The 57,671-nt window shown below is 69.9% G+C and carries 44 protein-coding genes and 5 pseudogenes (2 of these 49 cut by a window edge); 15 read left to right on the top strand and 34 right to left on the bottom strand.

The annotated features are described in order from the left end of the window. The 6 genes from AB0I91_RS23475 to AB0I91_RS23450 all read left to right on the top strand — a co-directional run. Nucleotides 1-935, top strand: the end of a protein-coding gene (locus AB0I91_RS23475) for a hypothetical protein (protein WP_499638782.1). It extends 1,243 nt beyond the left edge of the window; only the last 935 of its 2,178 coding nucleotides appear in the window; its start codon lies beyond the left edge, outside the window; the stop codon is at nt 933-935. A 15-nt stretch (nt 936-950) separates the two neighbouring features. Further along, nucleotides 951-1,703 carry a hypothetical protein gene (locus AB0I91_RS23470; protein WP_499638780.1) on the top strand — a complete coding sequence of 251 codons (753 nt, stop codon included), beginning with the start codon at nt 951-953 and terminating at the stop codon, nt 1,701-1,703. A 232-nt stretch (nt 1,704-1,935) separates the two neighbouring features. Then, nucleotides 1,936-3,459 (top strand): DUF2397 domain-containing protein, encoded by a 1,524-nt coding sequence (locus AB0I91_RS23465; RefSeq protein ID WP_499638778.1) that lies wholly within the window; start codon nt 1,936-1,938, stop codon nt 3,457-3,459. Then, nucleotides 3,456-4,691, top strand: a complete 1,236-nt coding sequence (locus AB0I91_RS23460; protein WP_499638776.1) for a TIGR02678 family protein — start codon at nt 3,456-3,458, stop codon at nt 4,689-4,691. Before AB0I91_RS23465 ends, AB0I91_RS23460 begins: the two co-directional genes overlap by 4 nt. A 24-nt stretch (nt 4,692-4,715) precedes the next feature. After that, nucleotides 4,716-8,903, top strand: coding sequence for a TIGR02680 family protein (locus AB0I91_RS23455; RefSeq protein ID WP_499638774.1), 4,188 nt, complete (start codon nt 4,716-4,718; stop codon nt 8,901-8,903). A 3-nt stretch (nt 8,904-8,906) separates the two neighbouring features. Then, nucleotides 8,907-10,196, top strand: a complete 1,290-nt coding sequence (locus AB0I91_RS23450) for a TIGR02679 family protein (RefSeq protein ID WP_499638772.1) — start codon at nt 8,907-8,909, stop codon at nt 10,194-10,196. Between the two features lie 158 nt (nt 10,197-10,354). Here the strand turns inward: AB0I91_RS23450 and AB0I91_RS23445 are convergent, their stop codons facing one another. The 4 genes and pseudogenes from AB0I91_RS23445 to AB0I91_RS23430 form a co-directional block, all read right to left on the bottom strand. Beyond that, nucleotides 10,355-11,053 (bottom strand): recombinase family protein, encoded by a 699-nt coding sequence (locus AB0I91_RS23445; protein WP_499638770.1) that lies wholly within the window; start codon nt 11,051-11,053, stop codon nt 10,355-10,357. Nucleotides 11,054-11,140: 87 nt separating this feature from the next. Beyond that, the gene (locus AB0I91_RS23440) at nt 11,141-11,782 is read right to left on the bottom strand and encodes a recombinase family protein (protein WP_499638768.1); all 642 of its coding nucleotides are present in this window, start codon (nt 11,780-11,782) and stop codon (nt 11,141-11,143) included. A 970-nt stretch (nt 11,783-12,752) separates the two neighbouring features. Beyond that, nucleotides 12,753-12,970, bottom strand: a pseudogene (locus AB0I91_RS23435) (dihydrofolate reductase family protein); the annotation flags it as partial. A gap of 170 nt (nt 12,971-13,140) precedes the next feature. Continuing rightward, nucleotides 13,141-13,530 carry a ricin-type beta-trefoil lectin domain protein gene (locus AB0I91_RS23430; protein ID WP_499638766.1) on the bottom strand — a complete coding sequence of 130 codons (390 nt, stop codon included), beginning with the start codon at nt 13,528-13,530 and terminating at the stop codon, nt 13,141-13,143. Between the two features lie 578 nt (nt 13,531-14,108). Here AB0I91_RS23430 and AB0I91_RS23425 point away from each other — a divergent pair. The 3 genes and pseudogenes from AB0I91_RS23425 to AB0I91_RS23415 all read left to right on the top strand — a co-directional run. Continuing rightward, nucleotides 14,109-14,732 carry a hypothetical protein gene (locus AB0I91_RS23425; RefSeq protein WP_499638764.1) on the top strand — a complete coding sequence of 208 codons (624 nt, stop codon included), beginning with the start codon at nt 14,109-14,111 and terminating at the stop codon, nt 14,730-14,732. Between the two features lie 627 nt (nt 14,733-15,359). Then, on the top strand, nt 15,360-16,172 hold the full coding sequence (locus AB0I91_RS23420) for a GNAT family N-acetyltransferase (protein WP_499638762.1): 813 nt from the start codon (nt 15,360-15,362) through the stop codon (nt 16,170-16,172). A gap of 716 nt (nt 16,173-16,888) precedes the next feature. Continuing rightward, nucleotides 16,889-17,108: pseudogene (locus AB0I91_RS23415) on the top strand (transposase domain-containing protein); the annotation flags it as partial. A 138-nt stretch (nt 17,109-17,246) separates the two neighbouring features. Here the strand turns inward: AB0I91_RS23415 and AB0I91_RS23410 are convergent. The 8 genes from AB0I91_RS23410 to AB0I91_RS23375 form a co-directional block, all read right to left on the bottom strand. Further along, the gene (locus AB0I91_RS23410; protein ID WP_499638760.1) at nt 17,247-18,380 is read right to left on the bottom strand and encodes a hypothetical protein; all 1,134 of its coding nucleotides are present in this window, start codon (nt 18,378-18,380) and stop codon (nt 17,247-17,249) included. Between the two features lie 56 nt (nt 18,381-18,436). After that, nucleotides 18,437-19,414: a hypothetical protein gene (locus AB0I91_RS23405; RefSeq protein ID WP_499638758.1), complete on the bottom strand. Its 978-nt coding sequence runs from the start codon at nt 19,412-19,414 to the stop codon at nt 18,437-18,439. 77 nt (nt 19,415-19,491) lie between these two features. Next, the gene (locus AB0I91_RS23400; protein WP_499638756.1) at nt 19,492-23,232 is read right to left on the bottom strand and encodes a hypothetical protein; all 3,741 of its coding nucleotides are present in this window, start codon (nt 23,230-23,232) and stop codon (nt 19,492-19,494) included. Between the two features lie 10 nt (nt 23,233-23,242). Then, nucleotides 23,243-25,447, bottom strand: a complete 2,205-nt coding sequence (locus tag AB0I91_RS23395) for a hypothetical protein (RefSeq protein ID WP_499638754.1) — start codon at nt 25,445-25,447, stop codon at nt 23,243-23,245. Beyond that, a complete protein-coding gene (locus tag AB0I91_RS23390) occupies nt 25,444-29,919 on the bottom strand; it encodes a DUF6603 domain-containing protein (protein ID WP_499638752.1) in 4,476 nt (1,491 codons plus the stop codon). Before AB0I91_RS23390 ends, AB0I91_RS23395 begins: the two co-directional genes overlap by 4 nt. Nucleotides 29,920-29,934: 15 nt before the next feature. Then, entirely contained in the window at nt 29,935-31,545 is a 1,611-nt protein-coding gene (locus AB0I91_RS23385) for a hypothetical protein (protein ID WP_499638750.1), read from the bottom strand. A 278-nt stretch (nt 31,546-31,823) separates the two neighbouring features. Continuing rightward, nucleotides 31,824-32,708, bottom strand: a complete 885-nt coding sequence (locus AB0I91_RS23380; protein WP_499638748.1) for an IS3 family transposase — start codon at nt 32,706-32,708, stop codon at nt 31,824-31,826. Further along, the gene (locus AB0I91_RS23375) at nt 32,705-32,995 is read right to left on the bottom strand and encodes a transposase (RefSeq protein WP_499638746.1); all 291 of its coding nucleotides are present in this window, start codon (nt 32,993-32,995) and stop codon (nt 32,705-32,707) included. Before AB0I91_RS23375 ends, AB0I91_RS23380 begins: the two co-directional genes overlap by 4 nt. 164 nt (nt 32,996-33,159) lie before the next feature. Here AB0I91_RS23375 and AB0I91_RS23370 point away from each other — a divergent pair, with 164 nt between their 5' ends. Next, nucleotides 33,160-33,750: a potassium channel family protein gene (locus tag AB0I91_RS23370; RefSeq protein ID WP_499638744.1), complete on the top strand. Its 591-nt coding sequence runs from the start codon at nt 33,160-33,162 to the stop codon at nt 33,748-33,750. Nucleotides 33,751-33,760: 10 nt separating this feature from the next. Here the strand turns inward: AB0I91_RS23370 and AB0I91_RS23365 are convergent, their stop codons facing one another. Both AB0I91_RS23365 and AB0I91_RS23360 read right to left on the bottom strand, forming a co-directional pair. Further along, the gene (locus tag AB0I91_RS23365) at nt 33,761-35,746 is read right to left on the bottom strand and encodes an acyltransferase family protein (RefSeq protein ID WP_499638742.1); all 1,986 of its coding nucleotides are present in this window, start codon (nt 35,744-35,746) and stop codon (nt 33,761-33,763) included. 249 nt (nt 35,747-35,995) lie between these two features. Next, nucleotides 35,996-36,220, bottom strand: coding sequence for a hypothetical protein (locus tag AB0I91_RS23360; protein WP_499638740.1), 225 nt, complete (start codon nt 36,218-36,220; stop codon nt 35,996-35,998). A 254-nt stretch (nt 36,221-36,474) separates the two neighbouring features. On the opposite strand from AB0I91_RS23360, the gene AB0I91_RS23355 reads away from it, so the two are divergent. From AB0I91_RS23355 to AB0I91_RS23340, 4 genes are read left to right on the top strand one after another with little or no spacing between them, the layout of a single operon-like run. Beyond that, nucleotides 36,475-36,765 (top strand): hypothetical protein, encoded by a 291-nt coding sequence (locus AB0I91_RS23355; protein ID WP_499638738.1) that lies wholly within the window; start codon nt 36,475-36,477, stop codon nt 36,763-36,765. Nucleotides 36,766-36,767: 2 nt separating this feature from the next. Then, nucleotides 36,768-37,124: a cation:proton antiporter domain-containing protein gene (locus AB0I91_RS23350; RefSeq protein ID WP_499638736.1), complete on the top strand. Its 357-nt coding sequence runs from the start codon at nt 36,768-36,770 to the stop codon at nt 37,122-37,124. After that, the gene (locus tag AB0I91_RS23345; RefSeq protein WP_499638734.1) at nt 37,124-37,447 is read left to right on the top strand and encodes an aromatic-ring hydroxylase C-terminal domain-containing protein; all 324 of its coding nucleotides are present in this window, start codon (nt 37,124-37,126) and stop codon (nt 37,445-37,447) included. Before AB0I91_RS23350 ends, AB0I91_RS23345 begins: the two co-directional genes overlap by 1 nt. Further along, nucleotides 37,444-38,016, top strand: coding sequence for a TetR family transcriptional regulator (locus AB0I91_RS23340; protein WP_499638732.1), 573 nt, complete (start codon nt 37,444-37,446; stop codon nt 38,014-38,016). Before AB0I91_RS23345 ends, AB0I91_RS23340 begins: the two co-directional genes overlap by 4 nt. Nucleotides 38,017-38,041: 25 nt before the next feature. Here the strand turns inward: AB0I91_RS23340 and AB0I91_RS23335 are convergent, their stop codons facing one another. From AB0I91_RS23335 to AB0I91_RS23295, 9 genes and pseudogenes are all read right to left on the bottom strand, one after another. Then, nucleotides 38,042-38,524, bottom strand: coding sequence for a Rossmann-fold NAD(P)-binding domain-containing protein (locus tag AB0I91_RS23335; protein ID WP_499638806.1), 483 nt, complete (start codon nt 38,522-38,524; stop codon nt 38,042-38,044). 41 nt (nt 38,525-38,565) lie between these two features. Beyond that, nucleotides 38,566-38,946, bottom strand: a pseudogene (locus AB0I91_RS23330) (SDR family NAD(P)-dependent oxidoreductase); the annotation flags it as partial. A gap of 19 nt (nt 38,947-38,965) precedes the next feature. Then, nucleotides 38,966-39,787: a DUF3592 domain-containing protein gene (locus AB0I91_RS23325; RefSeq protein WP_499638730.1), complete on the bottom strand. Its 822-nt coding sequence runs from the start codon at nt 39,785-39,787 to the stop codon at nt 38,966-38,968. Between the two features lie 131 nt (nt 39,788-39,918). Then, a complete protein-coding gene (locus AB0I91_RS23320) occupies nt 39,919-40,932 on the bottom strand; it encodes an SPFH domain-containing protein (RefSeq protein ID WP_499638728.1) in 1,014 nt (337 codons plus the stop codon). Further along, nucleotides 40,932-41,366, bottom strand: coding sequence for an NfeD family protein (locus tag AB0I91_RS23315; protein ID WP_499638726.1), 435 nt, complete (start codon nt 41,364-41,366; stop codon nt 40,932-40,934). Before AB0I91_RS23315 ends, AB0I91_RS23320 begins: the two co-directional genes overlap by 1 nt. Before the next feature lie 145 nt (nt 41,367-41,511). Beyond that, nucleotides 41,512-42,666, bottom strand: a complete 1,155-nt coding sequence (locus AB0I91_RS23310) for a PucR family transcriptional regulator (RefSeq protein ID WP_499638724.1) — start codon at nt 42,664-42,666, stop codon at nt 41,512-41,514. 120 nt (nt 42,667-42,786) lie between these two features. Next, nucleotides 42,787-43,607: pseudogene (locus AB0I91_RS23305) on the bottom strand (class I SAM-dependent methyltransferase). 50 nt (nt 43,608-43,657) lie between these two features. After that, nucleotides 43,658-44,092, bottom strand: coding sequence for a hypothetical protein (locus AB0I91_RS23300; protein WP_499638804.1), 435 nt, complete (start codon nt 44,090-44,092; stop codon nt 43,658-43,660). A gap of 19 nt (nt 44,093-44,111) precedes the next feature. Then, a pseudogene (locus AB0I91_RS23295) lies at nt 44,112-44,297 on the bottom strand (NAD-binding protein); the annotation flags it as partial. Between the two features lie 314 nt (nt 44,298-44,611). On the opposite strand from AB0I91_RS23295, the gene AB0I91_RS23290 reads away from it, so the two are divergent. Then, nucleotides 44,612-46,666, top strand: coding sequence for an acyltransferase family protein (locus AB0I91_RS23290; protein ID WP_499638722.1), 2,055 nt, complete (start codon nt 44,612-44,614; stop codon nt 46,664-46,666). A 961-nt stretch (nt 46,667-47,627) separates the two neighbouring features. On the opposite strand, the gene AB0I91_RS23285 is transcribed toward AB0I91_RS23290, so the two are convergent. The 11 genes from AB0I91_RS23285 to AB0I91_RS23235 form a co-directional block, all read right to left on the bottom strand. Next, nucleotides 47,628-48,653 carry a hypothetical protein gene (locus AB0I91_RS23285; protein ID WP_499638720.1) on the bottom strand — a complete coding sequence of 342 codons (1,026 nt, stop codon included), beginning with the start codon at nt 48,651-48,653 and terminating at the stop codon, nt 47,628-47,630. Nucleotides 48,654-48,789: 136 nt separating this feature from the next. After that, the gene (locus AB0I91_RS23280) at nt 48,790-49,113 is read right to left on the bottom strand and encodes a VOC family protein (RefSeq protein WP_499638718.1); all 324 of its coding nucleotides are present in this window, start codon (nt 49,111-49,113) and stop codon (nt 48,790-48,792) included. Nucleotides 49,114-49,431: 318 nt separating this feature from the next. Then, complete coding sequence (locus AB0I91_RS23275) at nt 49,432-50,577, bottom strand: glycosyltransferase (RefSeq protein ID WP_499608980.1); 1,146 nt, start codon at nt 50,575-50,577, stop codon at nt 49,432-49,434. Nucleotides 50,578-50,619: 42 nt separating this feature from the next. Next, the gene (gene lipP1, locus AB0I91_RS23270) at nt 50,620-51,528 is read right to left on the bottom strand and encodes a LipP1 family hormone-sensitive lipase (RefSeq protein ID WP_499638716.1); all 909 of its coding nucleotides are present in this window, start codon (nt 51,526-51,528) and stop codon (nt 50,620-50,622) included. A gap of 14 nt (nt 51,529-51,542) precedes the next feature. Further along, complete coding sequence (locus AB0I91_RS23265; protein WP_498782328.1) at nt 51,543-52,511, bottom strand: alpha-ketoacid dehydrogenase subunit beta; 969 nt, start codon at nt 52,509-52,511, stop codon at nt 51,543-51,545. Further along, nucleotides 52,511-53,494: a thiamine pyrophosphate-dependent dehydrogenase E1 component subunit alpha gene (locus AB0I91_RS23260; RefSeq protein WP_499608984.1), complete on the bottom strand. Its 984-nt coding sequence runs from the start codon at nt 53,492-53,494 to the stop codon at nt 52,511-52,513. The genes AB0I91_RS23265 and AB0I91_RS23260 overlap by 1 nt, the downstream gene beginning before the upstream one ends. Before the next feature lie 5 nt (nt 53,495-53,499). Continuing rightward, on the bottom strand, nt 53,500-54,399 hold the full coding sequence (locus AB0I91_RS23255) for a phytanoyl-CoA dioxygenase family protein (protein WP_499608986.1): 900 nt from the start codon (nt 54,397-54,399) through the stop codon (nt 53,500-53,502). A 13-nt stretch (nt 54,400-54,412) separates the two neighbouring features. After that, nucleotides 54,413-55,501 carry a 4-hydroxyphenylpyruvate dioxygenase gene (gene hppD / locus AB0I91_RS23250; protein ID WP_498782322.1) on the bottom strand — a complete coding sequence of 363 codons (1,089 nt, stop codon included), beginning with the start codon at nt 55,499-55,501 and terminating at the stop codon, nt 54,413-54,415. Next, on the bottom strand, nt 55,482-55,730 hold the full coding sequence (locus tag AB0I91_RS23245; RefSeq protein ID WP_499638714.1) for a hypothetical protein: 249 nt from the start codon (nt 55,728-55,730) through the stop codon (nt 55,482-55,484). Before AB0I91_RS23245 ends, hppD begins: the two co-directional genes overlap by 20 nt. After that, nucleotides 55,727-57,139 (bottom strand): class I adenylate-forming enzyme family protein, encoded by a 1,413-nt coding sequence (locus tag AB0I91_RS23240; RefSeq protein WP_498782320.1) that lies wholly within the window; start codon nt 57,137-57,139, stop codon nt 55,727-55,729. The genes AB0I91_RS23245 and AB0I91_RS23240 overlap by 4 nt, the downstream gene beginning before the upstream one ends. A 132-nt stretch (nt 57,140-57,271) precedes the next feature. Then, nucleotides 57,272-57,671: the end of an aminotransferase-like domain-containing protein gene (locus AB0I91_RS23235; RefSeq protein ID WP_499638712.1), read on the bottom strand. 932 nt of this gene lie beyond the right edge of the window; the window shows 400 of its 1,332 coding nt (coding positions 933-1,332); the start codon falls outside the window, past its right edge — the gene reads right to left on this strand; the stop codon is at nt 57,272-57,274.

Here is a 57,671-nt window from a genome sequence, read left to right as displayed (position 1 = left end):
GAGCGGAGGTGTTCCGGCACTTTTGGCAAGAACACCGGGGCCTCCAGGACACCCTGCTGAAGTGGATCAGCGCGCTGCCCCGCCGCAACTTCGACCTGACACGCGACGAGTTGGAGCGCTTCGCGGACCGGTGCGCCGAACTCGCCGGTTGCGGCGGTGTCGATGCGGTGCTGAAGCTGGCGGAGAGCTGGGCTAAGGCCACACCTGGCGCGGAGCCCGACGGCGACGAGGTGTCCGATCACTGGAAGGCCCGCTACCGTCGGTCGATCGCCGTACGGCTGCTGACGACCACGGCGATGGACCCGGCGGTGGGCACAAGGGTCCGGCAAAGGCTCCTCGACTGGTCGAAGGCCGCCAAGCCGGACCTGCAGTTGCTGACGGCCCAGGTGTGCGCCAGTATCGGTGAGTCCTTCCCCCGCATCGCGCTCACCAGGCTCAAGTACCTGGCGGATTCGGAGAACCTCCGCGTGTGGGAAGCCACCCGGGAAGCAACGCTGCTGATCGGCGCCAGCCTCGGCACCGCCAGTTTCCTGCGGCATGTCGCGGAGTGGTCCGACCACGCCGGACCGGCCAGACTACGTCTCCTGGTGGAGAGCACCGCCGTTGTGCTGGCGCAGGACGAGGAAGACGGGGACCTCGACGTCCTGGTCGACTTCTGGCGGCAGGCCCTCGATGTGATGCCCGCGGAGAGCTTGTACCCGGCGATTGGGGACTGGTTGCGCACGGCCGCCGAGGCGCCGTTCGAGCAGTGGGGCCGCATGGTGGAACCCCTCGTCCTGGCCACCGACGGTGAACTGAAGTCCATCGGCCGGGTGTACCACGCGGGCTGGAGAGCGTTGCGACACGGACGCGAGACGGGGAACGACGCGTGGGTCTCCATCGCCGACCGGTTGTTCGGTCGGCTGGACGAGATCGACACCCTGGTACCTGAATAAAGGATGCGCGTGGGCATGCGGGATTTGTGGCGGCGTGCGTCGGAGAAAAGAGAAGAGTGGGGACGGGACAAGGGCGACGACATGGTCACGTCGGGCGAGGTGACCATGTCGCTGCCCAGCGCCGACAAGCCTCTGCCCTTCCAGGTCACCCTCGTCGTGGAGGCCAAGTGCCCGGAGGCCCACCCCCCACCCGCGTTGCTGGACATCGCGAACGAGGGTGTCGCCCGCCGTGCGGAGAGGCTGAGCGGTCGGTACGCGTTGACCGCTGCGGACAGGTTGCGGGGCGCGTTGAGCACGGCGCTGAACGGGTGGCATCACGTACCTGGCACCGGCGTGCTCGCCCGTGGCCACTGCACGTCGGTCGACGTCGACGCTGAACTCGTCGCAGCGGTGGCGGCCCGTGAGGAGGCGGACCGACGCTGGTTCGCCGCCTCCTGGCAGGACGAGCGACGAACGCAGCAGGCCGAGCAGATGCGCTCACGGCTTCTCGACCCGCTTCGCGCGACGGCCTGGTGGTTCCTCGATCACCAAGCTGAACCGGAGCGGCTGGAGGATGTGGCGCGCGCTTTCGACAAGGCGCGGGAGGTCCTCGCTCCCAAGGACACTTCCGACTCTCCGGGGCGGCTTGTCGACGACATGCTGGCCGCACATGATCCGGCCGTGCGGACCAGCCTGGCGAGATACCTGGAGCGCTTCTTCGCCGAGTATAGCCGCGAAGACCTCGTAATCAGGCTCAAGCACTGGCAGGAGGACAACGAGGAACTCTGATCGACCGACGCTCGGGCTGCGCGCTGCCTCACCACTCCTCCACGTCACGGGCGCCGCTTTCGGCCCGGTAAGCACATTACCTGCCGAGGACCTTGAGCTCGGAAAGGGCTCACCGCGAAGCCGCTGAAGCGGGATGACAAGTTGGCGTCTCCGGGTGGGCGACCCCGCTGCGGTGTTGTGTTACACGAGCTAGGTGCGAAGCGATGTCCCTTTCGAGGAGGGCACCCACACGATGCGAGTTGACGGTGACGATTCGGGGGAACCCGCAGGTCGGGGGAAGTTGTTCGTCTACCTGACCACGTCTTCGGCGTTTGAGTACCGATCGATCATGGACATCTTCGCCGGGCCCCTGCTCGCCGACCTGTCTGCGGCGGAGGTGGCGCAGCAGCTCGCCGAGCGCGGCGTCGCGCTGTCCGTGGACGAGGTGACCGACCGTTGCGAGAAGCTCGAAGGGTGGGGCAACCTGGTTCGCGGGGTGCGTGACGCCCGCGTACCCACCGTTCGAGACTTCCTCCGGTCGCGCAGCCGTTTTCAGGCATCGAAGCTGGGCGGCAGGGTTCACCGGGACGCCGAGGCGGTACTCGCGGCCGGTGACGGGGCGCAGGAAGTGGCACGCGAACTGCTCGGCGCCACCGTCCTCGTCCTCGACCGCATCATGAAGCGCATCGGCGAGTCGGACCCAGATGCCGAGGCACTGGCCGGCGACGTGACCACTGTCTTCAACAACCAGCGGTTGTTCAACGAGAGCGTTCGCGACTTCTACGCCTACCTGAACGCCGTGCTGTCCCGCTACGACTTGGCTGGGGAGGAGTACCGGCACTTCAAGGAGTTGCTGCTCGACTACGTCGACCTGATCACGGCCGACGTGTCGCGCCACGCCCCGGTGATCGCCGCGCGCTGCGAACGACTTCGTCCCCTGTTCGACCGGGTGGTACAGGTGCTGGACACCCTGCCGATGCTGATCATGCCCGACGGCACCCCGGCCGATCGGCTGCCCGGTCGTCAGCGCGAGGACTGGGAACACCTGCACGCCTGGTACCACGAGACGGACGGGCGTTCGGGGCCGGACGCACTGCGGGCGGCGGCGGACCAGGCGCTGCGCCAGCTTTTGACCAACGCCAGGCGGATGCTCGCCGCGGCGGGCACGGGTGTCAGCAGGCGAGCGGACCTGCTCACGTTGGCGTCCTGGTTCGACAAGGCGGACGACAGCACCGCTCACCGGCTCTACGCGGCGACGTTCGGCTCCTACCCGGCCCGTCACCTGTTCTTCGGCCCCGAGGAGCAGGACGTCCGGGACGGGGTGAACACCTCGTGGTGGGACGCCACCCCCATCGACGTGCCGGTCAGCCTGCGTGATCGCGGAGACCGCGCGGCGCGGGGACGGACCTCCTCGGTGCCCGATCCGGGCTTTGACCAGGAACGGCTGCTGCACGAGGCGGAGGTCGAGGCGAGCGCTCGACGGGTCGCCGCCGACGAGTTGGTGGCGGCCGGCGCGTTGGACGGTGCCCGGGTCAGCCCCGCGGCCAGGGAACTGCTCCTCGCGTTGCTGGGAGCGCTGCTCGCCAAGAACCAGGACCACTCCGACGTCGCCTTCGAGTCCGACACCGATCTCGACCTGGAGGTGGTCGCCGAGGCAGCGCCCGGTGCTCGGACCCTTGTCCACTCCGAGGACGGAGACCTAGTCGTGCACGAATTCCGCTTGGTCGCGCGGAGATACACCACCAACCTCTCTCGCCGAGCCGGGAGAACCGCGTGAGCGCGGGGTCCATCGGTACAGAGGAACACAAAGCGCACGAACGCAGGCTTGCCGCGAGATCGCTGTTGATGCAGCCCGTGCTCACCGCCGCACGCCACCCCGAGCAGCTTGCGCTGGTACGCAAGCACTCGCCGCAGCTCAAGCGCATGTTCACCACGATGCTCGGATACCAACTCGTCGTCGAACCGACCTTCGCGCGCCTGCTCAAGGCACCGCTGAGCGCCGACACCGTTCCCCGGCCCGCGCTCACGCGCAACGACAAGCGGTTCACCGCTCGCACGTACTCCTACCTGGCGCTGGTGTGCGCGAGCCTGCTGGCACCGCAAACCGGCGACCAGGTGCTCATGAGCGCGCTGGTAGAGCAGGCCCGCGCGGACGCAGTGACAGCGGGCATCGCGCTGGCCGACGACCTCGGCGCGTCGCGCGACCTCGTGCGGGCCGTGGACATGCTGGTCGACTGGGGCGTGCTCACGGAGACCGATGGTTCCGTGGCGGGGTGGGAGACGCGACAGGAAGAAGCCCTGCTCGACGTCCACCGCCCCCTGCTTCCCCACCTCCTGTCGAGGGCACTGTCCGGGTTCGACTCGCCGGCAGCCCTGCTCGACGGCGCGCAATCCGACCCACTGGAGCCGGAACAACCGCGCCGCAGCCTCCGGCGCAAGCTGGTGGAAAACCCGCTGGTACGCCGCGAGGACCTCACCGACGCCGAGCGGGACGTGCTGTCCCGCGAGCGGCGAGAGGTGGCCCGAGTGCTCGACGAGTCGTTCGGCCTCGTCCTTGAAGCACGGTCGGAAGGCGTCCTCGCCTACGACCCTGACGAAGCGGTCAGCGACGTCGCCTTCCCAGGTTCGGGGACCGTCGCGCACGCGGCCCTCCTGCTGGTGAATGCCCTCACCGATGAGGCGAGACCGACAGCGGGAGACACCGCCACTTTCGCGAGTCGTACCGTGCCCGGTGTTCGCGTCCCGTGGAGCGCCGTCGAAGCGAACATCGACCTCATCATCGAGCAATACGGCAGCGCCTTCGCGAAAGGCTATGTCGAGAAGCCGTCATCGCTCATGCAGGAAGCGGTGCTGCTACTGGAATCGGTGAGCATCGTGGTCGTCGACGAGGACGGGCTGGTCCTGCACCCCGCCGCCGCTCGATACCGACCGGAGCCTCACCGCGCACCGACGCGCACCCGCGCGATGCGCAGGATCGGCGACCAGCAGACGCCAACCCTGTTCGGCTGAATCACCCGGACACATGGAGATCACGTGACCGAACCGCCCGGCGTGGAGACCTTGACCCCCGCGCAGCCCAAGCACCACCCGCATCGCTGGCGGTTGTCGCGAGCGGGCATCGTCAACGTCTGGCACTACTACGACACGGTCTTCCGGTTCGCCGGGGGACGCATGATCCTTCGCGGGACCAATGGTTCCGGGAAGAGCCGCGCGCTGGAGATGCTGCTGCCCTTCCTGTTGGACGCCGATCGCCGCAAGATGGACGCCACGGGATCGGGCAAGGTCCGACTGGAGGACCTGATGCGCCACGGCGCCCAGGGCCAGACCAACCGTCTCGGGTACCTCTGGCTGGAGTTGAGCCGCGACACCGGCGCGGCGGAGGAGCACCTGACCGTCGGAGCGCTTGTGCGCTTCTCCACCAGCACCAGCGAGGCCAAGGCGTGGTATTTCACCACACCTCTGCGGGTCGGCATCGACCTGCACCTGATGGACGAGCGGCGACAGCCGCTGTCCCGCGACCACCTTGCGCAGATGATCGGCGCCGACCGGATCACCGACAAGCCCGACACCCACCGCGAACGGATCGCGTCCCAGGTCTTCGGCCTAACGGGGACGAGCGGCAAGGAGCGGTACGCGGGCCTCCTCCAGTTGCTGCACACCTTGCGGGCGCCGGACATGGGCAACCGCATCGACGAGGGCAACCTGCCCAGGATCCTGTCGGACGCCCTGCCTCCGCTGTCGGAGGTGACCTTGCGCGAAGCGGGCGAGCGCCTGGACGCCCTGTCGGACTCCAGGGAGGAACAAAGGCGGTTGCTGTCGGCGGTCGAGCAGATCGACGCCTTTCTCGACGTCTACCGGAGGTACACCGCGGGCGCTTTGTTCGTCACGGCGGAGAAGGCGCGCGAGGCTGCGTCCGAGCAGACCCGACTCGCGAGGCAGCACGACGCGGCCGTCCGCGCGCACGCCGGACTCGTCGACAAGCACACAAGCGTGCTCGGTGAACTCGCCGCCGCTGAGGAACGCGAGGAGACGCTGCAATCCGTCATCGAAGGCATCAAGGAACTCCCCGCGTACCGAGCTGGCCTGGACATCCGGAACCTCGGCAGGAGCGTCGAGGCCCTGGCCGGCAGCGCGTCTGCGGCGCTTGGGGTGGCAGGCGGCCGTCGCGAGGACGAAGCGACGGCCGTGCGCTTGGCGGACACAGCGGCTGAAGGCGTTCGCGGTGAGATCCAACGGGCCGATACGGCGTTGTCCCGAGCCCGTGAAGCACTGGTTGAAGCCCGATTGCCGGTCACGGCGTTGCCGGCGGCGGTTGGAGCGTCGGTCGAACCGCTGCCCGGTAGCCGCGAGGCGGTCCGGGTCTCGCTGGACGGCGCGGCGGACGAGGTCGAGCGGCCGTCACCCCAGCAGCTCGTGGTCAGCCCGGAAAAGTTGGACGAGGTTGTGGGGGTGGTTCGCGACACCGGTCAGTCCGCAGAGCGCCGGGCCGGTGAGGCCGCCCGTCGCGAACAGGACGCCGCAGCGTTGGACACCCGTGCCCGAGAGGTCGCGCAAGCGGTGCAGCACGCGGAGGAACTCGACACCCGAGCGAACGAAGACGCCGAACGTGCTCAGGTCGCGGCGGAGGAACGCGACGGGGCCGCGAGGGCGTTGGCCACCGATTGGCGGAAGTGGACCTCCGGCGAGCAGAGCCGGACGCTCCTCGGTGATGTTGCCTGGCGGGACACCGCGGTAGGGCCGCTGCTGGTCGATGCAGACGCGATGGTGGGCGAGTGCACGGATGACGACCTCGCTCCCTTGGACCACGTCGCTGCCGACGCGGCGACGCCCGCGCGTGCTGCCATCGCCGACCGGCTCGCGGAGCTGAGGCAGCAGGAGCGGGAGGACGACAGGGCGGCACGCGATCTGCGGTCCGAGCAGTCGAACCTGCGCGCGCAACGCGATCCGGAGCCACCCATCGCGCCGTGGGTGCGCGGCGCACCTGCCGGAGCAGTGCCCCTGTGGCGGCTGGTCGAGTTCTCCGCCGAGCTGCCCGACCAAAAACGAGCCGGGGTCGAGGCCGCGCTGATGTCAGCCGGAATGCTGTCCGCTGCCGTCGGCGGCGACGGTTCAGTGCGAGCCGAAGACGGCCAGGTCCTGCTGACTACCGAGGCCGAGGTCGCTCGCCGTTCCCTCGCGACCGTGCTCCGGCCCGACCCGGCCGGCTTGCTACCCGAGCAGCTCGTCACCTCGATCCTCTCCAGGGTCGGGTACGGACCCGGGCACCACGTGTGGGTCGACGCGGACGGGAGCTGGGCCGCCGGCCCGCTGCGTGGCAAGCACCGAGTCGACCACCCGCGTTTCATCGGAGCCGCCGCCCGCGCTCGCGCCCGCGCCGAGCAGCTCGAAGCCATCGCCGCCGAACTCGACGAGCTGGGTCGCCGAACGGAGGAACGCGACGAGGAGCGGAAGCGGTTGAGCGCGGTCACCGAGGAATTGAACCGGCACCTGCGCACCGCGCCCCGCACCAGCGACCTGCTCCGGGCACGGAGTGTCGCGCGTTCCGCGGCGGCGGAGGCCGCCAGGTCGCAGGGCGCGGCAGCGGACGCGCACCAGAAAGCCCGTCGTCAGCAGGAGCGGTTGGCGGCTGATCGCCGTGCCCACGAGGAGGGCTGTGCGCGCTTGGGGCTTCCACCCGACCGGGCGCTGCTCGGCGAGGTCAAGGACGGCGCGAACCTGGCGAAGCACCACTGCGCGGTTCTCGCCGATCGGCTCGACTCGGCCCAGCGACGCCGCGGTGAGCACCAAGACGCGGTGAAAGCCGCTAACAAAGCCACGATTCTGCGTCAGGACGCCGAACTGGCCGCGCATGAATCATGGTCCGCGTGGCACGGCGAGTATGAGAAGTTCACCACCCTCCGCGACTCGCTGGGAGCCGAAGCCGACGAGGTGACCGCACGGCTGGAGGCGGCCGAAGCGGAATACCGTGGGTTACGCACGTCGCTCGGCACGCTATCCAACGAGGAACGCCGACTGGACAAGGAAGCTGACAAGGCGAAAGCGTCTGTGACGTCTACGAAAGCCCAAGCCGACGATGCCGTCGTGCAGACCCACGAGGCTATGGCGCGGCTCACGGCGCAGGTGGCGCTCCCCGGCATCGCGGACGCCGCTGCTGGCCCCGCCGCAGCGGATCTGCTCGCGCTGTGCACGCCACCAAGTGCGTCGACAGGTCCGGAGGTGGAGCGGCTCGTCACTGCGGTACAGCAAAGGCTCGACCGCAAGGGGCAGGCGGTCGATGAGAACGGCCTGATGCGTTCGCTGCACAAGGTCGGCGGCAACCTGACCAACACCTTCGACCTCACGCCTACAAGTGAGGAAGGCATGTGGTTGGTCGACCTCACCGACGCGGTGGGCCGGCAGCCCGTGGCCGTCGCCGCAGCGCGGCTGCGCGAGCAGGCCGCCGGTGCGGCGGCGGCGCTGACCGACCGCGAGCACCGCGTGTTCACCGACTTCGTGATCGGTGGTGTGGGGGAGGAGTTGCGGCGCAGGCTGATGCAGGCGGAAGGTCTGGTGCGCGCGATGAACACCAGCCTCACGAACATCAGGACCAGCCACGGGATCGGCGTGCGGCTGCGATGGGAACTGGTCGAGCCCGGGAACAGCCCCATCGGACGCATCCGCGAGCTGGTTGCGGCCAGTGCCGCTGTGCGTCCGGCAGAGCACACGGAGGAACTCATCCGGCTGCTCAAGGACCGTGTCGAGGAGCGGTTCGAGCACGATGCAGACGCGGGGTACGGGGAACATCTGCGTGCCGCACTGGACTACCGGCAATGGCACCGCGTGGAGGTCTCGATCACCGGCCCCGAACCCGGGCAGGTCCGCAAGATCAGCCGACGGGCGAAGCTGTCCCAAGGTGAGACCCGGTTCGTCTCGTACGTCGCGCTCTTCGCCGCTGCGGACGCGTACCTGTCGGGCTTGCCGGATACGGGCAGCGCGCTGCGCCTGATCCTGCTCGACGACGCCTTCGCCAAGGTCGACGACCGGACCATCGCCGAGCTGATGGGTCTTCTCGTGCGCATGGACGTCGACTTCTGCATGACCGGCCACGCGCTGTGGGGAGCCTACCCCCAGGTTCCCAGCGTCGACGTCTACGAAATCCGTCGAGCCGAAGGAACCGCGGCAGCCGCCACCCACGTGCACTGGGACGGCCGCAACCGGCACTACCTGCGCTCGACGGGCTGAGCCGTGGCCGACCACATCCCCGCACCGGCCCGCGACTACCTGGCCGGTCTGCAACCGTTGTGGCACTTGGTGCGCAAACGCTTGGAGGGCAACGGCCTCTCGGCGACCGGAGTCGTCGTCGTGGACTTGGACTACCAAGGGGCCGAAGACCTGTCGGGGCTGCTCGGACGGACGGTGCCGCACGGTCGAACCAGGGTCCGCTTGGCCGAACTGGATGCCGCGCTGAGAGCTTCGGCAATCGCCCACGGCCTGGTCACTGTGGTCGCGGAATTGACCGGCGGTCCCCTCGTGGACCGGAAGGCAGCGAGCAAGGCGCGCGAAGTGACGAAGCTCGACCTGTGGGCGTTCTGGGAGCGTGCCGTCGCCGAATCCGGATTGGACGCCGCGCCGTGGATACCCGTCTGGCGGGACGGGTTGCGTCGCACGGGACTCCTCAGTCGCGCGGGGGACGAAGCGGAAACCGTAATCAGGCAAGCGATGGCGGTGTTGCGGACGTTGACTCCGACCGTGCCGCTGGCGTCCCGCACTCCAGGCGCCGTGGCGGACGCGATTCCCGTCGAATCGGCTTTCGAACTCGCCGAACTGGCCGGTGCCGTGTGCGGGGACGCCCACGCGCTGGATGACGGACAGGTGACTGCCGCCGTGGTCCTCCGCGCGATCGCCGCCGCGACCGGGATGCCCCTCCCCGCGACCGCCGCCGCCCGCCGAGACCTGTGGAGTGCGGTGGGAGTCAGCCCCGACGCGGTGTCGGGCACCTTGTTGACGTGGGCGGTGCGTCCACCAGGCGACGACCCGTGGTCGGTGATGATGCGCGCCCGTGCCGACCTCGGCCTGGTCACCCACGTGACTGCGCAGGAGTGGCGCGCTGGCGCGAACCGCCCTTGGGTCGTCCGCGGGCAGGAGGTGTTCGCCTGCGAGAACCCCCAGGTCCTCCAGGCAGCGGCACGGGCGGGTACGTCCATGCCGTTGTTGTGCACCTCAGGCAACCCCGCCACCGTCGCACTGCACGCGCTGGACCGGCTTATCGCGGATGGTGCCACCGTGAGGTACCACGGTGATTTCGACGTCGCAGGTATCCACATCGCCAAGCGGCTGTTCGACCGGGGCGTGCGGCCCTGGCGCTACGCGGGCGGTGACTACCTCGATGCGGTCGTTTCGGCTCGTCTCCCGCTCATTGGCGCGGTGCCGGACACACCGTGGAGCCCTGGACTGGCCGAGGCGATGCGCGAACACCGGGTCGCGGTGCACGAAGAGCAGGTCCTGGCACTGCTGCTCGACGACTTGAACCCGTGACACTTTGTTCCGCTGAACGAAAGCAAGAGTGGGGAATTCCCCACTCTTGCGAAGGTGCTCCAAACCACTGCTAAGCTGCAGTTATGAGCCACTCCACTTCGAGAGGAGTGGGGAATTTCCCACATCTGCGTGTTCGGGCAAACCTCTCGGACACATTGTTACCACACGGGGTCGTTCTCCGATGCGGAGAACGACGCCGTGTGGCCTTCGCTGTCCCAGGTGAACGCGGTCAGCTGTCCCTTGATCTCGACCTTGTCCGCGTGGCAGACGATCACCGCCTGGTTCGCGTGGATCCGTTCGGCCACCGTGCGCGGGCTCGCGGCGGCGGGCAGGTGCAGGGCGCGGCCGATCCTGGTGATCAGGTGGTCCTCGCGGAGGTAGAGGATCGCCGGCCGGTCGTCGGTTCGCGGTCCGGTGTGGCCGTGGCGGCAGCGGTAGCCGGGACGGCTGTGGATCCAGTGCGATTCCATACGCCGGTCGCAGATCCCGCAGCGCAGCACACCGGCGAACAGGTACTCGCGGACCTCGCCGGCACCGGTGGCACGGCGGATACGCAGCCGCTGCACGGCGACGAAGTCGCGTTCGCTCACCAAGGGGGTGTGGGCGCGCTGACGGGAGACGACCCACCGGTCGGCCGGGTTGCGCTTGACCATACGGCGGCGCCGACGGTCGGCCGGGGTGGTGTGGTCGTGGTCGACACCCTGCCGGTTCCATACCTGCCAGCCGGTGTAGCGCGGGTTCTGGAGGATCACCGTGACCGTCTCGACGGTCCACCGGCGCCGGGTCCGGTGGGTGTTGCGCTCCGCGTCGTGCGCGGCCGGGCATGGCACGCCGCGATCGTTGAGGTCGTGGACCACGGCTGTCGACGCTGCGGCCGGTCAGGCGTTCGGCGAACAGCCACCGCACCACCGGCGCCGTCTCCGGGTCGACCTCCAGTCGATGAGTCATGCGGCCGCGGCGGGCGTCGGCGAGGCGCGGGTGCGCACCGGACTCGACCAGCCGATAACCGTAGGGCGCCCGGCCACCGAGGAACGCCCCTCCAAGGTCTGCACGCGCATGGACGCCATCGCGCGGTGTCGGGCTCGCGCGACCTCGCGTAGCGACTGGGCTCCGAGCATGTCGATCAGCGCCTGGTGCTTGGCGCTGTCCGGCTCCAGCCTGCCACCGGCCTCGGGGAGCCACACCTGCACGCCGTACCGGCGGAACAGGGCCAGCAGCCGCGGCAGCTGGTCACCGGCGAACGCTCGCTCGTACTCCCCCACGATGATCGCGTCGAACCCCCGGTCCGCGTCACGCAGCGCCGCCAGCAGCTGCGCGGCCGCAGGCCGGTCACGCCACGCGCCGCGGCGGGACTGTCCGGCGTCGAAGAAGACCTTCACGATGTGCCCGTGCCCGGCGATCACCTCCCAGGCCACCTCCAGCTGCCACGCCTTCGAGGTCTCCGGGTCCTGGTGCTCGATGGTGGAAGTGCGGCCGTAGAAGGCGAACCGCAGACCGCCCGCGGGCTCGGGACACCGACCACGGTTTCCCTGCGACGCATCCTCCTGTCGCCCCATCCACGCCATCAGGATGTCCCGACCCGTCATCACTCCACTCCATTGCCGGTCCCACCGCATTACAAGACCATGATCATTTCACGGTGGTCCCGGCGAGACGCGCGCAGTGCTTCGCGCAGTGGTGTCCCGTGCGGTGATTCGGCCTGGGTGACGGTGGGTATCAACTTCTGTTGATACTGAAGTTTCCGAGTTTCTCGACATGCCGCGACGTTCAGTCTTTCGAGTGGGGATCCTCGACCCTGCGGTGCACAGGAACAGGCGAGGCCTCGGCAGAGAACGCAGGATGCTACAAGCATGAGCTGCGCGTCGTCGGTGGCCCATGCCGGACAGGGATCCGCTGCGCTCACGATGATGCGAGTGTTCGTGCCTACCGGCGAGTGGTGGCCGTGGTTACAGTCGCGGTCGGCCGCATCGGACAACTGCGGATCCGGTAACGGCGGGGAGGCGTGTTGATGAGCACACCTGGTCGACCGCTTCGTGACCGCTCTCGACGACCCGACGGATCCGCACTGGGGACAGGACGGGCAGAGGTACTCGCGGCTACCTCCACGCCCACGCCAGATCAAGGACACCGCCGGACTGCGGCGACCGCTGCTGCAGCACCCCTGGAAACTGGACGCGGCATCGGCGAACTACCTCGTCACCGCAGGCATCGGATACATGCGCGACTCCATCCCGCCACTGCCCACGACACCCACAGCAGGCGATGGTTGACTCCGAACCGGCGGGTCGCGGCGCCCCGTAGAGCCGCGCCATGCCGCGGGTCTGCCCAGCGCCACCGACGCCGCCCGCCGGAATCCCAGTCCCGGTACGCGCTGACTCGACGAGATACGGCCAGTCACCGGCCTCGAAGTCACCGATGCCGGGCACGGAACATCCTCGCAGTCGCCTCGGACCGCTCATGGGTATCCAAAACACCGACATCGACCGGGACATCGAGCACCGCCGAGGTAAATATGATTCGCAGGCTCCAATCCCGGGCGACGCTGCGCAAGGCGACGTCGTCGGCCCGCAGCATCGCACCTTCGACTCCGGCGACCGCGTCACCGGTGACCAGGCGGGTATTCTAGTCGACCGTGCTGGTCGTCGAGGAAAACACCACCTTCGGCATGTCCCGCCAGTCCGCGCGAACTCGACCTCCGCCGGGGTTGCGTTGGACTGTTGGTCGCCAGTCGGCCACTAGGAACTCATCGTCTCCCGCAGCATTCGCCCGTACAGCGGCGCTGTTCGCCCGCTCCTGCCGACCACGTCAGGCGCGCCGAGCAGAACACCGCCAACGGCTCGCTCATCCGCTGACGGAACGCCGAAGCCGGCCCAAGAGCTGCTTCGCCACCGACTCACCCATCCACACCTGGACCCACTACCCGGCAAGGCCACGTGACAAGCCACTAGTTGGAACGCACCAGGACGGCCTGCGCACTTGCCTGGTGTACCTGGATGATCTGGGCACCGGAGGACAGCGATTTAGGTGCCGCGGCGTTTTTGGTCGCACTATTCAGCAAACGGCCGTCCGACCACGCCCACCACTGGTCTCGAAAATCCGAGTCGCACTGGTAGGCGAATACCTCCCTATTTGGATTGCCCTTGGGGATGGCCAGGCACAGATCATGTCGAGCCGCGTTCTCCAGCATGAAGTAGCCCCCGCTGTTGTCCTCTTCGATCCAGAGTTGACGATTGTTCTTCGAATCCCTCTTTTCCAGAGTCACGTCGCGTCCGGTGCTCGCCAGGGTGAAGGCGTAAGACGTGTCCAGGTATGGACGAATCGAGTAGGTGCTCACTTGGATTGCTTGGGCCGGCGTGGACGCGACAAGCAGGCCAAGTGTGACTAGCGCGGTCGCAGTTGCGCTACGAAGTGACATGACGACATCCTTCCCGCGGCAAACGTAACAGATAGACGCTAAGAGGCCGTTTTACCAAGAGCAAGAGGCGCACTCTTTCGGATGGACGCATCCCACCTTCAGGTAGCAGTCGGAGCCCGACTCTTGTGACGCAGGTGCGCGGAAGCTGCCGATCGGGTGGTTCACCGCAAACCGGGTTTTTACCCGTTCGACGACTCGCCTGTGTCCTCACTAGCCGAAGGACAGGTACCGCGGAGACGGTTCAGGCCAGAAAGTCACGTCACCGCCGTCGAACACCCCGAGGAAGAATGGATTCGAGCTTCCCGTGACCCTCTGCGGCCGGATCAACCGGTTGGTGCCCCGTCGGCGGCGTCAGTGGGTGATTGCGATCCCCCTGGTCGGTGGTGACCGGTCGCACCGGTGGCGATCGGCCGTGCGGTCGTGTTCAGCTGTGGTGGAGCACGCCCGGCGAGCGGCCGAACGTGCGTCGATGTTCCGCTTCGACCAGCAGGGCAGGGATGATCACGCGTCGGCTGACCCATCGGATCGTCGGCTGGACTGTTGCGCTGAACCTCGCGGTGGCCCTGGGCACGTCGGTGTCCGCCTCGGCGACGACCGACACCACCGGTAGCCGGCAGTACGAGCCGGACTACACGTGCGTCGACCTGCACTGGGCGGAGGACAATGTCCTCGAGGCCACCCAATGCGAACCAGAGCACAACGGTCCGATCGTGGACTCGTTCGACGTCGAAGGCCGGATGCTCGGTGCGCCGGTGACTTTCCACTGCGGGTACGGCTTCGGCATCGTGGACACCATCAGGGGATTCGACTGCGAACGTGTCCGGTCCTCCGATCGGACGGCCAACGACCATCGCGGACGAGACGGTCCCGGTCCGCGCCCCGTCAACGTCGGCACGATTCCTGACAAGACCACTGACGACTGTCCCGCGATCCTGGACGGGCTGCGGCGGCCGGAGTCCTCCCGCCATCCTGGCGTCGTTCTGCCGGTTGGCCCCTGCATGGTCGTGCAAGAGCACGGCTTTCAGACATCTTTCGATGGAACGTTCCGGGTACCGACTGCTACCGACTGCCGGCGGTACGGCCGGATGCGGTCACTCATGAGCAGTGGCGGCCCGTCATGAGGTCTCGGGCTCTCAAGGCTGCGGCTGCGGCCATCTCGACCGTCGACAGCGGCGAAGCGCAGTGCGAGTACTACAGACCAGGCCGATGCGTTCACTGGCCCAAGCCCGCCACGGATCGCATGCCCCGACCACCGTGCCGGATGCGGCAGTGATGCGCCACAGACTGCGCTGCCCACTGTCCGCCCCGATGGCCCAGGGTCGCTGAGCCGGTGGAGGTGTGGCCCGACGTGAGGAACGGTGCGCGAGTGCCGTCGGTCGCCGCCGCTCCGCTGGGTGCGCGAGCGGCAACCGCGGACGGGACTGAGGACCGGCCGCTTCTAGCAGAGGGATCCGGCGAGGTCGGGTCGGCCTGGCTCCGGGCTTCACCCACACGTCCCCACGGCACTGCTGTAAAACGGTCTGCCTTCGGGAGAACTCGTCGACACCGACGATCGACGCAGAGCCGACAGTGAGCCCGGTACCGGAGGTGTCACTCACGAACGTTCAGCGGGATGAGAGGACGCTTCGGTGTACGCGCCGCTCTGGCGTAGTACCCAGGGTCACGAGTCGTGAACCGGGAACCGTGGCATCCCCGGCCCGACTCGAACCGTGATCAAACCATGAATGCACGACGGTGAACGGAGGTCAGTGATCGTCAGGCGACGTGACCCGCTGGGGATGGCCGACGCGGCCGTCGGAGCGGGAAAGCCAGCCCTGGGTGCGGCCGAGGCCGCCCCGCAGCACGACTGGGAGCACGACGGGATCCCGGGCCGAACGCTCAAGGTCATGCAGTTCAACATCTGGCTCGGCGGCAGCCAGGTCCCGGGCGGCCGGGCGGGCATCGCCGACACCGTCGCCGCCGTCGAGCCGGACCTGGTCATGCTCAGCGAGTCGAACCGGGAACGGGTGGCCAATCTCCGAGCCGATCTCGCCGAGCGCGGGCTGACCTACTTCGGCATTGAGAACTCGACCGGGACGCTGATGATCGGTCGGGCCGCGGATGTGGCGGCCGCGGCCACCGTTGCGCTGCCCGCGGGCGTCAGGGTGCGCGAAGTGACCGATCGCAAGGACTTCGACCGCGTGCGGCAGTTGGCCGAGGCTGCCCGCGACGTCCCGTGGCACTGGCTGCCCTCGGCCCTGGAGCACTGGGGCGTCGACGAGATCGACCCGTGCACCGTCTTGGTGGCCGAGAGCGCGGACGGCCGAGTGGTCGCCACCGGCTGGGTCCGGTTCCACACCGGTACCGACTTCGCCTCCACCTGGGGAAGCGCAACCCTGCCGTCCTGGCGGGGCCGAGGGCTCCACCGCACGCTGGTGGGACGCCACGCCCGCCTCGCCGTCGACCGCGGCCACCGCTACCTGTACAGCGAGACCCTGCCCACCAGTCGGCCGACCGCAGTCCGACTGGGCTTCACCACCGTGCGCACGTTGACCCCTTACCACTTCACACCTGGCGGTTGAGATCCCTGCTCGTATTGCAGCCAGCGCCAGGCTGAGCGGGTGATCACAGGTTGCAGCCCGTCGGAGGCGCTGGACCCGGCTCGCTCGCTTCTGATCGTGTCATCGCCGACATCAGCCGTATCTCGTCGCCGTTACTTGCAGGCACGCCACGTCCGCTGCGCGATCACGTGGGCAGTCGCTCGCTCCGCCTCAATGGCAACCTGCCGTCGTCGCGGCAACTCGACTCCCGCCGTGTTTCGGGGCGCATCAGCGAGGGCTCGCCGGTCGGTGTCAACCGGAGAGAACGGCCCATCCCTTCGCTTCCAGACGTGCCCGCGCTCCTGGGGTTCCTGCCTCCTCCACAAGCAAGGCCGCCGCGGGCCGGACCGGTGCCAAGATAGGCCGCATGTCAACGCCCACCGTGCTGGTCGGGTCTACCTGGCAAGCGTATACGAGTTGACTCGGGAGGCGATCACCAGCCGCGGTATCGAACGACAGCTCGGCGAGTAAGCGAGCACGGCGGTCTGGCGGCGCCGGCAGCGTCTCCGAACAAGTTCGAGGCCGGGGCGCGCGTTGACGGGTCGCGGCGCACGAAGGTGACAGGCTCGGCCGAGCCCAACCGGGAGCGGCCGGCCTCGCCCCCGGTCCAGCGGCCAGTCTCCGCCGCTCCGCTGCTTGGTGATCTTGTAGGTGCACTTCGTCCCGGACTTTTTCAGCTCGTAGTCCGAGTGGATACCGTGGACTACCCCGACGCCGAGACCGTGGCGCTGGGCATGGACAACCTCACCACCCACGGCATCGCCTCGCTCTACGAGACCTTCACACCCGACGAGGCCTTCGCCCTGGTCCAGCGCCTGGAGATCCACCACACCCCCGAACACGAATCCTGGCTCGACATCGCCGAGATCAAACTGTCCGCACCCTCACGGCAGTGCCTCGACCGCCGCATCAGCGACCTCGGCACCCCTCAACACCGATCTCGCCGCCCGGCAACGCACGACAACACCGAGCAACGCCCAGTCCGCTGGCAGTTCGCCACCGACGACGCACACGTCAAACTCCGCCACTTACACCCCAAGAGTTAGCCGCCACAATTTACTGGGTCGACCAGGCGAGCCCGCCGCTCCCCAGCGGGCTCCACCTCCATAGCACCGTGTTCCAGAAGTTGAGGTCGTTGGACTTGGCCGTCAGCTTCCCGGTGATCGCGAGCCTGCTCCCGACGGGCACGGGGATGGTCAGTCGGCGCAGTTCGACGGTGTAGTCCTGGCGCGGAACCTCGTCCTTGGCCACGGGGATCTCCATTCCGTAGAGCACCTGCCCGGCCTTGCCGATGAGCTCCACAGTGAAGACGGGATAGGCGTCGATTATTTCCCATTCGTCATCGACGTGCGTCCCGACGATCAGCTCCGCGATCCCATCGGTGTGCGCCACGACCTTGACCGGGGTCATCTTGAACCGCCGGTCACCGTCCTGCTTCCATTCGACGGTACCAAATCTGGACGTGTCGAAGCCGGAGATCAGGCTTGCGCCGCGGTCGACCTCGCAGTTCGGCGGGTTCAGGTCGGGGTGGCCGACGAAGACCGCGGTGCTGCGGAGCAGTTCGACTTCCGTGTCTTTCTTGTTCTTCTCGCCGACCCGGGCGATCATTCGGAACGACGTGTCGTGGTACAGCCTGACCTTCATGTGCACTGTGTCGGAGACGTCCCTGGTGGAATTCGGGTCGCCCTCGCGGCCCCATTCGAGGCGGGCCGAGAAGGTGTGTCTGTCGGGCACCTTCCTGGTCCACGTCAGCTCGGCCTCCTGACCGGCCTTGATCCACGGTGTCCTGGCTTGGAAGTCGGTCAACTCGACCCCCGGTCGGACCTTCTCCACCACGAGGTCCTTCAGGGCATCCTTGCCCGAGGTCACCTTGACGACCGCTTTGCCCGGCTTGGCCACCGCGGTGTTGGTCAGTCGCACGGTGAAGTGCTCACCAGGCTTGAAGTCCTCACCCTTGGGGTTCTTCGCCACCGTCACCTTGCCGTTGACGACCGACTTCTTGCGCCAGCCCCCCGACTCGGCGGTGATGTCGACGTGCTGGCCCCGGAGTTCCCGGAACAGAGCGGATTCACCATCACCGCACGGCACCGCGATCGTCACTTCGGCGCAGTTGACGGATTGTCCGGTGTCGTTCCTGACGGTGACACAGAGTTCGACGGAGGAACCTTTGGTAGTTGTGCTCGCCTCCACCCGTGTGGGTTTGAGCGTGCACGTCAGGTCCTTCGGCGCGGACTCCTCGTGGCCGGTCACGACGCCCGCCCCGAGTCACCGGCCACATCGCATTCGGGTGCGTCCACCTCGAACCCCAGCGGGAACCAGAAGGCCTCGTAGGTGCTCTTCCTGTCCGTGGTCGGGATCGTGAAGACGACTTCGGCTTTGCGCTGCACCGGGATGAGCACGTTGTCCACCCGGCCGTTGCCGGGCTTCAGCGAGAACGAGTACCGCTCATCGACGTAAGGAGGGTATACGAAAGTTGTCATCGAGGCCGCGCCGCTGCCGGCCTCCGCTCTCACCGTGGCGAGGATGAACCCGTCGCTCGGCATGGTGCATTTCCATTCCGAGTGGTAGCCGTCGTAAATCTTCGCCGGCTTGCCCAACATGGAGACCGTGCCGCGAACGGTCAGGGTGCCGGCGTGCACGTCACCCCGGTTCACCATGACCAGGGCCACGCCGCTCTCGTCGGCCGCCGTCAACTGGAACACCGTGTTCGCGGTGAGCTTCGGCACCTGGTAGCGGTAGGCGTCGCCATTCTTCGTGATCCACTTCTCGTCCAGCCGGACCGGGTCGCTCGCGTTGATCTTCAGGTGGTACCCCTTGGGGGGGAAGGAACCATCCCCCTCCCACACCAGGTCGACGTCCTTCTCGTAGTCGACGGCGGAGGACGATCCGCGGAAGTTCCTGATGTGCTTGTTGGCCTGGAGCCGGTGCGTCGCCGCGCTGCGAGTGGGGTCGCTGTCGCCGTCGAATGTGCCTTCGACGAGCGTGCCGAGCGAGACCGGAACGGAGCCGAGGCCCTGCAGCGGGCCGAGGACGACGGACACCCGGTCGCCCGGTGGGATGGTCGACGCGTCCGCCCCAGGCAGCGCGACGGTGGCACCCGAGTCCTGGGTGACGGTCCAGCCGTCGGTGTCCCCGTTCGTTCCAGGCGATCCGGTGATCTCGGCGGTCGGACAGGACAGGATGAGCTTCGTGCACGTGAAGGGGCGGTCGCCCTGGTTGGTCACGGTGACCCGCAGGGCGGGGGCGGTCGCCGGGTCGTAGATGGTCTCGGTCAGGGTGAGCAGTCGGGCGGACGGTGGGCTCATCGCTGGTCCTCCTGCGAGGTGATGGTGAGGAATCCGGAGCGGACTTCCGGCCTGCGGTGCGGGAGTCGGGCAGCGGGGTCGGCGGGCTCAATCGGGGTGGTGTGCCAATCCCGGCCGGTCCGCTCCCACCAGGTCCCCTTGTGCTCGCGGGCATCGAATTCGGTCGGCAAGGGCACGACGAGGTTGTCGGTGCTCGTCGTGCCGTGGCGGGTCGGCGCGAGCAGTGCGTCGACGGGCACCGCCGTGTGCAGCCGGGACAGCACAGCGTCGACGGCGCCGGGGGCCAGCCGCAGGCTCGTGGCGGGAACGATGTCCATGGCGGCGGTCACCTCGGACCACGGGTCCATCAGCAAGGTGACGTACCGCGAGGCCGACGGGTCTTCGGTGTGGACGGGACGTGCAGGTAGCGAGAGGACGTGGCCGTCGTCGAAGTGCGTGACGTAAGTATGTCCGGTGCCGTTGGGCTTGTGCACGAGGTGGAACGCGTCGTAAACGGTCTTGACGGGCTGTGCCGCGGCGGCGTGTGCGTAGTAGCCGATGAGCCCGTCCCGCAGGTCCTCGCCCTTGCCCAGCTGCACCGGCCAGCGCATCGTCCACAGTGGATGCCCGGTGTCGGGCGGCGGGCTGTGCAGGTACGTCCAGTTCGCGTCGTCCTGGGGCGCGGCGGGCAGGGGTGCGGTGTCGAGATCCAGGCTGAGGCGGAGCCGGACCAGCGCCAGCGGTCGTCCGACGAGCTGGGTGAGCCGGGCCTTGCGGTCGTCACCGACCGGTGTGATGAACATGAGCCCGGTCTCGACGGCATTGAGCAGTTCGTGCAGGCGTCGGGGTTTGTCCGGGTCGTTCGGGCCCCTGGTGGACGCGCCGCGGGCGATCGCGTCGGCGTTGCGGTCCACCAGTGCCCGTAGGAGGTCGGGCAGGTGCGGAGAGGTGTCGGCGAAGACATCCGCCGGTTCGACGTGCCGTGAACCGTGCAGTGGCCGCCAGCCGACCGCGCGTCGGGACGGGGTCCGCCCGGACGGGCCGATCACCCCGAGTTCGCCCAGGCCGCGGCCCTCCGCGTCGAAGACGACCAGCCTGCGGTGTTCGGAATCCGCGTTGGTCGGGGTTCCTCGCCCGGTCCGGCGCAGCATCAGCCAGCCGCAGACGGCGGTGTCGGTCACCATGTCCGGGTCGGTGTGCGGGTCGAGCGGACGGACTCCGCCGGTCCGGGCGGACAGCAGGTCGAGGCGCAGGCGAGCCGGCTGGTGCAGCCGCGGTGCCAGGTGCACGTAGCGGTAGGTGTTCTGGGGCAGGTGGCACTTGTTGTTCTTCGGGAGCTTCTCGTCGTTCCCGCAGTCGACGCTGTCCGCGCGCCGTGGCGGGAACTTCTCCGGTTCGGTCGTTCGCACCACGGTCACGGTCTGGCCGAAGCGGTCCACCACGACGACACGGGAGAAGGCGAACTGGGCCGTGCGCACGGCGCTCCACCCCTGCGGCGAGTGCGGATCGGGAACGGTCGACGGCGGCGCCGGCATCACGGGCCGACCTGCCGCGCTCTTCGGCGACGGGTCGTCGAACCCGGGGCGTCGACGCGCCGGCCAGGCGTTCACCCCGTCGAGTGGTTGGGAGAGCAGGTCCCACTGCCGGACCTGTTGGGCGAACAGGTGGAAAGCCGCGGACTCCGCGGCGGAGTAGGTGTCCCGGTGCGCGTCGGCTCGGCGGGACAGGGTGAACATGGGCACGGGCGCCAGCCCCGCGCGCCCGGCGGCGCTGCGCGACTCGGCCGCTGTGCCCTTGCCAGCGGTGGTGAAGCGGAACCGGCCGTTGCGGAACGTCCAGTGCTCGCCCTTGGTCCCGTCGGCGGCCATGCCGAACGGCAGAGGGTGAACGCCGACATCCCACATCAGGTAGAGCGGGGACCAGGGCTGCTCCCAGGCCGCCAGGACGGCGGGCAACCGTTTGTTGTCGCCGTCCGGCGTGAGCGCTTCGCGCAGGGGGACCTTCGACCGGCCGTGGACGTGGTGAGCGGCGGCGGCCTCCAACACGGAGAACTCGCCGAGCAGTCCCTTGATCACCAGCCACGGGATCTTCATGGCTTTGAGCTGCTGTTCGAGATCGCCGAAGTGCTTGGGTTGGAGGGGTGTCGACGGCGCCGTGAACGTCTTGCCGCCGATCTTGGCCGAGTCGATGACCTCCTTGGGTGTGCGGCACGGCAGCGTGCGGCCGGCGTCGGGAACGGATGTGGTCGGATCGGCTCCCGCGCCGCACAGCACGGACACCGGGTCCTGCGCCTCGTGGAACGGTCGTTCCGGCACCGCCTTCAAGGTGAACGGGCGACCATCCGAGTCCCGCAGCGGGAACCGCCGGATCAGGTTCCGGCGGACGCGCAGGTGCTCACGGGTGTCCGCTGCGGCCGACGCGGCCCGTGCGGCGAGGCTGTCCGGTTCTTGCGGGTCGAGCTGCTTGTTCGCCTTCTCGGCGAAGCCGTCGGGAGCGTGGACCACATCTCGTGCCCACCACAGGTCGTACAGGCGCCGGCGCAATCCGGCTTCGCGGGAGCGGGCCCGGTCCAACCGGCGCTGGGTGGTGTTGAGCTCACGGAGGGCGCTGAGCTGACGATCGCTGGGGCGCGGTTGTCCGGTGTCGGCGTCGCGCTCCTCCGCGATCAGCCGCCACGCGGTTCCGCCCGGGCTCGGGCGGAACCAGGTGGCGTGCACCGCGTCGTCCAACAGCGTGCTCGCGGCCGCACGGCCGGGCGCGGTGTCGAGCACGTCGAGGAAGCCGGTGTGGAAGGCGTTGAGCAGCGAGGTGAAGTCCCACGACGACTTCGTCCCCTTGACCGCGTCGAGCAGTGGGGTGAGGGCGTCGGCGGAGCTGCTGCCCATGGCGATGTTGACGGTGTTGGTCGGATTACGGGGTTCCCGCGGGGACAGGGGGGCTTGATCGGTCCGCCATTCGAGGGACAGCACGTGGCCGACATAGAGGGAACGCTTGGCGGCGAGAGTGTCCGTCGTCGTCCAGCCGAGCGCGTCCAGCCCCTCGGCGACCAGGTCGCTGGTGCGGGTGGTGGCGGGAGCGGCGTCGGTGAAGAAGGCCACCAGGTCGTTGATCTGCTCGGTGGAGACGGGGTCGTGCTCGGGCTTGGCGTGCCAGCCGATGACGAGGTAGCTCAGCCACCCCTTCGCCACCCCGGTCAGCGGGTCGTGCATGGACAACACGTCCGCGTTGTACGGTTGGTAGCTCGCGAAGGCGGGCAGACCGGGGCCGATCGCGGTCAGCGTGAAACCGGGATCGGTGGTGGCACCTGGCCACGGGGACTTTTGCAGGTCGTGCCGTCTGCCGATGGTGGCGGGTTCGCCCTTGTGCAGGTACGCCGAGGTTCCCGGTTTCGCCCGGGTGCCCAGGTGGTCGCTTTCCACGACCCAGCCCGCGTCGCAGGTGGGGGCTGTGGTGAGTTTGCCGGCGCGGTGGTAACGCACGACCACCCACCGGTTGGGGATCGGGGGGTGCACGAGGAGGTCGGGGTTGGTGGTGAGGTTCGCGCGGCCCCGGGTCAACGCGTCGGGGAGCTGCCAGTGCAGGTAGACGCCTGCTCCGATCTTGTCGGTGGCGACGCAGTCGAATGGATCGGGCTCCGGGTGCGTCCTCGTATCGCCGAAGTGCAACGTCCAGCGGCACAGCGTTTTGGTGTTGCGCGCGTTCGCCACGAAAGCCTCGACGTGGATCGGCGCGATCACCGCGTCGTTCTGATCTTTCATCGCCTGCTCCTCACACCGACTCGACGACGAGCTGTTGTGGGCTGTTGAGCAGCTGCAATCCCAGGATGGCGGGCGTGACCTCGATCCCCAGCTTGCTCTTGAGGCCGGCCACCAGCGTCGACGAGGTGGTGTCACCGTCGATGTCGAACACTTGCCCACGCGCGACGCTGGTGTCGCGCAGGTACTTGCCGAGTGCGGACAGCTTGTCGCCGTTGGACTTGCCGATGTTCGTGCCGGACGTGTGCCGCAGGGTCAGCTCGCCGGGTTTGGGCTGCTTCCCGGAGGTGTCGAGGGAGTCGATGCCGAACCGGAGTGCGTTGGGGGGTTCCCGGATCCACACCACCGTTGGGCGCTCGTACCACAGCACCAGGAGGATGTCCGGTGCCGGCCACCACATCGAACGCGCCACCTGCGAGCCGTCCGCGTGGGCCTCGACGACGAGTTCCGGCCAGTCCACGACCAGCCGTGACCGGATGAGCATGCCGCAGGCCGGGGTGTCCTCGACACCGGTGGACAGCACTTGTCGGATCATCCGCTGGTCGAGCGTCGTCGTGCTGCCGGGGCTGGCCGCGCCGGCCGTCAGCGCGGCCAGCCACGTCCGATCGACGGAGAAGAAGCGGATCGACTCCTCTGGGAGCATCGCCGGGTCCGGCACCAGGTAGTGGAACGGGGCCCGCCGCAGGAGGGCGACGGCGTCCAGGCCCGCTCGACGCAGTCGGGCGGCGTGGGCCGCCGCGACCGCGTCCACCGCACCCAGGCACCGGTCCGATCCCGCTTCGGCGAGCAGGCTGCTCGTCGTTCCCGCCGCGGAGGTCTCATCGGCCGCTTCCGGGTCCTGCCGCGGTGGCGGGGTGTTCCGCAGGTTTTTGAGGTTCTCCGTGACGGATTTGGCGAAGGCCGAGTCCTGGACGAGGGCCTGCACCGAGGCCGCGGCGGACCCGGAGGAGCCCGCCGACGGGTCGACGACGCCCAGCGCGTGGTGCAGGGCGCGTAGCCCGTCCTCGCTGAGCGTGGCCAACTGTGCGCGGAGCCCGGAGTCGCCCAGGGTCAACAACCGCCCCAGGGTGTGGGCGGACGCGTAGCCGAGGTCGAAGACACCCCAGTGCGACAGGTGGACGTGGGAGTCGGCCTCGGACGACACCGTGGCGTCCTCGTGTGGTTCCGGAGGTTTGACCGCGGTGAACGGCCCTCGATACCACGCGATGGTCCTGCTGCCGTCGGGTAGTCGGTGGCTGATCGGCACGTGGCCCCGGCGCAGGCGGTTCGCGGTTTCCTTGCGGGCGGTGGAGTCGCGGCCGTCCTTGGGTGGGTTGGCGGGTAGCCGGAGGGTCAAGTCGTCGCCCGAGTCGGCCAGGAGCTTGCGGATGGCGGTCCCGAAGTCCCCGGCGCCGTGGTCCCCGCAGTGGAAGGTCCAGCTGTGCAGCGCCAGGAAGCGCACCCACTTGGCATCCGGGTGGACGACCGCACCGCCGAGGAACGCGTGCTTGCCGTGCCCGTCCAGCGAGACCAGCACAGCCGTGTAGCGCCGGAGCGTCACCAGGGGGAGCCGGTTGGCCAACAGCACGCTGTAGTGGCCGGGCCGCCACTCGTCGGCGGCCCGGCGGGATCGGCGGACCGCCACGTCGCGGACGTGGGCGAGGTGCTTCAACTCCCGCCGCTTGGGCAGGACGGCCTTGACGGTGTCCATCGGCAGGTCCACCACCCGGCACCGGAGTGCCTTCTCGGCATCGGTCAACCGACCGAGCTCGGGCAGCAACAGCGTCGCACCCGCCTTTTCCGGGTCGACCAGGTCGCCCAGTGCTCCCGTTGTCGTCGTGTCGTCCCCGTGTTGGACGACTTCCGTGTCGGCCAGGACGAGCAGGGTCATCCACGGGGTGCCCTTGTCCGCGTCCTCGTTGCTCAGCGTGCGCTCGAAGGGCAGCGTCGACCCGCTCAACGTCACGTGCGCCAGGGTGGTGCGGTAATTGCCCGTGGTGTTCGCCGGCGGGAACACGGCGAACACCACGTCCGGGCCGAGCGAGAACCGCGGGGTGACCACGGTGACCTTGCGGGTCGTTCCCAGTTCCCGGTCGAGGCCGGCGCGGTTGCCGGTGGCCTCCGCCTTGAGGTGGTGGCTGACCTCGACCGTGTAGTCCCCACCGGGCAGTTCGGGGCGGTGCCGGGAGTGCAGGGTGATGTCCAGCGGTTCGTGGCCGGCGTCCTGTCGAGCGGTCACCGGGTGCCTCCCGTCACGATCAGGGGGTCTTCGGTCAGGTAGGTCCACACGCGGTCGGCGTAGTCGGTCACCGCCGCGGGCGGTGTCGGGCTCGGGGCGACGCCGTAGTCCAGGAGCGCCTGGTGCAGGGCGGCGCGGTCGGTCGCGGTGGAGCCCAGCGTGGCGGCGATGGTGTCCCGGGTGGCGGGAGTGAGCGGGCGTCGGGGCGCCGGGCCGTCCGCGGTCGTGCCGATCGGCAGCTTGCGCGCCGTGGGGACGTTCTTGACCTGAAGGTTCTCCTCGGGGATCCTCGCCAGCGTCTCCTCATGGACGGGCGCCGGAACGGTGACGTGCAACCCCAGCACCTGGTCGACCAGCAGCGGGTCGCTCGTCTTCGGCCGCTCGGTGGGCTTGTCCAGGCTCAGGCCCCACACGCTCGCCGCGACGTTCCCGGTGACCGGCTTGACCTGCCACGTCAGCACCGGACCGGTGGAGCGGGTGTCGGCCCTGCGGATGGTCATGCTGTGGGTCGCGGTGATGGGCGCGCTGCGCATCGGGCGCGCCGCGAACGGGCACCGTCCCGCCGGCAGGTCGACCGAGTCCGGTCGCGACTTCCCCGGGGTGGTGAGCTTCGCTTCGCTGATCGGGGTCGGAGCCTGGGAGACGAGCGCGAAGCCCGAGACGGACACCAGCCAAGGAGCGTCCGCCGGGGTGTCCGGCGCCTGTGGTCGGACGCCGTCGGCGGGCAGGAGTTCCACTCCCGCCTTGTTCAGCACGCGGGCGTGGAACTCGTCCCACTCCAGCCACTTGGGGGCGTCGGGCCTGGGCGCGCCGAACCGGGCGGTGATGGAGCCGCCCACGGGCAGGTGGAAGGTCGCCGTGCCGCCGGTGGGCGGCCCCCACAGCCGGACGTCGACACCGACCTCCACCCTCGGGTGGAACGCGACATTGAGCTTGGCGCCGGCCCGCACCCCCACCAGGACGTCGTAGGAGAAGGGCTCCCACTGGATCAGCGCGTTGAGCTCGGCGTGCAGCCAGGCGTGCGCGGCCTTGGCGTGGAAGTCGACGTCCAGTTTCCCGCCGAGCATGAACGCCGCAGGGGTGAGCGCGGCGTACCACTGGCCGGTGATGGTCAACGAGCCGGAGAGCCGCCAGTCCAGGCCGACCCTCGGGACCGCCGGGAAGTGCCTCGGTGGCCTGTAGTCCGGGTGGTAGCCGCCGACGGTGAGCACGAAGTCTCCGCGCAGCGGTGATGGCGGGACCCAGATGCAGAACGCGAACCCGCCGGTGAGGCGGCAGTCGGGGTGCAGCAGGAACGAATCGCGGGTGATCAGGCCCAGCACGGCGATCTCGCCGGTGGACGCCTGGTAGCTCGCGCGCACCTGCAGGACGACTCGTGCGTAGGGCTTGACGACACCGGCCTTGGGGAACGTGGCAGTGGCCAGCCCCAGCAGGTGCAGCGTGAAGTCCACCCCGACCTGGAGCAGCAGCAGCGCTCGGAGCTCGATGAACTCGAACAGCGACACCTGCACGCCCGCGGCCAGCCAGATCCGACCGGGTGCGGGACTGATGTGCGCGGTGATCGCCTCGATCACCTTGTGCGGCGGTTGCTTGACCGGGAAGCGATCGGGGTCGGTCAGCCCGGCGACGAGCGGGAACTCGGCGATCGACTCGACCGGTGGCACGACGACCGCGCTGTTGTAGCCCACTCCCGCGGTCAGGCCCTCCAGCAGAACCGGCGGTGCACCGACCTTGAGCCCGGACAGCTCACCGAACAGGAAGAACGAGACGGTGCCGTCGCTGCCGACCGCGTACGAGCCGACGACCGCCATCCCGATCTTCGGCGTGGAGAGCGAGAGCAGCCCGACCAGCACCAGGTCGTAGCCGGCGGGGGGCTGCTGCCGGGAGAGGGCGCCGCTGATGCGCAGCGGTCGGTTCGCGTAGTCGACCGCGAGCCCGTCCAAGGCGAACTCGACCTTGCTCGGATCACCCGGTGGGAACCCGATGCCCAGCCCCAGTGCGGAGACCGAGACACCGGCCAGCCGCAGCCCCCCGTCGACCATCAGCCACAACTTGCCGCCATGGATCCGCACGCCGATCCGATGCACCGACAGGGGGCCGACCCGCTTGTCAACGGTGTGCCACGCCGTCGGCGCCTGCGTTCGCACTGTTTCCAGCGACGTGCCACCGGCCGGGAGGACCGCTCGCGCACCCTGGCGCCCGGAGGTGGAGCAGTACCAGCGCGAGTCCTTACCGATCGTGACGCACACGCAGTGGCGAGAGGTGACGTCGTCGGGCACCGTCGGTGGGTGGGTGATCCCCGGCAGCGCCTTCAGCAGTTCGGTCGCCTTGGCCGCGTCCGTCCCGAACCGGGCGCCGGCCTGGACGAACCGGACCGCGCTGATCCGCACGTCCACCTCGGGCGGGATGTACGGGCCGACGACCGGCAGCGCGGACAGCCCGGCCGACAGGGAGGCGTCGACCACCAGGCACCACTTCTTCGTCCCGGGCAGCGCGACACCGAACACCCGGCCCTTGGTCGTGGTCGCGGCCCACGCCACACCCTCCCCCTTCTCGGCCACCAGCGCGGCACCGGTCACGCGCACATCCAGAAGACCGGACAGCCCGGGATCGGCGACACCGAGTGCTTCGACCAAGGCCCGCAGGGTCACGTTCCGGCCCTTCGGCGCGGTCCAGGACAGGCACAGCCTCCTGCCCTGGACGGCACCCTCGAACAGCAGGTCCCCGATGACCACCCGGCCGGCGTACTTGTCCTTGGTGACCTCGACCGCCGCCTGGAGGTGCACGCCGTCGACCTCCACGGAGGTCGAGCACGTGAGGACGTAGGAATCCTTGGTGAAGGACAGGGAGAAGGCGTCGACCGTGATGTCCGGGGCGGTGCCGGGCGGCTCGACGTTGAAGATCGTCTTGAGCTGCTGGACCAGGGTCTTCACCGACAGGGTGACGCCGGTCGACGTGGCGAACTCGAACGCCCACTGCCGGGAGGTGAAGTCGTACAGACCGGTGCCGTGGAGTTCGACCGCGCCGAGCCTCATCGTCGCGCCGATCGAGGCGCCGACCTTGCCCGCGAGTCGGGTCAGGTCCAGGACCAGATCCGTCAACTCGACCTTGACGCCGGTGCCGAACGGCTGCCACGCCGAGCGGAGGGCGGCGCGCAGGCGCAGGTCCTTGCCGATCCCGCCGATCAGCAGTCCGGTCGCGGTGAGGTCCGGCAGCGGGATGCCGTCGGCGAGCTGCTTGACCAGCTCGGTGAGATCCGCCGCGCAGTTCGGCGCCAGTTCGGCGGAGACGGTCCGGGACGGCATCTGCAGCCGCACGGTCAGGGCGCAGTTCTTGACGGCGGCCTTCCCGGTCACCTCCGCGGTGACCCGCTGCCCGGACGGCCGTGCCGGCAGGTAGGTGAAGGAGACCTCGAGGTCCTTCACCGCGAGCAGCCCGTCGAACAGTCGCAGGGCATCCGACGAGGTCCAGCCGACGGTCGCCCCGACGGCGAGGACCTCCCGCTTGCGCGGAGCGAGGGTGATGTCGAGGCGGCGCAATTGCGCGCCGGACAGGGCAGGGAGGCCTTTGACGTGCTCGGCCACCACGGGGTCCAGGAGCGCTCCGATCTCGGCGAGCGTAACAGCGGTCGTCCTTGCCGGGAGGCAGGGCAGGGTGAGCACCGACGGCGTGGAGGTGGTGCACCGGGCGCTGAAGGGCAGGGTCAGCGACCGGTTGTTCCCGACCTTCGCGGTGACCGTGCCGGCCACCTGCATCAGGTTGGTCACCCCGAGCAGGGCGTCGCCGTCGGCGAGCGCTCCGGCGACGAGGCTCAGCGCGCAGGAGACCTCGAACCTGTTCAGGATCGTCACCGGTTCGATGGTCCGCGCCGTCAGCGCGACGCCGAGCTGATCGCACGGCAGCGCGAGCGCGCCGCTCACGGAGTACGACGTTTTCGGAAGCAGCCAGGCGACGACGTCCCCGGTGGTCGTGCCCGGTGAGAGCGTGCCGGTGACACCCAGGCCCAGCACCGTGTTCTTCCTGATCCGGTCCGGGTGGGCCGGGAGGCCGAACCCCTTCGGGAAGTCGTCGGGCAGGCGGGGGTGGTTCGCCGAGTCCAGCGCCAGGGTCGCGGCGGTGAGCGCGTACCGCCGGAACACCCCGTGCTCGAGCTGCCCGAAGCAGTCGGACAACCGCAGTGAGTCGATCTTGTCCAGCTCCACGCGGAGGGTGACCCGCCCACCGTCGACGCGGAAGGTCGCCGTCACCCGCTTGTTCGTCAGCTTGGCGAGGACGGGCAGCGTCCCGGAGAGCACGATCCCGGTCGCGTCGTCGCCGACCTCCCCGGCGCCGGTGAGGGTGAGTTCGTCCTTGCCCCACGCGGCGGTGAACAGCGCGGTGAGATCGGCGGCGGCCAGGGTGGCACCCGATATCGAGAACGGCGTCCGCTTCAAGCCGGCGCGGACCTTCCGCTTGAGTTCGTCGACGTCCATGCGCGATCGGTCCGTTCAGGCCACGTCGAACTGGAGGACGACGGGGAGGTGGTCGCTGAGGAGCCGCGCGCCGATCAGCTTCCCCTTCGGGGGCAGGCTCCGGTACGGGATGTACAGGCCGCGGGCGTCGGTGTGGAGGATGTCCTCGGTTCGTAGCTTGAGCTGGGCCACGGCGGCGGCGGTGAGGTCCAGTTGTTCCGGCGCGTCGCGCCTGGCGGTTCCGGACCGCACCACGTTGTCCGGGACGGGGACGACGCGCCCCGCGTCCCCGTCTGCCGCCAACGCGGCGTTGTGCAGCATCCGGCCGCCGTAGAAGAAGTTGTCGAAGCAGTGGCTCGTCCAGCCCGTGGTGCCGGAAAACTGCTTGGGATAATGGAGGATCGTGCCCTTGGTGGTGATCGCCGCGCGCAGTTGTTGCTTGATCACCCACGCCTTGTCCGGCCGGGTCAGCGGCGGCGTCGGCGGGTAGGGCTTGCTCGGGTACGGCGGACCCGCGGGCGTCCCGGCCGCGGAGGGCGAGCGCGACCCGCCCTTGGCCCTCGTCGGGGTAAGCCAGTGGTACTGGTACTTCCTGCGGGCCTCGTCGCCGGACTCGTCGTTCTTGAGGAAATCGAGGTTGTAGTCGCCGGTGAAGCAGATCTCGTGGACCGGGACCGGTTCCTGATCGGCGCCAGTGGTGATCATGATGTGCCGACTCTCGCCCTGCTGGTTCGGGCCGGGAAGGGGCGGGCTGAACATCTGGGCGATGTGGAGCTGGGTGGACGCCAGCAGTTGGTGGTTGGCGAGCTGGTTGCGGACGGCGTCGCTGCGCACGGCCCCGTAGTGGCAGACGACGAACGGGAAGAGGTGTTTGCGCGTTGCGTCGCCGCCGCGCAGCATGAACATCATCAACGCAGGCAACCGGAAGCCGACGCCGGCGGCGAACTCCCGCCCGGGGAAGACCACGTCGCGCGTCCTGGACCTGGCGAACGTCTCGACCACCGGGAAGGTCGGGGGTGCCGTGGTCGCTCCTGCCGCGGCCCTGGTCCAGTCGAACGAGGGCCACACCTCGAACGTCTGCGCGGTCAGGTCCGCCACCGGGGCGACCTCCGTGCCCACCGTGCCTGAGGAAGACGGGGCTACCGGACGCACGGCGTCGAGGTCGCGGACGAACGCACAGTACCGCTCCGTGCCGGTCGGGTGTGACAGGAACGGGGTGCGCCAGCAACCCTTCAGCGCCAGCTTACCCTTGACCTCGCGGAAGGCTACCTCGGCGTCGTGCAACTCCTGTGCCAGGGTGTTCATGACGTTCACGGCGTCGCGCAGGCGGACCTCCAGCACCAGCAGGATGTCGATGTCCTGCGCCACCACAGTCCGTGCGATGGCACTTGCCAAACCCGGGACCGCGACCTTGTTGACGCTCAACGATTGGATGTTCCAGGTCATGACACGATAAGTGGGCATGATCGCCTTAGCTCCCGACTCCCCTGTTCTGCAGTGTCGCCAAAGCGTCGACCGATTTCCAGGTCGAGACCCGGTTGTCGTTCCGACGGGTGACCTCGAACCATCCGGCCGGGTAGGTCCGCCGCTGAACGTGTGGATCATCTCTTCAATGCCCCTGCGCCCGCCGCGTGCCGCCAAATCCATCGAAAGTGTCCGAACCAGCCTTGGCGAGTGATGATGTCACCGCATGTAACCGCATCGTGAAGCGGAATGACCCGATGCGCACGTCGTGCAACGTCGGCTACCTCCGGGCGAAAGCACCTGTGCCCCTCTTGATCGAAACCGGCATGCGGTCAGGCGAGAACAGTCCTCAACCAGGAATTCCTGCTCGTCGGTTGACTGATCGCTGCGGAGAGGGTGGCGTGGCTCATGGAGCACAACGACGCAGAATGAGGTTGTCCCCGAGGACCGGACACCGGATTTCATGCCACGAGGGCGAGACCTTGACGATAGCCGACACGGGTTTCGTGCGGGGTTCGGTAGTTGAGTGTCGAATGTAGACGGTCGTGGTTGTAGTAGCCGAGGTAGGCGAAGACGTCGCGTCGGGCGTCGTCGCGGGTGTACCAGACGGTGGTGCCGATCTCGGTCTTGAGGGTGGCGAAGAACGACTCGGCGACGGCGTTGTCGAAGCAGGACCCGGTCCGCCCCACCGACGGCCGGATGCCGTGACCTGCGAGCGCGGAGCGGAACAGTCCGGAGGTGTATTGAGTCCCGCGGTCGGCGTGGAAGATCGCGTCGTCGCTGGTCAGGCTGCGTCGGACGGCGAGGTTGAGGGCGTCGCGGACGAGGTCGGCGCGCATGTGGTCGGCCATGGCATGTCCGATGACCTCCCGGTTGTGCAGGTCGATGACCGTGGCCAGGTAGAGCCAGCCCTCCCGGGTGGGCAGGTAGGTGATGTCGCCGACCAGCCGCCGACCAGGCGCCGGGGCGGTGAAGTCGCGGCCGATCAGGTCCGGCACCGGTGCCGCCACGACATCGGGCCTGGTCAGGGATCTGCGTCGTCTGCGGGTGAGGCCGACGACCCCGCGCTCGCGCATGACCCGGCCGACCCGTTTGTGGTTCACACGGCGTCCGCGGCGGCGCAGCGTGGCGACGATCCGCGGACGCCCGTACGCGCCCCGGTGGCGGGCGTGGACCTCGGCGATCCCGGCGGCCAGGCGCTCGTCGTCCGCGGCCCGCTCCGCCCGGTTCGGGGTGGCGGCGAGCCATTCGTAGAAGCCGGGGCGCCGCACGCCCAGGACCCTGCACAGCCGGGTGACGCCGAAGACGGCGCGGTGTTCGGAGATGAACCGGTAGCTGCGGGTCAACGACCCATCTCCTTGGCAAAATACGCGGCGGCTTTGCGCAGGATCTCCTTCTCCAGTTCGAGCTCCGCCACGCGCTTGCGCAGCGCCCGCAGCTCCCCCTGGTCCACCGCGGGCGCCGCGTCGACCCGTCCGGCCTGCGCCTGTTCGGCGGTGCGAACCCAGTTGCGCAGGGTCTCGTGGTTGACGCCCAGCTCGCGGGCGACCTGCCGCAACGGCCGGTCCGAGGAGCGGGCCAACTCGACGGCGTCTTTGCGGAACTGCTCGGGATACTTCGACTTGCCTGACACGGGGAGCATCCTTCCCCAGACCGCTGTCTGGGATCAGGGTGTCCGGTTCACGGGGACAACCTCAACCCGAGGAGCGACCGATCGTTGGCTGACCACGACACCGCCTGCCCCAACCGCATCGCCGTCATCGGCTGGGCCGCTTCGGCGCCTGCCCGGCCCACGAGTTGACCGCGCACGGCTCGCAGGTGCTGGGCATCGACTCCGACCCCGCGCTCGTGCAGCGCTACGCCGACGACCTCACCCACGCCGCGGTCGCCGACTCCACCGACGAGACCGCCCTGCGGCAGCTCGGCGTCCACGACTACCGGCGCGCGGTCGTGGCCATCGGCTCGGAGTTGGAGGCGAGCAGCCTCACCACCGCCCTGCTGGTCGACTTCGACGCCCCCCACATCTGGACCAAGACCAACAGCCGCCGCCACGGCCACATCCTCCGGCGCATGGGCGCCCACCACGTCGTGCTGCCCGAGCACGAGATGGGCGAGCGCGTCGCGCACATGGTGACCGGCCGCATGCTAGACTACATCGAGTTCGACGACGACTACCCCATGGTCAAGACCACCGCGCCGACCGAGGCCGTCGGCGTGCCCCTGGCCGACAGCAGGCTGCGCACCCGCCACGGCGTCACCGTCGTGGCGGTCAAGCGCTCCGGCCGGGACTTCTCCTACGCCAGCGCCGACACGGTCGTCGAACGCGGCGACATCCTCATCGTCGCCGGCCGCACCCGGCAGGTGGAGGCGTTCGCCGACCTCACCTGACCCGCGCCCGTCACCACCCGTTCTCCTCCAGTCCCAGCAGCGGGAGCAGGACGGCTTCCACGAACGGCGCCATGGTGGTCGCGTACGTCGAGCTCAGGTGGTTGTCGTCGAGGTAGACGAAGACGTTGCCGATGATCGGTGGACAGGTTTCGTCCTCGCAGAGGTAGTCGCTGAAGTCCGCGAACGACACGTTGGGCGGCACGTCCGGAAGACTCGCCCACGGCGGCTCCGGCGCGAGCAGGTCGAACCGTGGTGCGGCACACGCACCCGGGTCGAACCCGTGGGCGGCGGCGCACTCCGCCGGGGAGACCGAGAACCGCGGGTTGTCCCGGACCGCCAGCACGGACAACCCCACCTCGGCCAGCTTGCGCCACTGGGCGACGAAACCCTCCGGTGTGGTCTCCGTCAGTCCGATCCGGACGTTGCGCGTGCCGTTGGCGACGACGAGGTCCGGGCGCAGGTCGGCGAGCTCGTCGACGAGGTCGGCGTTCCACTGGATGCACCTGGCGTCCCCGGGCATCGCGTCGGCGTCGGCTGAGAACGGGCACGCGCCCTTGAGCACGGAGATGATCTGCCAGTCCCGTTCCTTCGCCACCGGCCACAGCGCCGCGAGGTACTGCTGCATGTGCGAGTCGCCCACGACGGCGATCCGTCTGGCCGGTTCGGCGGAACTGGGCGAGGTGCACACGTAGAGGTCGCGCGGATTGCGTGGCGAGAAGCCGCACGTGCTCCCTTCGATCGCGGCGAAGTCGTCGCGCAGCGAGACCAGTGGCGGGATCACGGTCGCGTCCTCCGAGCCCCAGTACTCGAAGTCGGGCATCCGGGCCAACGCGCCGGGGTGGTCGAGGTCGTCGACCAGCAACTCGTAGGAGGCGGCCTTGCGGTCACTGACCGCCTGCCAGGCGAACGCGGCCACCAGCACCGGCACCATCGCCGTCGCCCCCAGCGCATGGGCGCGCCACGCACGGACCTCACCGACCGCGGAGCGGCGCACCGGAGCTTCGACCAGGTGGTGGGTCGCCACGGCCAGCACGACGGACAGCCCGATCACCACCGCGCCCCCGAGCCAGCCAACCTCCTCACGCCCGCGCACCACCAGATACAGCACGAGCACCGGCCAGTGCCACAGGTACAACGCGTAGCTCAGGTCGCCGACGTAGCGGACCGGGCGGGCCGACAGCAACCGGTCGGCGCCCGCTCGGCTGCCCGTGGCTCCGGCGGCGATGACCGCGGCGCCGCACAGCGTCGGCCACAAAGCGGCCCAACCGGGAAACACGCTGCCGACCGTGAGCACCAGCCCACAGGCCACCAGCCCGAGGACTCCGAGCCACCCGAGAACGACCCGCGCCCACGCACGCAGCGCCACCGAATCGACGACCAGGGCCAGCAGGCCGCCGAGCGCGAACTCCCACGCCCTGGTCAACGAGTGGAAGTACGCCAACGGCTGGTTCGCCGCGGTGAGGACCACCGAGAACACCAGCGAGCCACCGAAGACGGCGACCAGCAGGACGCCGACCGAGCGGCGCACGTCCGCGGCGGCGCGGCGGCCCACCCAGACCACGGCCACCACCAACAGCGGCCAGACCAGGTAGAACTGGCCCTGGATCGACAGCGACCAGAAGTGCTGGACGACGCTGGCCTCGTCGTGCTGGTTGAAGTAGTCCGCCGCGTCAGCCGCCAGTTGCCAGTTCTCCAGGTACAGCGCGGCGGCGACGACCTCGCGGATGGTCTGGAACCACCGGTTCTCCGGCAGCGCCACCACGCACACCGCGACCAGGGCGAGCAGCACGGTCAACGCCGCCGGGAACAGGCGCTTGACCATCCGACCCCACAGCGGGACCAACTCGATCGGGCCGCGTCCGGCCGCCCTCACCAACTGCCCGGTCACCAGGAAGCCCGAGATGAGGAAGAAGACGTCCACGCCGCCGGAGACCCGACCCAGCCACACGTGGTAGACGACCACCAGCACGACCGCGAGCGCCCGCAGTCCTTGCAACTCCGGACGGTAGCCGCGGGACCGATCGAGGCTCGGGGCACCGGAGGGCGAAGGAGACGCACTCGGCGGGGCGGGTGACGGCTTCAAGATCAACTCCGGGTGCGTCGGGGCGGGGACGCCGACCAGACTTCCCGGCACACCTGTGGCACCACGGGGTACCAGGCCCGAACCATACCCGCCCGCCCCGAGCCGTCGTCGAGGCGGGCGGAGGTCGGAGGTCGACAGCGCCCTGCCGCCGGGCGCCCCGGGTCAGGAGGCGGGCAGGACGACGGGTTCGCCACAAGGCGTCACCGTCGCCTCGACCACTTCCGAAGCCGGTCCACCATCCTCGCGGATGGCGAACAGCAGTGCGGCCACCAAAGCCCAGGCGGCGCCGACGATGCCGAGCACCCAACTCGACCAGACGAGAGCCAGGACCAGGTTGGCCGCGGCGCAGCCTGCGTGCACCGCAAGCACGGCGTGGATCAGCGACAAGCGTCTCATGGCGACTCCGGGAAGGACGACGGTTCTCCGAATCGCCGACCAGACTTCCCGGCACACCATGCCGCCACCGGACAGGCGACAGCACTGCGCACCTTATCGATCCGGACATCGGCTCCGTTACCCGAACGGATCGATTCGCGCCTCCGCACAGGTTTGCGGCATCTTTGCGCTTGGAGCGCCGGGAAGTCTGGTCGGCACGCCCCGTCGCGACGCGATGGGGTGTTTCGTCGACGACGGGACCCCTCATGGCGCTGGTGCTCGCTTTCGGGCTCGTACTGCTGATCAGCGTGTCGCTCTCCAGCCTGGCCGCGCGCACCGTGCTGTCCACAGCCCTGCTGTTCCTGGTGGCGGGAGCCCTGATCGGTCAGGGTGGTTTCGGCCTGATCGACATCCCGTCCGACGGCGTGTTCGTCACCGGGCTGGCGGACCTTGCGCTGTTCACCGTGCTGTTCACCGACGGCCAGCGCGCCGGTCTGCCGCGCTGCGCGAGGGGTGGCGGCTGTCGGGACGGGCGCTGGGCCTGGCGATGCCGCTGACCATGATCGGGATCGCGGTGCCCGCGCACTTCCTGGCCGGGCTGGACTGGACGACCGCGCTGCTGGTCGGCGCGATCCTGTCCCCCACCGACCCGGTGTTCGCCTCGGCGATCGTCGGGCGCGCGGACGTGCCGCTGCGGCTGCGCCGCCTGCTCAACGTCGAGTCCGGCCTCAACGACGGTCTTGCCCTGCCGTTCGTGCTGATCTTCCTGGCCACCGCCACCCGGGACGAGCCGCACCTGGGCACCATCGCGCTCGAACTCGTCCTGGGACTGGGTGCCACCAGCGGCCTCACCGGGCTCGTGCTGGGTGAATCCACCGCGAGCAGGCTGGTGCGCGACCGCGTGCTGTTCCCCTGATGAGCCTCCCAGCGGCGGAGAAGCTGATCTGGGAACGGGCCTCTCAGCTGCGCACCAACTACGCCCGCTCGCCGTTCGGTCGACGGCCCAGGATCGGTGACCGGGTGCCGGAGTTCGCGTCGACCGACCGGTTCGGCTCGACCCTCGCCACACCACGGGACGACGGCTGCGCCGCGGTCGCCCCCGACGCGCTCGGCGACGTCCGGCACGTACACCGCGACGGCGAGGCGCTGCTGGTGCGCCCGGGCGGCCACCTGGCCTGGCGGGGCAAGCCGGAGCCGGACGCACTGCGCCGGGCGCTGGCGGTCATGCTTGACCGGTGACCAACCAGGCAGGGCGAGGAGGGTCGCGCGAGCAGCGCAAGGCGCGCACCCGCCGCGCGATCCAGGAACACGCGCTGCGGCTGTTCCTCGACCAGGGCTATGACGCCACGACCGTCGAGGAGGTCGCCGCCGCGGCGGGCGTGTCGCACATGACCTTCTTCCGCTACTTCCCCACCAAGGAAGCCGTGGTCGAGGACGACGACTACGACCCGTTCATCGCCGACCTGGTCCGCGCCCGCCCCGGCGAGGAGAGCCCGCTGGAGGCGCTGCGCACCGGCTTGGACGCGGTCCTCGACACCGACCGCGACGCCGTCTACGCCCGAACGCGGCTGATCGTGACCACCCCCGCTCTGCAAGCGCGGCAGTGGCGCAACACCGCCGCCACCGGCGACCTGCTCGCCGCCGCGCTCGCCGACCGCGAACGACGACCGGTCGACCTGCGGCTGCGCGTGATCGCCGCAGCAGCCACGGCGGCCCTCGCCACCGCCCTGACCGCGTGGGTCGAGGGCGACGGCGCCGACGACCTCCGCTCGCTGATCGACCAGGCGTTCGCGGCACTGGGGCGCTAGCTCACGCCGTCAGCCCGGACGCCGGTCACCGGTTGTCGTCCCACCACGCCCACGACAGGTTCCCGGCGAGAGCCTGCGTGACCGACCAGAGTCGTTCACGGGCCGCCCGGTCGCAGGCGAACGCGGGCGCGTTCACGGGCCGCCTGCGCTCATCGACGTAGACGCCGTGAACGGTCCCGTCCCTCTGTTCACCGCCGCCCTCGGTGATCCGCACACAGGTGGCGGCCAGGTCCTCCGGAGAGGCGGCCAGCCGGTTCTTCGGCGCGTACAGCACGCGCAACAGCCGCGGCATGGCGGCCAGCCGGTCGGCGTCCAGCCGCACCGCGGGCACCCGGACGCACGTGACGTCCACGTGGCCGGCGGTCCTCGACGCCAGCTCGAAGCTGAACATGATCTGGGCCAGCTTCGAGTGGTAGTAGGCCCTGGTCGGGCTGTACCAGCCGACGCCGTCCAAGTGGTCGAAGCGGATCCCGATGCGGGGCATGGTGACCAGTCCCTTGCTGGCCACGGTGACCACTTTCGGGTGGGCGCCGCCCGCAGCAGCCCGCTGAGCGCGGCCGTCAGCCGGAAGGGCCCCACGTGGTTGGTCGCCCAGATCAGCTCGTGCCCGGCCGACGTGTACCGAGGTCGGCGCAGCGACTGGTCGAAGTTCGCCGCGTTGTGGATCACCACGTCGAGGTGGTCGACGTGCTGCGCCACCGAGGCCGCGACGGCGTCCAGGCCGTCCGACTCGGCCATGTCGGCGAGCACCAACCGCGCCGGTTCCCGCGCGGTCGCGTTGATCCGGGCCAACGCGTCCTCACCTCGCCGCCGATCACGGCACACGGCGAACACCCGGTGGCCGCGCTCGGCCAACTGCCGCGCCGCGCGCAACCCGATACCAGAACCCGCTCCCGTGATCACGACGGCGAGCCGACGAAGGTCGGTCATGGGGAACTCCCCGGTCCTCTCAGCCCGAATCCCGTGCCCCTGCCCGGACCGCCCGTGCGGCGGCGAGAACGGGACCGAGGGTGAACACCAGCGTCAAGCGCCGGCCGCGGCCACCGACGAGGACCTCACCGGTGCGGAACTCCGGCGGGATCGAGTGGTTGACCGGGTAGGTGGTCACGGCGGCCATGGCGCGGCCTGAGGGGTCGTCGAGGAAGCGGATGTGGTTGAGCCGCTTGCCAGCAGCCTCGACCAGCCCTCGCCGCCAACCGTGACGACGCACGGCCCGAAGGCGGCGACCCCACCTGATCGACCCGATCGCCCCCGGCGGCAGCAGCACCACCGACACCACGAAAGCGACGATGGTCGCGTAGGCAGCCCAGACAGGATCGTTGGCCACCCCCGGCGCGGCGATGCGCTCCGGGTCCAGCGGGTCGTAGAACACCGTGATCCGGTCGTCCACGTCCAGCACCGGGCTGGTGTCGTCGAGGTTCATCCAGCGGGTCCGCTCCTCGCCCTCGACGGTGTACCTCACCTCGATCGAACCGGCCGCGCCGCGGAAGCCCGGTTCCGTGCCGACCACGACACCCGGCGCGGTCCGACCCGTCGAGAGCAGCTCGTGCGCCCTGTCCTCCAAGAGGACGGCGCCCGTGACGAATCCGGCGAACAGCAGCAGGCCGCACAGCAACATCACGCGACCGCGACGGCGCAGGCGCCGAACCGCCAGGGTCGCTACCGCCTCCGACACGGCGTACTGGGCGGGCCACGTCAGGTCGTCCAGGCCGCGCACGAGCACCGTGGTCCAGCGCAACCGCCGCACGATCCGGATCGTGGCGTCGATCAAATCCCCCTCCTCGGTCCGAGGGCACCGCGTGACGATTCAACACAGGACGAGCGCACCGGAGCACGCCTTGGTCGGCAGCACTCCGGTGCGGTGATCGGTCCCCGAGAGGACCGCCCCTGGCGGGGGATCGGTCAAGCGGGCGTGGTCACCCGGCCCGCGGTCTCGGCGTCGGCGACCGCTTCGGCCGCGGCTTCGGCAGCCCTGTTCGCATCGTCGGCCGCGCGGGCCGCCGCGTCGTCGACGGTGGCGGCGGGCGCGGTGGCCTGGATCTTCGGCAGCGCCTCGGTGAAGGCCCGGGAGACGCCCTGCAACGCCGAGGTCACCTCGCTGGGGATCACCCAGAACGTGTTGCCCGGCCCCTGCGCCAGCTGCGGCAGCATCTGCAGGTACTGGTAGGCCAGCAGCTTCGGGTCGGGGTCGTTGCGGTGCACGGCCTGGAACACCTGGTCGATCGCCCGCGACTGCCCCTCGGCCTTGAGGATCTCCGCCGCCCGTTCACCCTCGGCACGCAGCACGGCCGCCTGCTTGTCGCCCTCGGCGGTCAGGATCTGCGACTGCCTCTGCCCCTCGGCGGTCAGGATCGCGGCGCGCTTGTCCCGCTCGGCGCGCATCTGCTTCTCCATCGCGTCCTTGATGGTGCGCGGCGGGTCGATGGCCTTGATCTCCACGCGGTTGACCCGCAGTCCCCACTTGCCGGTGGCGTCGTCGAGCACGCCGCGCAGCTGGCTGTTGATCGTGTCGCGGGAGGTGAGCGTGCGCTCCAGGTCCATCGACCCGACCACGTTGCGCAGCGTGGTGACGGTCAACTGCTCCACCGCCTGCAGGTAGCTGGCGATCTCGTAGAACGCCGCGCGCGGGTCGGTGACCTGGAAGTACAGCACCGTGTCGATCTCCACCACCAGGTTGTCCTCGGTGATGACCGGCTGCGGCTGGAACGACACCACCTGCTCGCGCAGGTCGATCGCCGGGTGCACCCGGTCGATGAACGGGATCACCATGTTGAGCCCCGGTTGCAGGGTGCGCTGGAACCGGCCCAGCCGCTCCACGTTGCGGGCCCGTGCCTGGGGCACGATCCGCACCGCGCTCAACATCACGAGCACCACCAGCAGCACGATGGCCACGCCGACGATCGCTGAAGCTTCCACTACTCACTCCCCGGGTAGACGAATGCGGTGCTGCCGCTGATCCGCAGAACCTGCACGGTGACGCCCTCGGGGATCACCAAGGCGTCGTCGAACGGCCGCGCCGTCCACTCCTCCCCCGCGATCCGCACCCGGCCGTCGTGCCGCGTCACCTCGCGGAGCACGTAACCGGACTCCCCCACCAGCGCATCCACCCCGAACCGCGCGGACCGCGGCCTGCGCAGGTGGTCGCGGGCGAGTGGGCGGACCAGCAGCAGACCCAGGGCCGAGACGACGGCGAACACCACGAACTGCGCCGGCAGCGGCAACCCGACACCGGCGGCCCCGGCGGTGAGCAACGCTGCCCCGCCCAGGATGCCCAGCGCCGCGGTGAAGGTGAAGGCCTCGACCGTTCCCAGCAACAACCCGAGCAACAACCAGACCAGCCAAGCGTCCATGGAGTGCTCCGTCCCCGGCCGCCAATACCCTCGCCCTCAAGCCCTTGACCTGCTGCAATTGTTCCCCGACCCAGGGGCCGGGACAACGTGGGAACCCGGCGGCCAGACCACACCGTTCATTGCCGGACATCGGCAACGAACGGTCCTACGAGGCCTGGTCGGTCGGTAGTCCCAGCAGCTTGGCGCCGAGAACCGCGATGTGCAGCGACAGTGCCTGTGACGGGTCCTCCACCGAGTAGCCCGTCAGCTCCTTGACGCGCTGGAGGCGGTAGGTCACCGTCCGGACGCCCACGTGCAGCTCGCGGGCGCACGCGGTGGCGACCTGCCCGTGGGCGAAGTAGGCGGACAGCGTGTCCAGCAGGGGTTCGGCGCCGCCGCGCACTGCGTGCAGGGGTTCCAGCACAACGGACACCAGGTCGGCCAGCGCGGCGCTGTCGCGCAGCAACACCTGGTAGACCAGCAGGTCCTCGGCCCGGTGCACGCGTCCGGCCAGCGCCAAGCGCTCGGCGATGTCCAGCGCGTACTTGGCCTGCTCGAAGGAGCGCACCACACCACCCGGTCCCGAGTGGACACGACCGACACCGACCGACCACGACTGGTCGGCCCCCAGGGCTGCGGCCACCTGGCGCACGAACTCGTCGAGGACTCCGCTCATCGCCTGGGGAGCGACGCAGACGAGCAGGTCGTTCTTGGTGGTGATGAGAGCGTCGCGGGAGTCCAGCCGCACGTGCAGCGAGATCTCCACCGCCCTGACGACCTCGCCGCCGTCGACCACCGGCTGCGCGGCGCGCACGGCCGCCACGACGTTGCTGCCCGCCAACCGCAGCCCGAACCGCTCCGCCCGCTCGGCCAGCTGACCCAGGTTGCGCCCGTCGAGCAGGTCGTCGACGAACTCCCGGCGGAACGACTCCTCCTGGCGCACCGACCACCGCTGAGCCTTCTCATAACCCGCCGACACGGCCATGACCGCCGCGTCGGCAGCCTTGAACACCGCCTCGCCTGCGGCGCGGACGGCATCGGCGTCGATCACCTCCCGCACCCCGGACAACAACGGCCACGCCAGCCAGGTGGCGCTCAGGTGCAGGTCGATCACCTCGTGCAGGGGCACGCCCTGCTCGGCCGCCCGGGCACCGGCTTCGCGCCGGATCCGGAGTTGGTCGGGTCCCAACCGGCGCCGCGTCGTGCTGACCTCGTCCAAGCCCTCCAGGTACCCGTCGAGGAGGTCGACCGGCACGCCGTGCGCGTCGCGGCCGGCTCGGCCGGCGACCTCCGCCAACGCTGTCGTTCCGTTCGCGGGCATGGAGGCCCCCTTCTTGTGCGTGCCGTGCGATCGACTCCCGGAGCTGGTGCGGCACCGCCCACGTCGTCTGCGGAGTGGTCGGTCGGGCCAGGTCGTCCGGACACCACGGCGCGGTCCCGCTCAGCGCTTCTCGGCCAGCACGGTGCGCTCCAACGGTGAGATCGGCACGGCCCGTCCGGTACCGCGCACGTAACGCGCGTCGAAGTCCCCCGGACCCATCTGCTCCACCTCGCGCCAGCCGCGCTCGGTCAGGAACGCACCCACCTCGTGCGGGCGCAGCCCGAACCGCCAGAGCGGCCGCCCGGCCACGAACCGCCGGTGCAGCGCCTCGGAGCCGTACATCTCGTCGCCGTCCAGGAAGTCCTTCACGACGTAGGTGAACACCAATCGGCTGCCGGGCGCCTGGTCCGCGAGGAAGTCGAAGGTCCTGCGCACCCCGTCCTCGGTGAGGTACTGGGTCACCCCTTCCCACACGACCAGGCACCGGTCGCCGGTGTGGTAGCCGTGTGCGGCCAGGACCGCGCGGAGGTCCTCGGTGTCGAAGTCGATCGGCACCAGGGTCACCCCGTCTGCGGCGGGCAAGCGCCTGCGCTTGTGCTCGACGTTGACCGGCAGGTCCACCTCGAACACGGCCGCACCCGCGGGAACACCCAACCGGTGGCACGGGTGTCCAGACCCGCACCCAGGACCACCACGGACCCGATCCCGTCCTCCAACGCCCGGACGAACTCGTCGTCGATGTAGCGCTTGCGGCACGCGACACCACCCCAGACACCGGGCGCGGCCCGCTCCGACGCCCTGATCAGCGCCGCACGGACCCTCGGTCGTCGGGCCAGTCCTACCACCCACCTCGACAACGGCGGCAGCACCGAGACCGCCAACGGGTCGTGAAGGAGACGTTGCCCCGGTGAGCGGTGCTGCTCCACCGCCGCGATCACCATGGGCCCGACCGCCGTTCCCGCCGCCCTGTCCGCCATGACCGACTCCTTCCTCACAGGTCGACCTCTCCGGTCCCGGACGGGACGGCGCCGAGCACCAGCAGCCGGTCGCACTCCCGCAACTCGGCCACCGCGGGGTGTTCGCACCAGTGACGCGCGCCGTCACGCACCACGGCGACCACCGACGGCCCACAAGCCGCCGGCGCACGGCCCACCTCCGCGGGCAGCACGGAACGCTCGGTGACGACGAGGCCCACCACCGAGGCGAGCAGGCGACGACATCGCCCGCCGACGACGGGCACCCGGAGACCGACCAGCCTCGACGCGACCGGATCGCGGCACACGACGCGGTCGGCACCCAGGTCCATCGCCGCACTCGCCCACAGGTGGTCCTGCACCGTGACCACGATCGAGGCCACCGGGTCGAGCAGGCGTGCCATCCAGGTGATCTGCAACGCGTCGCCGTCGGACGCCACGCAGATCAGCACGGAATGCGCACCCGGCACTCCGGAGCACACCGGTGTCGGTGCCGTCGCCGGCGATCGCCTCCGCGCCGGCCACGGCTGCCGAGCTCGCGCGGTCGACGTCGAGGTCGATCACGACCACGCCGCGTCGGCGATCGTCGTCGGGCACGGTGCGGAGGGCGTCACGTCCCTGCGCGTCGTAGCCGACGATGACGATGTGCCCGATCATGAGCGGCTCCCGGTCCAGGACGGCGACGAACCCACGCCGACCAGGCTTCCCGGCACACCGAGCACGATCGTACCGCCCGACGCACGCCGCCACGCTCCTCATCCGGCCACCGTGGCTCGTACCGTCCGGCCCGCGGCCCGAGATCCGGCCCCGCCCAGGCGGTAGGCGGCCGGTCACCGCCTGCGCGCTGCCGGTTTGGCCGCAGCACGCCCACTCGGTAGCGTTCGGACCGCCGGACCGCGTTCCACGTGGGCGGCTGGTGTGCCGGGAAGTCTGGTCGGCGTCCGTGACCGACCGTCTCCTGGAGTTGCTCCGTGCCCGTCCCCACCGCGGCCAGCGCCCGCAACCACGCGTCTGCACCCGCGGCCGGCCGTTTTCGTCCCGAACTGCAGGGTCTGCGCGGCGTCGCGGCGGTCCTGGTCGTCGTGTACCACGTCTGGCTCGGCCGCGTGTCGGGTGGCGTGGACGTGTTCTTCCTGATCTCCGGCTTCCTGGTGACCGGACAGCTGCTGCGCGCGGCGGCGGGCGGCGGAATCGCGTTCCGGACGCTGTGGGGACGGATGATCACGAGGCTGTTCCCCGCGGCGCTGACCGTCCTCACAGCCGTCCTGGTCACGGGCTTCGTGCTGCTGCCGGAGAACCAGTGGTTCCAGACCATCCGCGAGGTCGCCGCCGCCGCGCTGTACCTGGAGAACTGGCAGCTGGTCGCGGACTCGGCGGACTACTTCGGGCAGCACAACGAGGCCAGCGTCGTCCAGCACTACTGGTCGCTGTCCATCCAAGGCCAGTTCTACCTGGTCTGGCCACTCCTGATCGCGCTGGTCGTCGTGGTGGCCCGCCGCGGTGGGCACGTAGCGCACCGTGCGGTGGCGGTCTGCCTGTCGGTCGTGTTCGCCGCCTCGCTCGCCTGGTCGGTGGTGCTCACCTCCACCGACCAGCCGCCGGCCTACTTCCACTCGCTCACCAGGGCGTGGGAGTTCGCGCTCGGCGGGTTGCTCGCCCTGGGCCTCAACGCGTTCAGCCTCACCGCACTCGTGCGGCTGGCGTTGGGCTGGGTCGGCCTGGCGGGGCTCGTCGCCTGCGGTCTCGTGCTCCGCGTCGGCAGCGTCTTTCCCGGCTACGCCGCGCTGTGGCCGACGCTGTGCGCCGCCGCGGTCATCGCCGCGGGCGGCAGCGGGAGCGCGTTCGGCGTCGACCGGCTGCTCGCCACCCGGCCCGCCCGCTACCTCGGCGACCTCAGCTACACCCTCTACCTGTGGCACTGGCCGGTGCTGGTCTTCTACCTCGTCGTCCGCGACCGGACCGAACCGGGCCTGCTCGGCGGTGCGGCCGTCATCGGCTTGTCGCTGGCCTTGTCCGTGGTGACCCACCACCTCGTGGAGAAGCCGGTGCTCCGTTCCCCGCTGCGCGTGCCCACCGGGTGGGGCGCCTACCGCTTCGCCGCACTCGCGCTGGTCCCGGTGCTCGTGGCGGCCGGTGGCTGGCAGCTGGTCGCGCAGCGCAAGGCGGCCCTGCACGCCGCGGTCGTCGACGATCCCGACCACCCCGGTGCCATGGCGCTCGAACCGGGCTTCGAGTACTGGGGTGCGGAGCACCCCTCCGTCGCGCCGCCTCTGGTCGCCCTGCCGAAGGACTTCGCGGGCATCGAAGGCGGCACCTGCACCACGGCGTCCTACAACAAGGAGCTGACGTACTGCCACAGCCCGGTCACGGGTGTGCCCGACAAGCGGATCGTCGTCGTCGGCGACTCCCACATGCAGCAGTACCTCGCCGCGCTCGACCAGGTCGCCAAGCGTCGCAACTGGGAGGTCATCGCCATGAACAAGGGCGCCTGCCCGTTCTCCACCGAGTCCAACGCGATGCCCGGTGACGCGAAGTGCCTCAAGTGGAACGCCGACGCGGTCGACAAGATCGTGTCCCTGCGGCCCGACCTCGTGCTGGCCAACGGCACCCGCGACGTCCGCTCCGGGCTCACTGAGGAGACACCGCCGGGGTTCGTCGCCCAGTGGCGGAAACTGGAGGAGGTCGGGATCGCCGTCGCGGCCGTGCGCGACAACCCACGCCACCTCTTCAAACCCTCGGAATGCGCGAATACCCACGGCGCCGAGGCACCTCGCTGCAGCACTCCCCGGGCCGACGTGCTCAGCGCGGAACCGCCGTACGCGCGCATCCCCGACCTGCCGTCCAACGTGGACTTCCTCGACTTCAGCGACTACTTCTGCCCCGGCGACCACTGCCCACCGGTGATCGGGAACGTCTACGTCTACCTCGACGACAGCCACGTCAGCGCCACCTACACGAGCACGATGTCGCCGATCCTCGAACGGGTGCTCGACGAGCGCTTCGCCCACACCGGCGGGGACCTATGAGCCGCGGCGATCTGGACGACCACCCGTCCGTCACCGCAGGACAGCGGTCCGCACCCGTCGAACCGGCACGGTTTCACCATTCGCTTGCGAGGCGACCACCGGGTAGGGCATCTCTCCCCTCTGAGCGCCGGGAAGTCTGGTCGGCACACCCACTCGCAACCGCGGTGGGCTGTTCGACATGGGCGGAGGGCCTCATGCGTCACCCGGCGAAGCGCCGCCGTTTCGGACCCCAGCGGACTTCCTCGCGCATCCCGTCCCTGTGGACGGCGGCCTGATGGCGCTCCCCAGCACGATTCCCGGTGTGACCGACTTCGGCGCCGTGTCGACGCTGCAGCCGAGGTGGATGCGGACGAGAACGCTGTTGTGGTGGTCGGCGGTGGTGCTGCCGTCGACCGTCGCGGCCGTCTGCGCAGCGTTCGCCCTGCTCGCTGGGTCGTGGTGGACGGCGCTGCCGGCGATCGCGGCAACCTCGGTCGCCGCAGGCGGCGCGTGGCGGTTGCGCCGGCGTGGACTGACACAGCCACCGTCGTGGCTCCCCTCGGCATTCCTGGTCGCAGGCGGCCAGACGCTGCTGGGCGTCAATCCCGGCCTCGGACTCGCACTCTCCTCAACCTCCGGCGACATCGCTCAGGCACTCGCCGGCTCGCTGTTCGCCGCGGCGCTCGCCTGCGCGGTCGCGTCCTGCGTGCTCGCCCACCGGGCGAACCGGTCCCTCACCACGCCCCTGGTACCGGAACTGGGCGCCACCGGTTTCACGCTCGCGCTCGCCGTCCGGTTCGCGCTCACCACCCCCGACCTCGCCTCAGCGCGGCTCGACGTCGAGGCGGACCGGCTCACGTGGTCCGCCCGCCTGCACCGGGGCAGGGGCGCCGGCCCGCGCGCCGAGCACATCGTCCACTTCGCCGACCTGCGTGACGTCGCCCCGACCACGCTGCCACCGCGACCCACCCCCCTGACCTGGCTACACCTGCCGGACGGCACCGCGCTCCACGCGCCGCCCGGCCCGGCGGTGCTGGTGCGAACCACCTCCGGCGACTGGATGATCCCCGTCCACGACGCCCTGCTGGTCCGAAACCTGGTGCTGACCCGAAAAGACCGCTGGGCACGGGGTGCGACCACCTGATGACGGGACGAATACGGCAAAACACTCACAGCAACGTCGTCGGGCGGCTAACGTCCGAGCCTGCACGGCGGGCCAGTCGACACCTTCGAGGTGCACGTGGGGCAGGACCGCCCGGGTGGTGGCGATGTTGGCACGCGCCATGGTCAGATCACCGACCTTGTGGTGCCACTGCTCGACCTCGCTCTCCCGGCGCCAGCACCACTCCGCGATGCCCCGCGCCGCCGCCGACGGCACCGCCGCGGGGACGATCAGCGGACAGGCGCGCATCCCCGAGGCGATCCGCCAGGAGAACTCCTCGCCCAGCGACGCGAACACCCCAGCGAGGTCGTCGCGCCCACGGTGACGTATGGCCACGTCATGCACGTAGTCGGCCCGGAAGGACATGACCGGATCGGCGTGCAGGGAGGTAGCCGGTTCGGACAGCCGGATCCTCGTGGCGTCCAGCAGTCCTGCGGCCGCGAACACCCGACGTGCGGTCTCGGCACGAACGGCCTGCGAACTCCCGCCTGCCAGGTCTACGGTGATCTCCTCGTCAAGCGGGAACAGCGGCGGCAAGAGCCCGTCGTCCCAATCCCAACCCTCGGTCGGGTCCGCGACCACCAGTTGACCCGTCACCGGATTCCACGACACAAGCAGGTGGAAGCCCGACCGCTCCACCTCGACCGTGACCTCCGCGACCTCGGCACCTCCCCGGTCCGGATCCTCGTCGTCGTACCACTCCTCGACCGCAACTTGCGACCAGCCCGCCCGCACCAACGGAGCGACCAGACGACGCAACAACAGCCGCCCCTCCGCCTCCCGGGACCGTGGAGGCACGGCACCCGAGATCGCGGAACCCACCGCGTCCTGTTCACCCACGGACATGGCCGCTCACCGTAGTGCATCGCCGGTCAGCGCCGAACCCCGTGACGACAGGGCAGGCATCAGACCTCCAACGACTTCGATCCCTTGGTGCCCACAGACAACAGTCATGTCCTTCTCGCGCAGTAACACCACCATGTCAGCGCCCACGGCCGACCGCGCGAAACCCGCGGACGCCGCAGCAACCGGGATGTCCTCCAGCAGACGACACCTGTTCGTGCGCTTCGGCGAAGTCCTCGACCCACAGGTCGAGGTGCACCTGCTGCTTGGTCGGGCCGTCCGGCCACTGCGGAGGCACGTGGTCGGGCGCGAGCTGCACCCCGACACGGGGCGCCCCGTCGACCACCACCATGTGCCAGTCACCATCCTCGTCCACCTCACCACCGAGCACCCCCGCCCAGAACCGGCTCTCGGCGGCGAGATCGGCGGCATCGAACGTCACGACCTGGTACTTGATCCGCATCACGCCAGTCTGTCAACGCTCCGAGCCAACCGCAGGACCGGCGCCACCTCTCGCTCGGGCAGCGCACGCGGTGAGGTCAACCGGACGTTCGGCACCACGATCGTGCTGACGATTCGCGGTCGTGGCGCCGGGCCGGTGCCACGACACAGCTCCGATCAGGGGCCGCCGGCCACTGCCATGAGCTTCTTCCGCGCGGGATTGGTCGATGTCTTCGATGTGCGCATGATCCGTCTCCTCCGGACGTGAGCGCGATCCTGAGACAGCCGGATGAGGATCGCCTGCACTGGTTGTCGCAGCAGGCGTGCGCACCGCCGCCGGTCAGGTGTGGTCGGGCAGGGTGCGGGCCACGTCGTGCGGTGACGGCATGGCGGCCACCTCGGTGGCCATCGCGCGGGCCGCGTGGTGCACGGCGTCGTCGGTGAGCAGTCGGCGTGCCTTGGTCGCGATCGCCTCGGCGGTCATGTCTCCGGGTAGCAGGTGGTCGCCCAGGCCGGCCTCGGTCACCACATCGGCGTTGTTGAACTGGTCGGCCGCCTGCGGCAGGACGAGCTGTGGCACGCCCGCGCCGAACGTGCCCAACGTGGTGCCCGCGCCCCCGTGGTGGACCACGAGGTCCGCGTGGGGCAGCAGGTCGGCTTGGGGCACCCACGGCAGCACCACGACGTTGTCCGGCAGGTCGCTCAGCGCCGCCGGGTCGGCCCTCCGTCCGGCGGACACGAGCACCCGCGCGCCCACCACCGCCAGGCCGTCGATGGCGGTGCGCAACAGTGACGCCTCGCTGAACGCCGTGCCCAAAGTCAGGTACACCAGGGGTTCTCGGTGTTCCACGACCCACGACGGCAACTCGCCCGGTGTGGCGAACGCCACCGGCCGCAACGGGATCCGGTGCGCCGACGAAGCCAGGAAAGCCTGGTTCTGCACCGAAGGCGGGCAGATGTCGAGGTACGGGTGGCCCAGCGTCATGGGATCGGTCCGGGGCACCTCGACGCCCAGCTCCGCGCCGAGGGCGGTGAGGTAGTCGCGGGCGGGTTCGGCGAAGTCGGGTTCCTGCCACATCCGACCGTACGAGTGGCACAGCGCGGGCACGCCCGCGACCTTCGCGGCCAGGCCCGCGCCGGGGTTGCCGAACTCGTGCACGACCAGGTCCGGCTTGCGCTCGGCGAGGACCGGCGCGAGCCCGGTGGCGAAGCTGCGCGGCAGCACCGAGGCGAACGTGAACGCGACCCGCTCGGCGTCGACGTCACCCGCTGTCGAGAACTCCACGCCCGCCATCGCGGACTCGAACGCCTTGCGCGGCGACATGCCGCCCCGGATGTGCCCGATGCCGTGCGTGGCCAGGACGTCCGCGAAGAGGCTGCCGGTGAAGTAGTCGACGTCGTGGCCGAGCTCCCGGGCGGCGACGGCGAGCGGCAGCAGGGGGAAGGTGTGCCCGTACAGACCGAGGCTGGAGAAGAGGATGCGCACGGGTTCAGATCCCTTTCGAACGTGGTGTCGGTGGCATGGGTTTCACCGACCGAGGTAGGTGCGCAGGAACGCCGCGACCTCGGCCCGCGCCTCACGAGCCGCATCCACCACGCCCGACATGGCGAAGAAGCCGTGCGCCACCCCCGCATACCGCGTCGCGATCACGGGCACACCGGCCGCGCGCAGTCGTTCGGCGTACCGCTCGCCCTCGTCGCGCAGCGGGTCGTGCTCGGCGGTGATGACGAGCGCCGGCGGCAGGCCGGTCAGGTCCTCGGCGAGCAGGGGTGAGGCCCGCGGGTCCCGGCCGTCGTCCGGGCTCGCCAGGTAGTGCCCCCAGTACCAGGCGACGGATCGGCGGTTGAACGCGGCGGGGTCGTCGTTCTCGCGCATGGACTCGGTGTCGCCGCGGTGGTCGGTGTTGGGGTAGACCAGCACCTGGGCGGCCAGTGCGGGGCCGCCGCGGTCGAGGGTCACTACGGCCGCGAGGTTGCCGCCTGCGCTGTCGCCCGCCACGGCGAGGCGGTCGGGGTCGACGCCGAGCTCTGCCGCGTGCGCGGCGATCCAGGCGACGGCCGTGCGGCAGTCGTCCACGGCGGCGGGGAACTTGTGCTCGGGCGCCAGCCGGTAGCCGACGGTGATCACCTGGCAGGGCACCGCGTTGGCCAGGGCGCGGCAGATCTCGTCGGAGGTCTCGATGCTGCCCAGCGCCCAACCGCCGCCGAAGAAGTAGACCAGGGTGGGCAGGGGTCCGGCCGCGTCCACCGGGCGGTAGATCCGGATCGGCAGGTCGCCGCCCGGTCCGGGCAGGTGCCGATCGGTGACGTGGCGCACCGGCTCGCCCGCGCCCGCCGCCGCCCGGATCGCGGCGAGGTCGGCGGCCCGCGCCTGTTCGATCGAAAGGGTGTAGAGCGGCGCGGAGGCCGGCTTCCCGAGCGGCGGGTCCAGTGGCATGCGGGCCTCCGTCGTCACTGCTTGAGCACCTTCTGGATGGCGGCGGTGAGCTGGGCGCGATCGGGTTGCACGGCGAGGTCGAGCCCGAGGGCGAACGGCACCACGGCGCCGTCCGGCCTGGTCACCCGGACGGGCGGCGCGACCAGGGCGCACCGCTCGGCCGCAGTGGCGATGACCTCGGCCGCGATGCCGCACATGCGGTTGGAGTCGTCGACCACCACCAGCCGACCGGTCTTGGCCACCGAGGCCGCCAGCCCCTCCCAGTCGAACGGGTACACGGTGCGCGGGTCGAACACCTCCACCGAGACGTCACCGGCCAACTCCTCGGCGACCGCCAACGCGTCGTGCACGAGGTGCCCGACCGCCACGACCGTGACGTCACCGCCCTCGCGGTGGACCCGGCCGACACCGAGCGGCACCGGGGCCAGCCCGTCGTGGTCGAGGTCGACCCGGACGCCGAGCGCCGCCGCCGGTGCGAACACCACCACCGGGTCGTCGTCCCGGATCGCCGTGGTCAGCAGGCCGTAGGCGTCCTCGGGCGTGGCGGGCACCACCGTCTTCACCCCGGCGTGGGCGAACAGGGCGTACGGGTGGTCGGAGTGCTGCCCGGCCCAACCCGTCTTCGACCCGGAGCCGGGTACCAGGTACGTCACCGGCACGCGGGTCTGACCACCGGTCATCAGCGAGAACTTGTGCGCCTGGTTGACGATCTGCTCGAACGCCAAGTACAGCAGCGCCGGGATCTGGAACTCGATCACCGGCCGCCGCCCGGCCAGCGCCGCACCGGTGGCGAAGCTCGTGAACGCCTGCTCCGACAGCGGCGTGTCCAGCACCCGGTCCGGCCCGAACCGCTTGAGCAGGCCCGCGGTCACGTTGGAGACCGCGACCCGGACGTCCTCACCCAGCACGAACACCGAAGGGTCGCGGGCCAGTTCGTCGCCGAGCGCGCGGTTGAGCGCCTTCTGGTAGGACAGCCACGGCATCACCCACCACCGCCCGGACGCGCTCGCATCCCGGTCGCGTAGAGGTGGTCGAGCGCGCCGACGGGGTCGGGGTGCGGGCTGTCGAGCGCGAAGGCGACCGCCGCGTCCACAAGGGACTCGACCTCCGCGTCGAGGAGTTCCCGCTCACCGTCGGTCAGCCGAGCACCCTGGATCTCCACCGGATCTCTCTCGCGTCCGCTGAGGACCTCGTCGTCGTCCCGGTAGCGGACCCGGGCTTTGTGCTCCCACGTGTGGTGCGCGTCGAACCGGTAGGTCAGGCACTCGACCAGTGACGGCCCACTGCCCGCGCGGGCGCGGTCCACCGCCTCGCGCGTTGCGGCGAGCACCGTGCGCGGGTCCATCCCGTCCACCGTCACCGACGGTATCCCGAACGCCTCGCCACGCCCGGTGATCGTGCCCGCGACGGCGTCCGACACGGTCAGGGTGGTGGCGTAGCCGTTGTTCTCGCAGACGAACAGCACCGGCAGCCGCCACAGGGCGGCCAGGTTCATGGCTTCCAGCAGCACGCCCTGGTTGACCGCGCCGTCGCCGAAGAAGCTCACCGCGACCCGGTCACTCCCCTCCTGCCGGGCGGCCCAGGCCGCGCCCGCCGTGATCGCGCCGTTGGCGCCGACGATCGCGTTCGCCCCGAGGATGCCCAGCGCGAAGTCCGCGGCGTGCATCGACCCGCCGCGCCCCTTGTTCAACCCGGTGGCACGACCGGCCAGCTCGGCGAGCACCCGGGCCGGATCGGCGCCCTTCGCGAGCACGTGCCCGTGCCCGCGGTGGGTGCTGGTGATCATGTCGTCCACGCGCAGCGCCGCGCACACACCGGCGGCGATGGCCTCCTGGCCCGTGTACGGGTGGATGCCGCCGATGATGTCACCGGAGCGGACGAGCTCGACCGCCCGCTCCTCGAACCGGCGGATCAGCCGCACCGTGCGGTACAGGCCGACGTCGGTGTCCGGGGCGTGTGCCGCCACGGCGGTCAGGCGCGCCACACGGGCGGGCAGAACTCCGGGTCGGCGTAGTCCGGCTTGCCGTCCGCGGTGCGCCGCACGAGCGAGTCGTGGTTGTAGAAGGCGAGGTTGCCGTCGGACAGGGGGAACTCGCGGTAGGCGTTGTCACCGTCCTGCAGGTGCAGCGAGATGGCCTGGCGGGGCCGGGTGGAGCGGTTGGGCCCGCTGCCGTGGTAGGTCCGGCAGTGGTGGAAGCTCATGTGCCCCTTGGGGATGATCATCGGGATCTTCCGGACCGTGGTGCCGTTGTGCTCTGCGTTGGCCGTGAGCAGGTTCTCCAGGTGGTCCGGGTCCCGTTCGGCGAAGTGCTTGGTGGCGCTGTCGTCCGAGCCGACCTCCTCCCAGACGTGGCTGCCGTCGACCATGGTGATCGTGCCCAGTTCCTCGTCGCAGTCGTGGAACGGGATGAACGCGGTGAGCATCCGGTCCGACGAGGACGACGACCAGTAGTGCTTGTCGAAGTGCCAGGGCACGACGTTGGACGGCTCCTCGGCGATCGGCGGCTTGTAGATCAGGGTCGACTGGAACACCCGGATCTCGTCAGCCTCCGCCAGCCGCGCGGCCACCGCGCCGATCAGCGGCTTGAGCAGCGCCTTGGCGATCGCGTCGCTCTCGTAGTGCACGTAGTCGTTGTGGCGCTGGACATCACCGTGCTCGGGCGTCCAATAGGCCAGCCGGGGCGGGCGCGTCGGCAGCAAGCGGCTGCGCTCCCCCGCGTAGTACCGGTCGACCGCGGCGGCCAGCTCGTCCACCTCGTCGTCGGAGAACAGCTTCTTCGACAGGTACCAGCCGTGCTCGGCGTAGAACCGGACCTCGTCGTCGGTCGGGAGCAGGGCGCGCTCCTGCTCGGTCAGCGCGAACTCGTTCACGGTGCTCTCCCCTTCAGCCGGCCGTCGTGCCGGACAGCTCGCCCTGCTTCGCCTCGTACAGCGCCTTGATGTTCCCGCTGCCGAAGGTCAGCGCGCCCCGCCGCTCGATGATCTCCAGGAAGAGCGTCCGGCGCACGTGCATCGACTCGGTGAAGATCTGCAGCAACTGCCCCCAGTGGTCCCGGTCGACCAGCACGCCGAGCCGGCGCAGCTCGTCCAGCGGCGCGTCCAGGTGTCCGACCCGTTCTTCGAGCGCGTCGTAGTAGGTGCCCGGCGTGCCGAGGAACCGCACGCCCTTGTCGCCGAGCGTGCTCACCGCCTTGACGATGTCGTCGGTGCCGAACGCGACGTGCTGCACGCCCGCGCCCGCGTGCCAGGTCAGGAAGTTGTCGATCTGACCGGGTTGGCGCTGCGGGTCCGGCTCGATCAACGTGAACGTGACGTTCCCGGACGGGCTCTGCACCACCTTGGAGTCCATGCCCTGGCCGCCGACCTCGACGTACTCCTCGAAGACCTGCGTGAACCCGAACACGTCCACGTAGTACTGGGCGGTCGGGGTGAGGCCGCCCGCGGGCACGCAGATCGCCAGGTGGTCGATCGCGCGCAGCAGCTTGTCGTCGGTGTGCGGTTCGGGGTCGGTGACCTCGATCGCGCCGGGCAGGAACTCCTTCGGCGAGCCGTGCCGCTCGACCAGCCGGTGCGTCACGTCGGAGAACCCGGAGACCTCGGCCACGACGACCCGCTGGTCGCGCCCGCCCGGTCCCCCGGTCACGTACTCGCGCGGTGGCGACACCGGCTCGGCGCCGCGCTCGGTGAGGCCGCGGTAGGCGGCTTCGACGTCGTCCACGCCGATGCCCACGACCGCCACGCCGTCGCCGTGCTTGCGCACGTACTCGGTCGCGGGGTGGTCGGGGACCAGGCCGGTGGTCAGGACGACCTGGATGTCGCCCTGCCGCAACAACAACGAGCGCACGCCGTCCAGCCCGGTCTCGGGCCCGCCCTGACCGCAGATCTTGAACCCGAAGGCGGTGCAGAGGTAGAATGCCGCCTGCCTCGCGTCGCCCACGTATAACTCGATGTGGTCAATCCCGGAAATGTTCATCAGGCATCCCGATCACTTCCCGGAGCACGTCAGCGGCTCCCGAGACGGTGGTCATGCGGCCGTACTGACCGCTGTCGAGTTCCATGCGCACGCCGTAGCGCTGTTCGACCTGGTGCACCAGCCAGGCCAGTTCCATCGATTCGATCAGCTCGGGGACGTCCTGCGCGGGCCTGCCGTGCAGGCTCGCGAGCATCGCCAGGATGTCCTCGCGGTCGGGCGGCGCGTTCATCGCGCCACCTCCTGCGAGGCGTGGCGGAGCACCGAGCGGTCGCGGACCAGCTTCCCGGTGGTGGTGCGCGGCATCGCGTCGAGGACTTGCAGCCGTCGCGGTCGCTTGTAGGGAGCGAGCCGTTCGGCCAGGGCCGCTTGGACGGATGCCGCCGTGGCGGGCGCGTCGAGCTGGGCGTAGGCGGTGATGACGTCGTCGTGCAGCACCACTGCGGCCACCACGCCCGGCAGTTCGGCCAACGTCGCCTCCACCTCGGTCAGGTCGACCTTCAGGCCGCCGACCGACACCTGGGAGTCGAGGCGGCCCTTGACGGTGACGAGCCCGGTGTCCGGGTCGACCTCGCCCGCGTCCCTGGTGTGCAGCCAGCCGTCCGCCCACCGGTCCGGGTCGGACAAGCCGACGTACGGCGACTCCGCCCGGCTCACCAGCAGCTCGCCGTCCCGCTCGACGACCGACAGCCCGGGTGCCGGGGTCAGGGCCGGCCGGTGCTCGCCGAACAGGTCGGTGGCGATCACGCCGACTTCGGTCATCCCCCACATGTTGCCCAGCGGCACGCCGTACTTCGCGGTGAAGGCGGCGGCGGTCGCGGCGGGCACCGCTTCGCCGCCGGTGGTCATCCGCTTGAGCTGCGGCAGGGACGGCGGGTCCACCACGGACGCGAGCAGTCCGATGTGGAACGGCACGCCCAGCACCGTCGCCGGGGTCGGTTCAGCCGCGACCGCGTCCAGCACGCTGTCGCCGGTGAGCCGTTCGGGCGGCCTGACCTGGACACCGGCGTGCAGGCCGTACAGCAGGGCGCCGACCAGGCCGAGCACGTGCACCATCGAGGCCAGCACGACGATCCGCTCGCCGGGCTGCGGCACGCCGTCGATCCGGGTGTACCGCTCGATCTCGGCGACCAGGTCGGCGGCCGTGCGGCCGATCACCTTGGACGGGCCGGTGGAGCCGGAGCTGAGCTGGATCACCGCGTGCGGTGTCGCGGCGGGACGGCCGGGGCGGGCCGTGACGGTCTCCTCCACGTCCGCGAACGGGCTCAGCGGGCTGCTCGTGATCCGTCCCGGCTCGACCACCACCTGCGGCGCGAGCCTGCCGAGCGCGGCGTCGACCTCGAACGCGGTGAGCCGGTGGTCGAGCAGGCTCACCTGGGCGCCGATGCGCCACCCGGCGAGGAGGTTGGCCACGTACGCGATCGAGGGCGGCAGGCGCAGCGCGAGCGACCCGCCCGCGCGCAGCCCCGCCTCCGCCAGGCGTGCCTGCCGTTGCGCGACCAACCGGCGCAGCGCGGCCCGGTCGACCGGTCCGCACGAGTGGAGGCAGCTCTCGTCGTCCGCGCCGCGCAGCAGGATCTCGTCGACCCATTCCGAACTCGCCACGAGGGCCGATCCGGCCGACGCCAGGCCTTTTGTCATCAGTTCTCCCGCCTGGTTCCGGAGGTCATTCGAAAATGTTGCGCGGAACTTTCGACTCAGCCGCGGACCGAGTGAGCCGAATCGTACGTCAGGGTTCACCCGACGCACCATCGGCCAATCGGTCGTGATGAATCATCGGGTTCCCCGATCGGCCCGCCGGTCATTGATCAATGCGGCCAGCCGATCGAGACCGCGGTCGATCAGGTCGACCGATACGACACTGCAGGAAAGGCGCAGGGCGCGGACTTCCGAACTGTCGTCATAGAAATGCCCCATTGGTGTCCACAGCACGCCGTAGTCGCGGGCGGAGCGTTCCAGGAGCGCGTCGTCGACCCCGAACGGGACGGTGACCACGACGAAGAACCCACCGGTCGGCACGGTCCAGGTGACGTCCGTACCGGGCGGGAAGCGCTCGGCCAGCCCGGTCACGAGGTGCCGCAGGTTCCGGTCGTAGAGCTGCCGCTCCGGCGCGGTCGCCGTGGTGAGGCGGCAGCCGTGCGCCAGCAGCTTGCCGCCGACGACGGCCTGCGCG

Source organism: Actinosynnema sp. NPDC049800 (assembly GCF_040656635.1).
Lineage (GTDB): Bacteria > Actinomycetota > Actinomycetes > Mycobacteriales > Pseudonocardiaceae > Actinosynnema.
This window is presented reverse-complemented; position numbering and strand designations above follow the sequence as displayed.

Excerpts from the sequence above, each read along its gene's own strand:
- AB0I91_RS23280 (WP_499638718.1), bottom strand. The coding sequence starts at position 49,113 with ATGCGGATCAAGTACCAGGTCGTGACGTTCGATGCCGCCGATCTCGCC.
- AB0I91_RS23470 (WP_499638780.1), top strand. The coding sequence starts at position 951 with ATGCGGGATTTGTGGCGGCGTGCGTCGGAGAAAAGAGAAGAGTGGGGA.
- hppD (WP_498782322.1), bottom strand. The coding sequence starts at position 55,501 with ATGAACATTTCCGGGATTGACCACATCGAGTTATACGTGGGCGACGCG.
- AB0I91_RS23310 (WP_499638724.1), bottom strand. The coding sequence starts at position 42,666 with ATGCCCGCGAACGGAACGACAGCGTTGGCGGAGGTCGCCGGCCGAGCC.
- AB0I91_RS23285 (WP_499638720.1), bottom strand. The coding sequence starts at position 48,653 with ATGTCCGTGGGTGAACAGGACGCGGTGGGTTCCGCGATCTCGGGTGCC.
- AB0I91_RS23315 (WP_499638726.1), bottom strand. The coding sequence starts at position 41,366 with ATGGACGCTTGGCTGGTCTGGTTGTTGCTCGGGTTGTTGCTGGGAACG.
- AB0I91_RS23385 (WP_499638750.1), bottom strand. The coding sequence starts at position 31,545 with ATGGATTTGGCGGCACGCGGCGGGCGCAGGGGCATTGAAGAGATGATC.
- AB0I91_RS23440 (WP_499638768.1), bottom strand. The coding sequence starts at position 11,782 with ATGACGGGTCGGGACATCCTGATGGCGTGGATGGGGCGACAGGAGGAT.
- AB0I91_RS23400 (WP_499638756.1), bottom strand. The coding sequence starts at position 23,232 with ATGAAAGATCAGAACGACGCGGTGATCGCGCCGATCCACGTCGAGGCT.
- AB0I91_RS23245 (WP_499638714.1), bottom strand. The coding sequence starts at position 55,730 with ATGAACGCGCCGCCCGACCGCGAGGACATCCTGGCGATGCTCGCGAGC.
- AB0I91_RS23350 (WP_499638736.1), top strand. The coding sequence starts at position 36,768 with ATGATCGGGATCGCGGTGCCCGCGCACTTCCTGGCCGGGCTGGACTGG.
- AB0I91_RS23390 (WP_499638752.1), bottom strand. The coding sequence starts at position 29,919 with ATGGACGTCGACGAACTCAAGCGGAAGGTCCGCGCCGGCTTGAAGCGG.
- AB0I91_RS23425 (WP_499638764.1), top strand. The coding sequence starts at position 14,109 with ATGATCACGCGTCGGCTGACCCATCGGATCGTCGGCTGGACTGTTGCG.
- AB0I91_RS23265 (WP_498782328.1), bottom strand. The coding sequence starts at position 52,511 with ATGCCGTGGCTGTCCTACCAGAAGGCGCTCAACCGCGCGCTCGGCGAC.
- AB0I91_RS23240 (WP_498782320.1), bottom strand. The coding sequence starts at position 57,139 with ATGACAAAAGGCCTGGCGTCGGCCGGATCGGCCCTCGTGGCGAGTTCG.
- AB0I91_RS23355 (WP_499638738.1), top strand. The coding sequence starts at position 36,475 with ATGGCGCTGGTGCTCGCTTTCGGGCTCGTACTGCTGATCAGCGTGTCG.
- lipP1 (WP_499638716.1), bottom strand. The coding sequence starts at position 51,528 with ATGCCACTGGACCCGCCGCTCGGGAAGCCGGCCTCCGCGCCGCTCTAC.
- AB0I91_RS23465 (WP_499638778.1), top strand. The coding sequence starts at position 1,936 with ATGCGAGTTGACGGTGACGATTCGGGGGAACCCGCAGGTCGGGGGAAG.
- AB0I91_RS23345 (WP_499638734.1), top strand. The coding sequence starts at position 37,124 with ATGAGCCTCCCAGCGGCGGAGAAGCTGATCTGGGAACGGGCCTCTCAG.